Source organism: Neorhizobium sp. NCHU2750, assembly GCF_003597675.1.
Lineage (GTDB): Bacteria > Pseudomonadota > Alphaproteobacteria > Rhizobiales > Rhizobiaceae > Neorhizobium.
This window is the reverse complement of the sequence record NZ_CP030831.1, coordinates 171267-222464: the sequence shown is the minus strand read 5'-3', so window position 1 is coordinate 222464 and position 51198 is coordinate 171267. Positions and strand designations below refer to the sequence as shown.

The 51198-nt window shown below is 54.2% G+C and carries 39 protein-coding genes and 6 pseudogenes (1 of these 45 cut by a window edge); 11 read left to right on the top strand and 34 right to left on the bottom strand.

Annotated features, from left to right (window positions below; all coding sequences use genetic code 11):
* Window positions 1-454: 454 nt before the first annotated feature.
* The 5 genes and pseudogenes from NCHU2750_RS29060 to NCHU2750_RS31345 form a co-directional block, all read left to right on the top strand.
* Window positions 455-763 (top strand): annotated as a pseudogene (locus NCHU2750_RS29060) (phosphodiesterase); the annotation flags it as partial.
* A pseudogene (locus NCHU2750_RS29055) lies at window positions 756-1199 on the top strand (inositol monophosphatase family protein); the annotation flags it as partial. The pseudogenes NCHU2750_RS29060 and NCHU2750_RS29055, both read left to right, overlap by 8 nt.
* Window positions 1200-1247: 48 nt before the next feature.
* Complete coding sequence (locus tag NCHU2750_RS29050) at window positions 1248-1775, top strand: NUDIX hydrolase (RefSeq protein ID WP_045231704.1); 528 nt, start codon at window positions 1248-1250, stop codon at window positions 1773-1775.
* 23 nt (window positions 1776-1798) lie between these two features.
* Window positions 1799-2434 (top strand): annotated as a pseudogene (locus NCHU2750_RS29045) (sugar phosphate isomerase/epimerase family protein); the annotation flags it as partial.
* Window positions 2435-2505: 71 nt separating this feature from the next.
* A complete protein-coding gene (locus NCHU2750_RS31345; protein WP_421721600.1) occupies window positions 2506-3189 on the top strand; it encodes an autoinducer binding domain-containing protein in 684 nt (227 codons plus the stop codon).
* Window positions 3190-3699: 510 nt separating this feature from the next.
* Here the strand turns inward: NCHU2750_RS31345 and NCHU2750_RS29015 are convergent.
* From NCHU2750_RS29015 to virD1, 9 genes are all read right to left on the bottom strand, one after another.
* Window positions 3700-5754 (bottom strand): virA/G regulated protein, encoded by a 2055-nt coding sequence (locus NCHU2750_RS29015; RefSeq protein ID WP_045231705.1) that lies wholly within the window; start codon window positions 5752-5754, stop codon window positions 3700-3702.
* Window positions 5755-5820: 66 nt separating this feature from the next.
* The gene (locus tag NCHU2750_RS29010) at window positions 5821-7491 is read right to left on the bottom strand and encodes a type IV secretion system single-stranded DNA binding effector VirE2 (RefSeq protein WP_045024005.1); all 1671 of its coding nucleotides are present in this window, start codon (window positions 7489-7491) and stop codon (window positions 5821-5823) included.
* A gap of 13 nt (window positions 7492-7504) precedes the next feature.
* Window positions 7505-7696 (bottom strand): type IV secretion system effector chaperone VirE1, encoded by a 192-nt coding sequence (virE1, locus tag NCHU2750_RS29005; protein WP_010891482.1) that lies wholly within the window; start codon window positions 7694-7696, stop codon window positions 7505-7507.
* 115 nt (window positions 7697-7811) lie between these two features.
* Entirely contained in the window at window positions 7812-8063 is a 252-nt protein-coding gene (gene virE3 / locus NCHU2750_RS29000) for a type IV secretion system virulence effector VirE3 (RefSeq protein ID WP_010974776.1), read from the bottom strand.
* A gap of 1162 nt (window positions 8064-9225) precedes the next feature.
* Window positions 9226-11751 (bottom strand): virA/G regulated protein, encoded by a 2526-nt coding sequence (locus NCHU2750_RS28975; protein ID WP_119945100.1) that lies wholly within the window; start codon window positions 11749-11751, stop codon window positions 9226-9228.
* Window positions 11752-11862: 111 nt separating this feature from the next.
* Window positions 11863-13869 carry a type IV secretion system ATPase VirD4 gene (gene virD4 / locus NCHU2750_RS28970; protein ID WP_045231707.1) on the bottom strand — a complete coding sequence of 669 codons (2007 nt, stop codon included), beginning with the start codon at window positions 13867-13869 and terminating at the stop codon, window positions 11863-11865.
* 73 nt (window positions 13870-13942) lie between these two features.
* A complete protein-coding gene (locus tag NCHU2750_RS28965) occupies window positions 13943-15964 on the bottom strand; it encodes a hypothetical protein (RefSeq protein WP_045231708.1) in 2022 nt (673 codons plus the stop codon).
* A gap of 14 nt (window positions 15965-15978) precedes the next feature.
* Window positions 15979-17322 carry a T-DNA border endonuclease VirD2 gene (locus NCHU2750_RS28960; protein ID WP_045231709.1) on the bottom strand — a complete coding sequence of 448 codons (1344 nt, stop codon included), beginning with the start codon at window positions 17320-17322 and terminating at the stop codon, window positions 15979-15981.
* A 33-nt stretch (window positions 17323-17355) separates the two neighbouring features.
* Window positions 17356-17799: a T-DNA border endonuclease subunit VirD1 gene (virD1, locus tag NCHU2750_RS28955; RefSeq protein WP_010891489.1), complete on the bottom strand. Its 444-nt coding sequence runs from the start codon at window positions 17797-17799 to the stop codon at window positions 17356-17358.
* A gap of 270 nt (window positions 17800-18069) precedes the next feature.
* Here virD1 and NCHU2750_RS28950 point away from each other — a divergent pair, with 270 nt between their 5' ends.
* Window positions 18070-18765, top strand: coding sequence for a conjugal transfer ATPase VirC1 (locus tag NCHU2750_RS28950; protein ID WP_010891490.1), 696 nt, complete (start codon window positions 18070-18072; stop codon window positions 18763-18765).
* Between the two features lie 2 nt (window positions 18766-18767).
* Window positions 18768-19376, top strand: a complete 609-nt coding sequence (locus NCHU2750_RS28945; RefSeq protein ID WP_045023999.1) for a conjugal transfer protein VirC2 — start codon at window positions 18768-18770, stop codon at window positions 19374-19376.
* 141 nt (window positions 19377-19517) lie between these two features.
* On the opposite strand, the gene virG is transcribed toward NCHU2750_RS28945, so the two are convergent.
* The 13 genes from virG to virA form a co-directional block, all read right to left on the bottom strand.
* A complete protein-coding gene (virG, locus tag NCHU2750_RS28940; RefSeq protein ID WP_010891492.1) occupies window positions 19518-20279 on the bottom strand; it encodes a two-component system response regulator VirG in 762 nt (253 codons plus the stop codon).
* A gap of 218 nt (window positions 20280-20497) precedes the next feature.
* Window positions 20498-21532, bottom strand: a complete 1035-nt coding sequence (gene virB11 / locus NCHU2750_RS28935; protein WP_010891493.1) for a P-type DNA transfer ATPase VirB11 — start codon at window positions 21530-21532, stop codon at window positions 20498-20500.
* Window positions 21533-21572: 40 nt separating this feature from the next.
* Window positions 21573-22706, bottom strand: coding sequence for a type IV secretion system protein VirB10 (virB10, locus tag NCHU2750_RS28930; protein WP_045231710.1), 1134 nt, complete (start codon window positions 22704-22706; stop codon window positions 21573-21575).
* Window positions 22703-23584 (bottom strand): P-type conjugative transfer protein VirB9, encoded by an 882-nt coding sequence (gene virB9, locus NCHU2750_RS28925; RefSeq protein WP_010891495.1) that lies wholly within the window; start codon window positions 23582-23584, stop codon window positions 22703-22705. The genes virB10 and virB9 overlap by 4 nt, the downstream gene beginning before the upstream one ends.
* Window positions 23581-24294 carry a type IV secretion system protein VirB8 gene (locus tag NCHU2750_RS28920; protein WP_010891496.1) on the bottom strand — a complete coding sequence of 238 codons (714 nt, stop codon included), beginning with the start codon at window positions 24292-24294 and terminating at the stop codon, window positions 23581-23583. The genes virB9 and NCHU2750_RS28920 overlap by 4 nt, the downstream gene beginning before the upstream one ends.
* Window positions 24281-24448, bottom strand: a complete 168-nt coding sequence (locus tag NCHU2750_RS28915; RefSeq protein ID WP_010891497.1) for a type IV secretion system lipoprotein VirB7 — start codon at window positions 24446-24448, stop codon at window positions 24281-24283. The genes NCHU2750_RS28920 and NCHU2750_RS28915 overlap by 14 nt, the downstream gene beginning before the upstream one ends.
* 34 nt (window positions 24449-24482) lie before the next feature.
* Window positions 24483-25370 (bottom strand): type IV secretion system protein, encoded by an 888-nt coding sequence (locus tag NCHU2750_RS28910; protein ID WP_010891498.1) that lies wholly within the window; start codon window positions 25368-25370, stop codon window positions 24483-24485.
* A 100-nt stretch (window positions 25371-25470) separates the two neighbouring features.
* Window positions 25471-26133 carry a pilin minor subunit VirB5 gene (gene virB5, locus NCHU2750_RS28905; RefSeq protein WP_010891499.1) on the bottom strand — a complete coding sequence of 221 codons (663 nt, stop codon included), beginning with the start codon at window positions 26131-26133 and terminating at the stop codon, window positions 25471-25473.
* Window positions 26134-26149: 16 nt separating this feature from the next.
* Window positions 26150-28519 carry a type IV secretion/conjugal transfer ATPase VirB4 gene (gene virB4 / locus NCHU2750_RS28900; protein WP_045231711.1) on the bottom strand — a complete coding sequence of 790 codons (2370 nt, stop codon included), beginning with the start codon at window positions 28517-28519 and terminating at the stop codon, window positions 26150-26152.
* A complete protein-coding gene (locus NCHU2750_RS28895; protein ID WP_010891501.1) occupies window positions 28519-28845 on the bottom strand; it encodes a type IV secretion system protein VirB3 in 327 nt (108 codons plus the stop codon). The genes virB4 and NCHU2750_RS28895 overlap by 1 nt, the downstream gene beginning before the upstream one ends.
* Window positions 28845-29210: a pilin major subunit VirB2 gene (gene virB2 / locus NCHU2750_RS28890; protein WP_010891502.1), complete on the bottom strand. Its 366-nt coding sequence runs from the start codon at window positions 29208-29210 to the stop codon at window positions 28845-28847. Before virB2 ends, NCHU2750_RS28895 begins: the two co-directional genes overlap by 1 nt.
* Window positions 29210-29947, bottom strand: a complete 738-nt coding sequence (locus NCHU2750_RS28885) for a type IV secretion system lytic transglycosylase VirB1 (protein ID WP_045231712.1) — start codon at window positions 29945-29947, stop codon at window positions 29210-29212. Before NCHU2750_RS28885 ends, virB2 begins: the two co-directional genes overlap by 1 nt.
* A 544-nt stretch (window positions 29948-30491) precedes the next feature.
* Window positions 30492-32993, bottom strand: coding sequence for a two-component system sensor kinase VirA (gene virA, locus NCHU2750_RS28880; RefSeq protein ID WP_119945099.1), 2502 nt, complete (start codon window positions 32991-32993; stop codon window positions 30492-30494).
* An 835-nt stretch (window positions 32994-33828) separates the two neighbouring features.
* On the opposite strand from virA, the gene tzs reads away from it, so the two are divergent.
* The 3 genes from tzs to NCHU2750_RS28860 all read left to right on the top strand — a co-directional run bounded on the left by tzs (window position 33829) and on the right by NCHU2750_RS28860 (window position 36415).
* Window positions 33829-34560, top strand: a complete 732-nt coding sequence (tzs, locus tag NCHU2750_RS28870; RefSeq protein WP_010974913.1) for a (dimethylallyl)adenosine tRNA methylthiotransferase — start codon at window positions 33829-33831, stop codon at window positions 34558-34560.
* A gap of 439 nt (window positions 34561-34999) precedes the next feature.
* The gene (locus NCHU2750_RS30755) at window positions 35000-35242 is read left to right on the top strand and encodes a hypothetical protein (protein ID WP_045023278.1); all 243 of its coding nucleotides are present in this window, start codon (window positions 35000-35002) and stop codon (window positions 35240-35242) included.
* 462 nt (window positions 35243-35704) lie between these two features.
* Entirely contained in the window at window positions 35705-36415 is a 711-nt protein-coding gene (locus NCHU2750_RS28860) for a hypothetical protein (protein ID WP_045023280.1), read from the top strand.
* A 1165-nt stretch (window positions 36416-37580) separates the two neighbouring features.
* Here NCHU2750_RS28860 and NCHU2750_RS28850 read toward each other — a convergent pair.
* Window positions 37581-37757: pseudogene (locus NCHU2750_RS28850) on the bottom strand (transposase); the annotation flags it as partial.
* A 454-nt stretch (window positions 37758-38211) separates the two neighbouring features.
* On the opposite strand from NCHU2750_RS28850, the pseudogene NCHU2750_RS28840 reads away from it, so the two are divergent.
* Window positions 38212-38963 (top strand): annotated as a pseudogene (locus tag NCHU2750_RS28840) (type II toxin-antitoxin system HipA family toxin); the annotation flags it as partial.
* Window positions 38964-39060: 97 nt separating this feature from the next.
* Here NCHU2750_RS28840 and NCHU2750_RS28835 read toward each other — a convergent pair.
* The 11 genes and pseudogenes from NCHU2750_RS28835 to NCHU2750_RS28760 form a co-directional block, all read right to left on the bottom strand.
* Complete coding sequence (locus tag NCHU2750_RS28835) at window positions 39061-39495, bottom strand: VirK family protein (RefSeq protein ID WP_010891509.1); 435 nt, start codon at window positions 39493-39495, stop codon at window positions 39061-39063.
* 2549 nt (window positions 39496-42044) lie between these two features.
* Window positions 42045-43153: pseudogene (locus NCHU2750_RS28815) on the bottom strand (IS110 family RNA-guided transposase).
* A gap of 275 nt (window positions 43154-43428) precedes the next feature.
* Window positions 43429-44604, bottom strand: a complete 1176-nt coding sequence (locus NCHU2750_RS28810; protein ID WP_010974909.1) for a cytochrome P450 — start codon at window positions 44602-44604, stop codon at window positions 43429-43431.
* Window positions 44605-44680: 76 nt separating this feature from the next.
* Window positions 44681-45940 carry a cytochrome P450 gene (locus tag NCHU2750_RS28805; RefSeq protein ID WP_010974908.1) on the bottom strand — a complete coding sequence of 420 codons (1260 nt, stop codon included), beginning with the start codon at window positions 45938-45940 and terminating at the stop codon, window positions 44681-44683.
* Between the two features lie 2 nt (window positions 45941-45942).
* Window positions 45943-46287 carry a hypothetical protein gene (locus NCHU2750_RS28800; protein ID WP_045231714.1) on the bottom strand — a complete coding sequence of 115 codons (345 nt, stop codon included), beginning with the start codon at window positions 46285-46287 and terminating at the stop codon, window positions 45943-45945.
* Between the two features lie 769 nt (window positions 46288-47056).
* Window positions 47057-48040 (bottom strand): aldose 1-epimerase family protein, encoded by a 984-nt coding sequence (locus NCHU2750_RS28785; RefSeq protein WP_045023288.1) that lies wholly within the window; start codon window positions 48038-48040, stop codon window positions 47057-47059.
* A gap of 20 nt (window positions 48041-48060) precedes the next feature.
* Window positions 48061-48417: an NUDIX hydrolase gene (locus tag NCHU2750_RS28780; RefSeq protein ID WP_233278960.1), complete on the bottom strand. Its 357-nt coding sequence runs from the start codon at window positions 48415-48417 to the stop codon at window positions 48061-48063.
* Between the two features lie 101 nt (window positions 48418-48518).
* The gene (locus NCHU2750_RS28775) at window positions 48519-49337 is read right to left on the bottom strand and encodes an inositol monophosphatase family protein (protein ID WP_010974906.1); all 819 of its coding nucleotides are present in this window, start codon (window positions 49335-49337) and stop codon (window positions 48519-48521) included.
* A complete protein-coding gene (locus NCHU2750_RS28770; RefSeq protein ID WP_045023290.1) occupies window positions 49330-50130 on the bottom strand; it encodes a glycerophosphodiester phosphodiesterase family protein in 801 nt (266 codons plus the stop codon). The genes NCHU2750_RS28775 and NCHU2750_RS28770 overlap by 8 nt, the downstream gene beginning before the upstream one ends.
* Before the next feature lie 15 nt (window positions 50131-50145).
* On the bottom strand, window positions 50146-51006 hold the full coding sequence (locus tag NCHU2750_RS28765; RefSeq protein ID WP_010891520.1) for an ABC transporter permease: 861 nt from the start codon (window positions 51004-51006) through the stop codon (window positions 50146-50148).
* On the bottom strand, window positions 50999-51198 hold the final stretch of the coding sequence (locus NCHU2750_RS28760) for an ABC transporter permease (protein WP_045231716.1). It continues 727 nt past the right edge of the window; only the last 200 of its 927 coding nucleotides appear in the window; its start codon lies beyond the right edge, outside the window — the gene reads right to left on this strand; its stop codon occupies window positions 50999-51001. The genes NCHU2750_RS28765 and NCHU2750_RS28760 overlap by 8 nt, the downstream gene beginning before the upstream one ends.

The following is a 51198-nucleotide window of genomic DNA, read 5'->3' as shown; positions in this document are numbered from 1 at the left end:
CCAGCCAGCCAACAGCTCCCCGACCGGCAGCTCGGCACAAAATCACCACTCGATACAGGCAGCCCATCAGTCCGGGACGGCGTCAGCGGGAGAGCCGTTGTAAGGCGGCAGACTTTGCTCATGTTACCGATGCTATTCGGAAGAACGGCAACCAAGCTGCCGGGTTTGAAACACGGATGATCTCGCGGAGGGTAGCATGTTGATTGTAACGATGACAGAGCGTTGCTGCCTGTGATCAAATATCATCTCCCTCGCAGAGATCCGAATTATCAGCCTTCTTATTCATTTCTCGCTTAACCGTGACAGGCTGTCGATCTTGAGAACTATGCCGACATAATAGGAAATCGCTGGATAAAGCCGCTGAGGAAGCTGAGTGGCGCTATTTCTTTAGAAGTGAACGGTTGACGATATCAACTCCCCTATCCATTGCTCACCGAATGGTACAGGTCGGGGACCCGAAGTTCCGACTGTCGGCCTGATGCATTCCCGGCTGATCGACCCTGCCGCTATTGCCCGCCAGGCCGACCTCGATGCGATGAACATCGAGATATACCACTTCGCCAGCGGCGAGGCGCGCCAGCTTCGAGACAAGGGCTTCGCGGCATTCTGCTACCTGCCAGCCGGACATCATGAAAAGCTGATGCAGTACGGCATCAATGTCGAAGCTCAGGTTATCCAGGGAATCCGCGACGGGGAGCTCGACCAGTTTCTCGGAGACGATGTCGCACAGGTTGCAAGGCTGAAAGAAGAAGCAAATGGCTGATCAGAATATGCCAAAGTCTGCCGAGCAGGATACCGCTGCCATTGTCGAGAAGATCGCCCGCAAAGCCGGCGAGCGTGCCCTCGATCACTTTCGTTCCCTGTCGAGCCTTCCCGTCGAGACAAAGGGACACCTCGACCTCGTTACCGAGGCCGACAAGGACGTTGAGGCATTCCTGATTGGCAGCTTGCGGGAGGCGTTCCCCGATGATGGCATCATGGGTGAAGAAAGTGGCGAGATTCCTGGCGCCTCCGGGCGCGTGTGGGTCATCGATCCGATCGACGGAACATTCAACTTCGTCCGCGGCGGCCAGAATTGGGCGATCTCGATTGGTCTGTACGGGAACCGTCGTCCGTCATTCGGCGTGATTTATGCACCTGTTCGAGATCTGATTCTGGTCGGCGGCAAGACCGTTCCAACACGGTTGAACGGTCACCCGCGCCAGGGATGACCGCTACGCTTTCTCAATTCGAGGGTGGATCACGCCATGCCCGGTGAACCTGCAGGACAAACAGCTTTAGCACGACTGGCAATGGTAGCTGACAAGCTCTGGACCGGCGAAATCAGGACCCAGTACGCCGCTATTTGCTATCGGCGAACCGATGACAGTTCAGGCCCAATCGAGGTTCTCCTTATTACCAGCCGGGGTACCGGGCGCTGGGTCATACCCAAAGGTTGGCCAATGGCGAAAAAGAAGCCGCATGAGGTCGCAAGCCAGGAAGCCTGGGAGGAGGCTGGTGTCCGGGGACGCGTCCGAAAAAAGGCTTGGGGTCATTACACCTACGTGAAGAGGCTTGGTGACGGCGAGTTCATTCCGGCAATGGTCCAGGTCCATCTTCTCGATGTCCAGCGGATGGAAGACGACTTTCCGGAACGCCATCAACGCGACCTTCAATGGTTCAGTCCCCGTCTGGCGGCATCGGCGGTCGGCGAGCCGGAGCTACGCGGCCTCTTTGCGAGGCTCGAAGAACGAGAAATCCAACGGGCCGCCGCCGTCGCCTCCAAAGCGGGTTAAGCGCCTCAGAACTGGAAATCATTATGAACAATATTATCGCAACGGGCTTCAATACGGCATCGACGGACGGCGAGCTTGACAGCCTCGAGAGAGAGCTGCGCCGCCTTGAGGCAATCGGCGTCGACACGGTCGAACTCGCCCTTTCCAGCCTCGATCTGATCGCGGGTGGCCGCATCGTCAAAGAGCGTGCCGATCGGCTCAGAACCCTTCTTGAGACGTTTTCCTTCCGCTATACCGTGCACGGCCTCGTGTCCTCGAACTTCATGGACCCGGCAACGCGCCGGCACCAGGTCGATGCTGCAAAGGCACTGGTCGAGATTTGCGACAGCATCGACGCCCGCGTTCTCGTCCAGCACGCGGGCTTTCTGCGCGCCGATCAGATCGCTCAACGCGCCGGCGCTGACGAGCGTCAATGCGAAGCGCTGCTCGAATTGGGCGAGCATGCCAAAGCGTACGGTATTCGCATCGCCTTTGAGAATATTTTCACAACGGAGCCGGGCCAGTATCGTCAGACTCCGGCCGAAGTTGCCGCAACGGTGAAAGCCGTCAATCATCCGGATGTCGTAGCCCTGATCGACTTCAGCCACGCCTACCTGGAATCCAACTATCGCGGCCTCGATTTCCGCGATCAGTTGCGCGCCATGGCCCCGGTCCTTGGGGCTCCCGGTCGCCGACTGTCGAGGCGGACCGCGACGACAAGGATAGTTGTAATCACAGATGGGGGTATGGAATGCAGCACTGGCTGGACAAGTTGACCGATCTTGCCGCAATCGAGGGCGATGAATGCATCCTGAAGACCGGGCTCGCGGACTTCGCCGAGCATTTCGGCTTCACCGGTTTTGCCTACCTTCACATCCAGCACAAGCATATCATCGCGGTGACCAACTATCACCGCGAGTGGCAATCAACCTATTTCGACAAGAAATTCGACGCCCTCGATCCGGTCGTCAAACGCGCAAGATCCAGGAAGCATGTCTTCGCATGGTCGGGGGAGCAGGAACGGCCGGGGCTGTCGAAGGAAGAGCGCGCCTTCTATGCGCATGCGGCCGATTACGGCATCTTTGCGCAGCTCATTCTTGACCAATGCCGCCAATCCATCATGACCTTTACGGAAGTCGACCGGCTTGGTCGCGACCATGATCCGTACGCGGTTCGACGGAAAGATCATGCCGGAACCGCGCAGGCACGCGCAATAGCGGCAATGCGGGCGGCAGACGCACCTTCTTCCAGGCGGATGGTGACAGCGCCGACGATGATCTCAGGGCGGCTAGTTTTATTGATCAGCGGCTCCGCAACGGGTGGATCGATGACTACCGCTGCGAACTCCACTGGGTCATCGGGTGCAGGTAGAACAAGCTTGCCCTGCCGCGCCATCGTTCGCCAAGTCGAAAGGCGGTTCGCCCGCAATCCATAGCGCTCGGCGCCCTCATTCACCATCGCGCGCCAGGTCTCAAGCTTTCCGAAACGATCTGCGCCTTGACCTCGTCCGGCCAATGCCGGTGAATCTCACGTCCAGACTTCCTGGTTGTGAGAAACTCCAATGTACTCTCCATGGAGAAACTCCCGTTGCTCGTCCATGGAAAGCCGATCACAGATTAGGGCGGCGAGAACAACGGGGGGGGTAGGACATCGGTTACGCTGAAGCCCTGTTTTCCGGCATAGGTATCGCGGGGCCGCACGACACGGCAGGTGGGCTTTGATGAGACACTCACGGCATTGCTCCTATGGGCTGGCGGTTCAACATAGCTACATTGCAAGCTACACAAACGTTCTCGCAGAGTCATCTAATATGCGTAGAGGCTGCGCAGCGGGATGTCACAACTCTGAACTATTCCTCGAGCATCACCTCGAAGTGGTGTGTTCCGCACATCTTGGCCTGTTTCAATCAAGCCACTGGGTGGACACTTGAATCGGTAATTTCATTCTAAAGTGAAAGCCCTCCTGACATGGAGCGCTCTCGGCTCCGTGAGCTTTCCAAAACCCTCGGTCGCTCATGATCCGCCTTCGGCAAAGGACCCGGTAATGGCACACTAAGCAGTTCATTCAGTAACGCTTGCTGTTCCGAATTTGTCAAATGGTCGCCTTGCATCGAGAGTTCTGGTCGTGTTTCTGAGACGCGCGACAAGCCCGGTTCGCCAAACAAAGCCTGCGGATCAAAGCGCTCACTTGTCGCATTGGTCGAGTGATCGCGTTCCAAAGGCCCTTGCGAATGTTCATCGAACACACTCTCCGACACTGAACTCGTTCGCACCAGGCTGTCTCCGGAAGCTCCACGGAGGCTGTCCTCAACACGCCCGCCTGGTGCGCCATGTACTTCCAAAGGCGGCGGGACTGGCACGCTATGCAGGAAACTCAAGAGCTCTTGCTCGTTTGGATCCGACTGATGATTATTGATCGGAAATAAGGACATCGGCGGCGCTTGGGAATCCGTTCTGCCGACCGGCGATTGCGGATCGGCGGATGGGTTTATCGAGGCCCGCCGCAAACCTAACATCGTTATTCTTTCCGGCGATCCGGGAAACGACATCTCTGTTATTGACCGGCTTGACCGGAAGAGATTTCCCCGCCTCTCACTGAGGTTTTTTTCCTCTTGCTTTTCCCTTTCATTATCACGCTGGAGATTGACCGCCACTGGCCCTTTTTCCGACTTAGCGCCTTCCCTTGGAAAAACTGGATCTAAGGCACGCACATTTGACGATGGAGGTAGTGTTTGGGAACCGACCCGTCGCTCGGAGTTCGGTTGCCGAAACAAGGGTGAATTTTGTATAACGCCATCAAATCGTCGGTCTTTTGCAGGCACAACCCTAGGCTCAGCCTCATCACGACGGCCGTCTCTAAGAGAGTTGACCAGATGCGACTGCGGCGCCGAATCCACATTTGCCGTCTCCCGTGGAGGCGATCTAGGGATAACTGCGCGCTCTTGCCAAGCCTTCCTATGCTCAATGGATTCCGAATTTCGCAGCTTCTGAGCGTCGTGTTCTTGTTCACTTAGCGTCGTCAGTTTCCGACGAACCGTCACGCCGAGTATCTTTTTTGAGACTTTTTTGATATCAGCGTTCAAATACGCTGTTTCACTCTTGTAGATCTTACCGAACGTATGCTTGGTGCTCGTCAATTGCCCGCTAGCCTCATCGTAGACAGCCGATCGCTTGTTGAAGAGCCGTCGATGACTCGATATATCTCGGCCAAGTTCGTTGCCCTCTGTGTCTAGCAGGGATCTATAAGATTTGCTGAATGCGCCACCAAGTTTTCGAATCGTCGTCTGAGAGGTCTGACGATCCACGGCTTTCGTCGAATTCTTGGAAAAGCCGAGACGTTTGCTGCCGATGAGCTCGAGGTTGCCTTTTTCGTCCCGCTCAAAAGTTTCCTGCTTGGAACCTTTTCGACGGGTTAGTTCACGAAAAAGCCGGTTTTCCGGTCCGCTCCGGTAGGGTGTGCTGACCTTCTCGGAAATAGGTTGAAATAGCCGATTTCGGTTGACAAACTGCGTGCGGAACAGCAGGCCATTTTCGTCTCGTTCCCATTTTTCTTCAAAGCGTCCGTCTTTGTATTTCACATGCTTCGCGCGAAGTGTACCGTCCTCGGCATAAAGATGGCTGCTAACGCTCCTCCAGGTCTTCTTTTCGTGGAGACCCAAGTAAACATTGCCAGTCTCTGCGTTACGCTTCAGAACCTTTCTTGTTTTTCTTATTATACCATGCTCGCGCGTTAATTCTTTTGGGCTGTCGACCCGAAGCTGTTTATTTCCAAGCATTTTATAGCTTATTTCGCCTCGAAAGCCGTCTTCCAGCTTGTCGATTATCTGCATATCGGCGACATATTTTCGCTTCTGGTCCGGCGTTTCGAGCCGGGCTAGATTCCTTGTTGCCTCCTCTTCAGTAAGCGAGGTTTTACGCATTTGCTTAGAAAGCCGCTTAGCAGAACGGCGCATGTCAGCCGTAAGCGACTTCGCGACACTCTTCTTCGTCGTGTCGACCATTGTTGAATCCTTTCAAATGCATATTTTGAACTAAAGGGCTTCGTCACTGACGCGGTATCAGGAAATCTACAGACTGTTTACGGTTGGGCCGCGCGGTCGGCTTTCATAAGTCCGCCGGCTGTCACTGATGGGGGGCAATGCTGGCTCCGGCCGGACAAAAGCACGTGAATATCTATCGGACGGTTCAGCGAGAAGCTGCGCTGCGTCGCTCGGTAATTTCATCATCAGGCGCTCATATTCCACAACATTAGTGTAAGTGCCGGTTCTTTGCCCCTTTTCATTGCGATCCGCTATCAGGACATCTTTTTGAGACAGTTGTTGCAACTTTTCCGGGGACAAATCTGGAACCTCACGTAAGTTCGGGCCATCCGCAACAATAACCGCTGCCTGTCTGTCAAACTGCTCAAACTTGACACTATTCGCATGACTTTGCCGACCCATCGACACGGGCAGACCAACTTGATCCATCAGTTGGGTAAAGTGTTCGGGGTCGGAATATTCCAGTCTTGAAGGTGACATGTAACGGTTTCCGTCGCGAGCAAGGACCTGAACTCGATCCCACAACTTTCCCTCTTTCAAGGCTTGCGTCCAAGGGGAGTTGGGTAGGTTTTGCAATAGGTAGTCAACGCTTACATGGCGATCGCGAGTCATCCCTCCCTGGCCATCTGGCTGCCTTCCCATATTCACAGTCGCAGCCGGAAACTGCTTGTTGTGAGCTCGATTCTCGCCGGCGAACTCTGCGAAACGGATATCCGCACTGCCCCGCTCCCATGATTCCAAATATTTGGAGTCATGCATAATCCCAGATTTGGATTTGAGCTTGATCTCGGTATCGCTACCGTATTTAGTTTTGATTGCGCGTTCGAATTCCTCAAATCGCTTGTTAGCGTAAGCGTCGCCCGCAAACCTGTACGAGAAATGTATATCATTTTGCGGGGTCTTGATTAAGATATCCGGCAGCAGTGAACCAGCTTGAAACTGGTGCTCATAGCGTTTTTGAATTTCTCTGCGCCCGTATTTCTCTGTTTGTATATATCTATCCTCAGGCCTCAATTTATAATTTCGGTCGAGCTTAATATTCTTGTCTGTTTGATAGAAGATGTCGGTGCCAGTGATGCCCATCTCTGCGTGAGCGCGATTCCAGACTTCCAACTTGTACTGAAAACACTGTTTACTCTGTTCTCTTGGCTCCAGGTTATGCAATTGTGCAGCCAATTGCTCCGGGATATCGATCCTCTCGAATGCGAGGGGCGGGGGATAGTAGTTGCCGACTCCATCCCTATAGAGCCGGCAGCTCGCATTGAATTCCGCCTTGGTGGGCAGATGATCGAGGTTACCTTTAGTAGTACCTGCGAACTTGTCTTGTCCGGTTTGCCGCACAAGAATATACTCGTCGGTACGCCGATCATGGCCTGGTAAAGCCATCTTCGCGAATAAGTTGGATAGCTCATTTTCAACCTCAGACCGATTGCCTTGAGCGCTGCTAGAAACATGACTTGACTGAGAATCGAGCATGTCCGCATCCAACCGCGGGCCGAGATCATCCGTGTGAGTCGGGCTTCCGTGCATGTTGTGTTCGGGAGTTTCTTGGCTACCCGTCATATCAATTTCGGACATCCCGGTGGAATTTACGCCCTCCCTCTTCTGGCGCTTCAAATTCACGAAATCAGAAGTTTCGACATTGCCTGCTGCGGTCTCAGTGATATTTTCACCATTGCCTTCGGCCTTTGGATCCATCGTCTAACTCCTTTTAGCCGGCTAGGTTTTCTTCGGGGAGCGGGCAGTGAAGGACAAAATTCTCCAGTTCAATCATTTCGAGATCCAAACTCGTAAAGCCATTTGACTGGTGATGGTCGCTCAACTCCTCTTTGTGAATTTCTTGCGGCTTCTCAACCGCCAAGACAGGCATGTTTTTATTCGCATTTAGCTTGATGATCACCATATCATTGTTTCTCCTACAGAAATTACGATTTTCCTAGTGCCTTCCGCTCCGATCCTGCCCAGCCCAAATCCATCGAACGGAAAATTATCGGTGCAAATTAAGGTTTGCTCCATCTTCATGGCCCCGAATGGCCCGGTGCGAGTGTAGGGCCTCCTGCACAACTCTCTTCAGACGTGGCGCATGCTTTGCCGGAAGCCCACAATCGTCGACGGTTTTCATCTTTCTCTTGAACCAAAAGTCGCTCAAAACAAGTCACACAGTGAGGTTGTCGGTTTGCCGCCAGGTCAACTTGACTATCGACGTAAGCGGCTTCAGCCGGTAGCCTGCGCGGGACGAAAGCCGTCCGATCAACATCATCACCGTGCATTGCTTTCTAGGCTGCTGCAGCGGCAGTCACTCTTCGGACACAATCAAGACTCCTAATAGAATTGAGCCTTCGGTGAATCTACCATCCGAGCCTCCGTCATTAAACGAATATCGCGTTTCATATGTAATTCTTGCCAAGTCACGGAGTTAGCACGACTTTATCGAATAAGGCCGCAGGAGATAGTGATCGAGTAACCGGTGCCGTGTGAATGTAATTCTTTCGGAATGCCACAATGACTGGTCGTTCGGGATCCCGCCGTTAGCGTTTACGGTGTTCTGCACGGCCTCGACCCTACGGATCAGACTCTTCGCTTGTCGAGGGGGATAGTATTCCTCGACGCGCCTCGACAATCTCAAAGCGCCCAGCAAATCCCTCATCATCCGCCATGCCAAATCTCCAGCTCTTGCCGGAGACGTATTGGCACGGACCTCAATGCTCAGGAATATCCGTATTCAATGGGATGGAGACGGCGGATACGTTGTACGGTCGCAAATTTCGGCTCTCGGCGAACTCAAGTTTGCCCTATCATCCGACGATGGCGAATTGTGCAGTTCATTCAAGGTCGATCGAGCGGCATCAAGAGCTTGGCGATCCTCGCCAACGGAGACGGAAGCGGCTTGATGCGCGATCGTCATCTCCGACTCTAGCCGCTCATCGCGTTCGTTTCGAAGATGACTATTGGCATCTCCTCGTTGCGACCGGGAGGGGTTAACGGGAGGATTCTGCCAGACTTGTTTATCGAGGGCGCGTTCCGCGGCGCGTAATCTTTGAGTGTCAAGTTCGCGTTCGCTCAACCGATACCCCGGGCTTCATTGCAGCGTCGATCAGCCGGTCTTTCTCGACCGGATCGAAACGCCGCTTCCCGTTGGGAAGAACCTTCACAGCCCGAAGACCCCCTGAACCATTCAAGATATCCAATGTCATTGTGTCCACAGTCTCCCTTGTGGACACAGACTCCTTCATTCGCTGTTCTGTGAATAGGTGCGGTGAATTGTGCGCTTACGATCGATCGCACGGGGCTTGGCAATAGAAGCTGTCGAGCGTTTCTCCGCCGATTATTTTCCAGGGACGAGACAAGCAGATGGTGGATCAAAAGTTGAATGGCACTGCTGTCAAGAAATCGATTGCGAAGGCCGTAACAATCATTGTCTAGGCGACTTTGTCAGCGATTGAACGCTTTGTCTCTGCCTCGATCGCGCGGATCATAAACCCGTCGTTCATCGGGCTCGTCGGTAGTATATTCAACCTCAGCGGTCGACGATTGAGCTTCCAAAGGTGACGCGCCAATTAAGCCGGCGGTCCGGTTCAACGCCGCAACGAGTGCCTGCTTTTTCTGCCGTACACCAAGTTGTTTGGCGTCCAGATCCTTCTTTACGTCGTACAGGGCCAAAAACCGCTGATACACTTGACACTCACGCTCGAGAGTTGGCCATTTTCCGGTCAATGCGGTCTCGCGGGCAAGCACAGCTTCCGTTTGCCCACGAGGCCCAAGGTGTAGCAATGGGGGCGCTTGTTCTTTGCTGGGTGGTGAAAGGACCGGATCACGGCTCACTGTATAGTTGTAGCTAATTGTCGCAACTTGAATTGGCATGGTAACCCCATCGGGCGTTTCACTTTGGAGACCATGGGTGGCGAGCTGGTGCGCGTAGCCCAGCTGGTTCAACTGGTACCCATTTGAAGCTGTTGCACCTTCCGCGGACGCAACAGGGTCCGACAGGGTTGCCCTTTGATCTGCGCGATAGCTCGCATCATCCGGCCATCCGCGCCCGACCAGTCCAGTCCGTCCTCTTCCTGTCCCTACGTGTTGCCGATGAAGCTCCTTGTATTCGAGGTATGCCGGCATTGGCCTTTCGAGACGACGGCCTTCTTTGGTCGCCCGCAAAGTATCGTGGACGACCTTAAATCCGAAAATGTGCTCCGATTCGTATTTCCCGGTCTCTGTAGCCAGCCGAGCTCGTTCGTTTTTCCGGCTTGCATAGGTACCAATATTATCGGTTCGCGGCCGAGTAGTTTGTTCCGACGGAGAGGGCTCAGCCGCTTGTCCGCAATCTTCGGACAACAGTCCTTGCGCACCGAACTTGCCGCCGTGAATAGTCGCGTTTACTGCCCGGCGGCCTTTGGTGCCTAATCGCTTAATTTTACTGACGCCATCCAAACGATTACATTTGGCGATGCTTTCCGTTGGATTTGCATCCGGTCCAGGCGACCCGAAATTTAATGCACGCCTCGTTTCCAATTGTGAGCATGCCGGTGATTGCAGGTGACTCGCCTCTTGTGCTGCCAGATATGCGAAGGCGGGCCGGCCTGAATCTGATTGATTACCCAAAGCGCGGTTGGACTTGTTGGCGCCACTCGATTGCGAAGTGGGGCTAAGCGCCTCGGCTTCCGCAAACGGATCATGTTCATCGGGAATCCAGGCCAACGGATCAAGATCCGCAAGGCGCGCGTTCACCACAAGATTTTGCCATCGCGGTTGGGCAGGCTGCCTCCACCTTCCATACGCTTGACGTTCCGCATCCCCTAGCGACATTCCCTCGTATAGAAAGACTGGCGAGGATGTCTTTGCAAGTAACGAATTCGAAACCGAAGAGCTTGCTATGGAAGCCTGGCGCGCATCTAGGATGAGGGCTTCCCATGACGGTCGTTCCGGTTTGCTCCAGTTCTCGTATGCAGCATGCTCGGGTTCCCCGAGCTTCATTCCATCATAGATAAATGACGCGGAAGAACTCTTCCGCTGGTCGGTCGAGTCCTTCAGGCTGGCCTGTCTTGCATCGGGCCCAAACTCTAAGTTTTCTTCAAGGGAATTGTGCTCGTCTGTAATCCAAGAAGAATGGTCGAGTTCTGCCATGCGTGCATTAACGACGAGGTCCTCCCACGTGGGCTGAGCGTCCTCTTGCCATTCTTTGTAGGCTTGCCGTTCCCCCTCACCCAGTGGAATTCCCTCATACTCAAAAGTCGAGGAAGACCCTTCTGAAGCAAAGAGCCAGGCGGAGCTGTCAATTGCATCAAGGCGCGCCTTAAGTACCAGGTCTTTCCACGTGGGCGGCTCCGCGTTGCCCCAGTTATCATATGCCTCGCGCTCGGGTTCTCCGAGCCTCATCCCGTCATGGTAAAACGATGTAGAAGAATTCTCGTCCTGGTCGATCGGTTTTTTCCGCTTGCGTTTCGACGCTTCAGACCGAAACTCCTCGCCTTCTTTGAGGGAGTTGTGCTCGTCTGCGATGTCAGCACAAGGATCAGGTTCCGCCATTCGTGCGTTGACAACGAGGTCTTCCCATGTGGGCTGAGCGTCCTCTTGCCATTCTTTGTAGGCTTGCCGTTCCCCCTCACCCAGCGGAATCCCTTCATATCTGAAGATCAAAGGCGACTCCTCGCCCAAATCGGGGAGCCAAGCGGAACTGTCGATTGCATCAAGGCGCGCCCTGAGTACCAGATCTTTCCATGTAGGCCGGTTCGATGGACACCAGTTCTCGTATGCTTCACGCTCCGCGGCGCCAAGCTTCATGCCATCATAGTCAAATGATGCAGATGGATGCTCGCCGCGATCGGTTTGGCCCTCAAGCGAGTCGTCAGCCGGACGGTTCCTGGGCTCGATTAGATTAAGGACAGGGGTAGCTCCGGCGGGAACTTCGGCAAGCGATGCAGTCGAACCGCTAAGATCGACGTTTGGGTTTCCTGACGGTCTCATGGCGATATCTGCTTAATCGGCAACCTCGGGGTCTAGCTCCGCATTCGATACAACCGGAATATCTGACGACGCCCCGCATCGAATGATTCCAATGTGAAAGGCAGCTTGAAGTCATTTCACCGAGTGCGAGGACGCGGGTCCATATCGTTGCTGAAGCGCAATGATCTGCTCCAGCAGCTGCTGTTGTGCAATCATAGCTGGAGCCATTTCAGCTGAAACACCGAAATCTGGCACCACGCCACCGGCGTCTTCTTTCACCTCATCGCTTTCAATAAGGCCCTGGGGGACGTCAATTCCAGTTGGGAGGCTGTCCTGCTCGTCATCCATTTCACTGTTTTGCGGTGTAGCGGCTTCCATATTATTAGGTATCGAATCGATGTCACCTAAGCCCTGCGCCTCCGTGACGGCGGCATGTTGACTGAGGTCTTGCCCATCCCGATGGACACCTTCCGAAAGCATCAAAGATGCGGGCTCAGGGAGGGCGCCAATTTGGCATTCGAAAAGGCGCCTCAGCATACGATCGGAATAATATCGCACCTTTCGTAGTTTGAGAGGCGGATGCCCTTTAATAAGGACGATTTCATTGTTATCGTCAAGCAAGCGCACTTGTTCGGGGCGCAAAAGCGGTGCCCCCTGATCGGAAATCTGGATGTTATGATCGAACATTCGGGCTTGACTGTATGAGGTCGAACGCGCCTTGAACGTATAGTCGCCGATAGCTTTTGAGATATAGGTCGGTGTTTCGTCGTCGGCCGTGGCCATAAATACTTGCACGCCAGTGTTACTGAGAAAGTTTTGTTTGCCCGCGTCATCGTAGGTGCCCGTCAAGGCCGAGAGACTCTGAATAATAAACATGAAGCGGCCTTTGTAACCGGCGATGGTTGTAATCGCGGTCTCGATTGCCTCAAGCTTCCCCAGGTGTTTAAATTCGTCAAGGAGAAACAAAACTTCATGCCGCTCATCTTTACCTGGCAGTGATCGCTGCAGAATTGACACGACCTGCTGAAAAAGGAGGCGCATCAATGGCGCCACGACCTCGAGGTCGTTGGGACTGACGCAAAGATAGACGCAGGTCCTCTTCCGACGCAGATCATAGACGGAAAAATCTGATCGACTTGTCGCTGCTTTAACCAATGGATCAGCCCACAGGTTAAGTCCGCCGTCGCCGAGCACTGATGTATAAGAAGTCAAAATTTTCGTGTCGTTACCCGCCATATTGTCGAAAATACGCTGAGCCTCTTTATTTCGGCTTTCTTCCGCGAGGTGCGCAAAAAGTTTGTACTTCTCTCCAGGTTGAGCAAATAAGTCGTAGACCGCACCAATTGTTGGCGTACCGCGCTCAATACAGGTAAGGATGCCCGCAACGAAAAGGTCCCGCGCGCCGTCGATAAAGCCTTCCGCTCCCTTGCCTTTGGCCGTGATGAGGTTTGCGGCGAGGCGGCGCGTCTCGGTAAACTGCCGCTCGAGCGGTAAAGCTGCAATATCGAGGACGGGATTGTAACAATGAGTCCGTCGCTCTGGATCCAGAGGTGAGAACTTGAAAACGGCGTCGCCGCCCGCTTTGCGTGCTCTGGAAGTCAGCTCAAAAAGCTCGCCTTTGACGTCGAGGGCTATCACCGAACCCTTGAAGGTTAGGAGCGTCGGAATAACGACGCCAACGCCTTTGCCGGCGCGCGTTGGCGCGACAACAAGACTGTGAGGCTGTTCGCCATTGGTCAGATAACTGCCGAACCAACGAGGGCCACACGTCTTTCCAAAGATCGGCCCCTTGATACGATTATAGCGCTGCAGGTAACCGGCGTGCCGCATTTCGCCAAATCCCGCCCAACGAGCCGTGCCATGATGCTCGTGATTGCGAAACGATATGATAAGTTGGCTTAACAGCACAACAATAGACGTCGAGACGACAATGGCTAAACCGCAATAGAAGACGGGGGTCGCATGACCCATATAGAGCGGGGTCTCGTACCAAAAGGCGAAGACGCTAAACGTCATCATCGCTTCGCCATTGAAACCATGGCGAAATGTTACATAGAGACTTGCCGCGCAAAAACCGGCTGCCAGCGAACATACGATGCTGACAGCTAAACGCTGGGGCGTAGTCTTGCTCGAATTCATCACTTCACCGAGATTCTTCGATCGATCGCAAATTGGGCTTTTGATTTGGGTGTTGCTGCGAACAACACAGCCTTTACCGCCCGTAACCTTCACGTGAACGCGAATCCAATCCTCTATAAGGGTGTGTCCTGCGATCACGGTCATCCCGTTTCCAAATGTCGTCTATTGCCGAATGTTCTGCCGCATGACTAGCCAGTTGTCGGTCCGCGCTGGGTCTAGACATCACGTCGCGAACGGGCGTAAACGCGTGAGTTCTACCAAGATTGTCATGCCCCAAAGCAGGAGCAGGGTCACCAAGCCTGGCAGCGGTGTTTTCGACGTCATTTCGCGCCCTAGAACTGTCAACGGCCGGCTTCACGTAAGTGTTCTCTACCAATTTGTCACAAGTCTTTTGTGCCTCGTAGAACCACGATGTAATCGGCTGATTGGCATTGGGAACCAACGGGGTAACCGATCGAGGGCTAACCCGGGGTGCAGAAGAGTTGCCCAAATCAAACCGCGTATCGGCTTCGGTCGAGATTTTTTGCTTCCCCTTTTCAACAGCAGTTCTTGCGATCCGCTCCGACTCTTCGATATGGGCCAGATCGGCATCGGTTAGATCGGGGAAATCCTCAAGGCTTGCTTGCGATGTCTTCAGTGAACGTGAACGCTCGCCATTCAGTCTGGTAAGACTCACACTATCGATCGGCATCTTCTCCGCGCGTTCGACAACGCCTTCTTTCCGGAAGACGTTGTCTGCTCCCGCTCCGCGCAAATCTGGTACTATATTTCGCACTGATAAAGATCTGTTGGAGTGAGATTCGACTAGTGCGTCGATTTTTGCCAGTTCGGCCTCGGTGAAATCAGGGAAGTCATCGAGCTCCACTCCTGAGGACCTCAGCGCTTGCGGTGAATGCCCGCCACCGCGACCAAAAGGTACCTCCCAGTTAGTGGGCACCCCGTTCGCCCTGTCGGACACGCCTTCTTTCTGGAAAGCGCCGCCTGGTCCGCGCTCACGAAAGTCCGGTGCGGCGCACTCCCCGGCCGGGGGCCCCTTGGAGAGAGATTCGAACACCGCATCGACTTTTGCCAGTTCGGCGTCGGTCAGTTCAGGGGAATCGCGGTTTGTTTGTGATAACTTCTGTGCACGCGGTGAAAGGTCATGATGGGATCCAAGGATTGCGGCGCCAAGGGGACCCCTCCCCTGTTCGCTCGAGTGGTCACTGCTGACATCGTCGAGAGTTTCAGTGTGTGCGCTATGAGAACTTGCCTCAGCATTCGAATTAGGCGTTGTTACGGTAACTGAAAGACTCTGAGCTTCGCGCCCAAGATACCGGCTGTCCGCGGAATCGCCGAACTCCTCCAGCCCTCGGAGCGGTGACGAAATGGTGTTGCCTGAATTCCTGGTCGTCTCGCTGCCAGTATCCCTCTCGAACCATTCTGCGAGTGGGCCTGAATAGAGAGCGGAAACAGGAGTGCCATCGGGAAACGTCGAACTTTCCTGCGCAGATTTCTGTGCTCTATCTGCCGATGGCTGAACATTGTACACGCCCTGTTCCGGCGCGCCTTGCCAGTTCGACGAATGCGCGGCCCGGTTCACGGGAGAAGATGCCGAGATAGTATTGATCTCTATGCCTAAGCCGACTTGCCTCTTTATGGTTAATCCGCTTGCATTGCCGGGATACTCAATTTCGCGCGGTCGCTTTATGCCCCTTGCACTTAAATCTGGCAACGCACTGGCTTCCCTGTCTTGTTTATCAAGATTTTCCCGTTCAAGCTCACGCAGATACTGCATACCGGTGCGGAAAGAACCGCTTTTTTTCCGCAAAATTGCGGATAGGTCCGTGCGGGCTTCGGATATTCCTGGCGGGATTACGGGATCCCGCAGACGGGCCGCTCCCAGTCGTCCGCCACTCGCCGATGTTTCTTGGACGCCGTGCGGCATATCTTCAATTGGCGGTCGCGACAAAGCCGTTGGGACCGAAGTGTCCCGACCGTCTTCTCCAGCAACGATTGATTGTGCCTGGATGGGGATCCGCGCGGTCCCACGCCCTTCATCATTCGAAGCCACAGGAGCGGGCCACGCATAGTGTCTGGTGAACTCTTCATTTGCCATCACTCGGTCCTTCTCTATCTCCTATTTCCCCCACGCCCGTCCTTGCTGCGCTCATCTCTCTCGCGTTTGCGTTCACTCGGTTCTCCATCATCATCTTCACGCGGACGCTTTGAAGAGACACCTCTCCGTTGCTGGAGGTGGGCTGTAGCAGACAATGAATCGGTTGCGGTGCTGGCCCGCGTCGTGGCCGTCGGTGGAGATGGCCGAGACGTTCCAGCTTGCCGTACTAAGGGGCCACTACTGCCATCCTGTTCGCCGGCGTTCGCCTGGGGCCCAACCGCGATGCCTTCCAATGTCACACGTTTTGCTCCACTCGGCCCTCCGTCGTCATCATGAGGACGCTTTGCACGCCGCTGCCGGTCGTGTGTCGTGTGCGTGGCAGCTCCAGTTGCTGCGCGAGGAATATCGGGAGTGCGGTTTGCGCTCTCCACACGGCCCTCGGCAACACGCGAAGAGCCGCTCCCTATGTCGTCCGCGAGAATGGTTTCGGAAACGAATGGTTGAGCAAGGCGCTCCGTCTCCAATGCAACCCGCACAAGGACACCGGCTTCGTTGCTGACACCAGCTGGCTCCTGGAGATGAACTTGCGACTCATTCTGCCGATTGTTGGGCCGAGGCATGTCCTCCGGTCCGCCCGCGGATGCTTCAAATGGGGATGTATCGAAAGGTTGGCTGAATTCTGGATGATCTCCTTGCGGCGACGACTGTTCCAAATCCGCGTCTTCGAAACGGATTTGGCGAGCCTGCTCCCGCTCAAGGCGCCGATATTGGGCATAAGTGATCGGCCGCTCGGTGATGCCACGTTCTGCTCGTCGGCTCGCATCGAGGGCAATGCCATGACGAAGTGAAATCTCGGCCATCTTTATGCGCAGGGCGTCGTAATTCAGTTGGGGATGGCGCCGAGATATCTTCAGCCAGCCGTGTCCTAAAAGTTCGCGCCGATTGACGACGACATGCAGATGTGGGTGGTCGCGATCGATGTGGAAGGCCGTAAGATAGTTGTATCGGCCCCCCCCTGCGCCTGACCCAAACATCTCGGCTGCCCACTCCCGGCTCGCCGCATAAGCCGCTACCTGGCTTGTACCCGCGGGGAAGCTTACAATAATATGGGTGGTCAACTCCTGTTGCCTTTCCTCGTCTGGCTGACTTTCGTCATAAGTTCCAGTCTCTTGAACCCAGCTTCGGGCAAGTTCGTGGATTTGATCCGGTGGCAGGGGAATATCGAGATGTCGGGCTGAACGCTGCAGCTCCAGCCTGCCCTTCCGGGATAGATACTCCAACTGATTGATAATTTGTTGAAGGGTCTTGGTGCCACCTCCCGGCACAATGCGAATGATAACTTGAGCTCGATCGGGCATCGAATATGTTCCCCGCCAAGTGCTACGTCAGTGCTACAAGGCGTCTTTCAGCAGCGAGCAACCGTCGATCCGCCGCCGTGATACGGACAAAATGGAACGGAGCAAGCCGTCGAGGTCAGCGAAAGATTTACCGAAGGCGATACGTTCAGCTCGCAAAGCCTCCAAATCCATTGTCGGATTTTCGGCATAGGCAGATAGCAGCGCGGCAATGTTGCTTGAGAGTGTTCCTATGGATTGTAGTATGGCCTCCATCCTATGACGAGTCTCTGCGTCGATTTCAAGAAAGCCACCAATGCGGCGCACCGCAACCCGTATGGCCATGCTGTCGGAGAGGCCCAGCAAGCGTGCCTGATGAGAAAAACTCTCATATTCGGCCGATCTTAATCGGGTACTGACGACCTTGAAGCCTTCAACCTTCACGCATTCGCGCTGGTTGACGGCAATGTCACTTGAGGTGGGCCTACTGCCTTGCGACATAGCTTCCTCCATAGAAGACGGAAAGATCTGAACTTGCCCCGCCGTAGCATTTCCTCGTCGTGGCAGATGGGAATCTAGCCATATACAAAACGAAATCAAGAACACATAAGGGATATTTATTTTTATATTATTACAATTGAAATTATTTTACAATAAAATTGAAATATAAAATCAGGTAATTACTACATTACTCATGAATGATCGCAAAATCATACACACAAATAAAAGTACAGACGCACTTCCGCTTCACAAAATCGACAGGATAAGGACATGAAACTTCTGACATTTTGCTCCTTCAAGGGAGGAGCCGGCAAAACCACGGCACTCATGGGTCTTTGCGCCGCCTTTGCAAGTGACGGCAAACGATTGGCTCTCTTCGACGCTGATGAAAACCGACCACTAACGCGATGGAAAGAAAACGCCCTTCGCAGCAATACCTGGGGCTCCTTCTGCGAAGTCTACGCCGCCGAGGAAATGGCACTCCTTGAGGCGGCCTATGAGGACGCCGAACTCCAGGGATTTGATTATGCGCTGGCCGATACGCATGGTGGTTCGAGCGAACTCAACAACACGATCATTGCCAGCTCAAACCTGCTTCTGATCCCGACCATGTTAACTCCGCTCGATATCGATGAAGCATTGTCGACCTACCGCTATGTCATTGAACTGCTGCTGAGCGAGAACTTGGCAATTCCGACAGCCGTATTGCGCCAACGCGTGCCGGTTGGTCGATTGACCACATCGCAGCGCGCGATGTCGGACATGCTCGCAAGCCTTCCAGTTGTACAGTCTCCCATGCACGAGAGAGACGCATTTGCCGCGATGAAGGAACGTGGCATGTTGCATCTCACATTGCTGAATATGAGAACCGATCCGACAATGCGCCTCCTCGAACGGAATCTCAGAATCGCCATGGAGGAACTCGTCACTATCTCCAAATTGGTTAGCGAAGCCTTGGAGGGGTGAAGATGGGAATTCGCAAACCCGCTTTGTCTGTCGGGGAGGCCAGGCGGCTTGCCGCCGCTCGACCCGAAATCGTCCATCCTTCTTTGCCTGTTGCCACCCAAAACTCGACCCTGCCGCAGCCGCCTGAAAATCTCGACGAGGAAGATCGACGACCTGCCCCAGCCACCGCCAAGCGTTGTCACAGCTCTGATCAGCAATCGATGCTGACCGTGGATGCTTTGAGTTCGACGACAGCGCCAGGAAAGATCCAGGTCTTCCTTTCAGCGCGCCCGCCCGCGCCTGAAGTATCGAAGATATATGACAACCTGATCCTGCAATACAGTCCTTCCAAGTCGCTACAAATGATCTTGCGCCGTGCGCTTGGCGATTTTGAAAACATGCTGGCGGATGGATCGTTTCGTGCGGCTCCGAAGAGTTATCCGATCCCTCACACAGCTTTCGAAAAATCAATCATCGTTCAGACCTCCCGCATGTTCCCGGTCTCGCTAATAGAAGTCGCTCGCAATCACTTTGATCCATTGGGATTGGAGACCGCCCGGGCTTTTGGCCACAAGCTGGCTACCGCAGCGCTTGCATGTTTCTTTGCTCGGGAGAAGGCAACGAACAGCTGATCTCTCAAAAGATAGGACCCATCCAATCACTCCGCAGTGCTGAGTTTTTCGGATAGTACCGAGGAAAGGCAGCTTTGCCAAGCCGCATAGCAATCTGCTCACGTTGGGAACAGATTGCTAAAGGCGAAATGCACCTCTACCTCAGGCCGCCATCACACCCCCGTACGAAACATCCACGTCAGCGTCAAAGAAATAGCCAGCACCTCTTGCAGTCTTGATCAACTGAGGGGTCGTCGGATCCCCCTCAAGCTTCCGGCGCAGCCGCAAAATGAGGACATCAATACTTCTGTCATACACCTCCTCCTCGCGTACCCGACTGGCGATCAGAAGCTGCTCCCGGGATAGGACGTCGCGCGGCTTCTCCAGGAAAGCAACCAGGAGATTAAACTCACCTGCCGTGAGTTTCACCTCACTGCCCTCTTCCGAAATCAAGCGGCGTCGCCTGAGATTAAGTGTCCAGTCAGCGAAACTAAATGAGCGTCGATCTTTGGTTCGCGCGACACTGGGCCGCACGCGTAACGCAACACGGATGCGCGCCAGAAATTCCCGCGTCCCAAAAGGCTTGGCAATAAAATCGGTTGCTCCCAACTCGAGCGCAATAACTTTGTCCGCCTCTTCGAGGCGAGCGCCGCTAATAATTATGATTGGAACATCGGACTTCGTGGCCAGACTACGAACAATTTCAAGCCCATCTTCGCGACCCAAATTAAGATCGACGACCACGACATCGACCGTCTCGGAGCAGAGTACACGATTGAACTGCTTGCTGTCGGCTACCGCAGTCACCTTAAAGGCATGGATCGTAAGATACTCGACTATAAGATGCCGCATAGCGACATCGTCATCGATGACAAGAACGTGTTTCAACGGTTCACCTCTCAATCTAGGATCCTGGCCAGCCATTTGCAGCTCAACAGAATTTATACACGTAAAGGTTGTATTCGTTAGACTCCACTCGTCAATTTTCTCTCACTACACGGGCATTTCGGCAAGATTTCGACCAAACCGCGCACGACAGAAATGCAAACTAGATGTCTCCGTTTTATGACAAAGATTGCTGAGCATTGCTACAAACGTAATTCTACAACGCGCCATGCGGCATTTAGAAACATGGATCACAACTACTGCTGGTTAAGAAGATCGCCTATTGTCTCACCGCGCCGACGCGCATCGGCAGCGAGCCAGATTTCGCCCACCTCGTAAATGTCACCGTGGGCACGGAAGGGTACGATGACATCAACTGCGGTTGCGAGCATGTCAATCAGGGTGCGATCTTCCAAGCTAGCCCCCTGAGCGCTGCTTTTCACGAGCGAAAATAGCTTTTTGAAACCTTGGACGGGATTGGCACCATGTATTGTGGAAATCGATCCCGGATGCCCTGAGACGACTTCACTCAGATAAGCCCACGCGGCATCGTCGCGTATCTCGCCGAGCAGTATTCGGTCCGGTCGCATGCGCAGGCTAGCCTGTAGCAGGTGCTCAGCGGTCACTGCGCCCAGCCCAGCCCCATTCTTAGAATAAAGCAGCCTTACGTGGTTCTCGTGTGGAATGACGAGTTCGAGCGTATCTTCGATGGTAATCAGCCTTTCCTGCGGCGGGATAGCGTTGATCAAGGTCTTGCTCATCGTTGTCTTGCCACTCCCGGTGGGTCCGCAAAGCAGCATCGTCAACCGACCAACGACACATGCGTGCAGAAACGCCTCCAGATCCCCGTTGTCATAGTACCGAAGGATAGCTTCATCATGCTGATCATGCCGTTTTTTTCGTCCCTTCCACTGATTCCACCTCGGAGCATCGTAACGGGACGAGACTTCTTTGAGACTAGAAACACGGGAACTTGGCCGTCGAATCGTCAAGCTGACGGTGCCCGACGGTACCGTCGGCGGCAAACAGATTTGCAGCCGCTCGCCGTCTGGAAGTTCAGTTGCGCAAAGTGGGTTGCGTGGTCCAACGTCCTGTTTTCTCAGCGCGCCTGCTAAAATAGCGATATCTTCGAGATCGTCATAGGAGACAGGCAAAGGGAACTTGAGGAAGGCGCCGGCCTGGCGCACAAATGCCTCCCCAGGTCGATTTATCGCAACTTCTTCGGTCCGCGGGTCATCGAGCCATTCCAAAATTGGCTTGAGAAGGATTCGTAATTGCGGATCCACCTCCATTTGTATCGTATCTCCATCTGTAAGTGATAAGTTGAATTCGTTATGGACGGCGATCCCGCCCCCGCGCCGCGCGACCAGCCATACGAAGCTGGTATATGCCTGAGAAATCGAGATCCCGTGCGACAAAAATGGAGACCGTGTCGCCCTGATTCTTCTTCAGGGTTGGCGGTATGTTGATCGTGGCCTTGAGGGCTGTGTCTGCCGTTTGTTCACCGTTATTCTGGACGCTGTTGAAGCTCGTCCCTCCACCCGAGCTGCCAGCGTAGGTGCTCGCTGCCTGGAAGGCACCTTGGACGACACTCAAGAGCATGGCCCCGCTAAAGCGCTGCCAGAAGTGATTGTCGACGGTGCCCGGCAATCCCGAGCGACCGAGTTCGTCAGCGCTTGGTGACGCAAGCGAAATCATGGCATGGTCGGGTGTCTCCGCCCGATCCCAGAGCACAAAAACACGCGTATCTCCCTGTTGCAAACCGCGCTGGATCTCGCCAACAACGGTGGTGCCGCGATCAAGAAGCACAACGTTGTTCGTTGTTCCACGAACATCCCAGGGTAACACGCATTTTACATAGCCTGCCAGACTGGTGTCGATTGCCGTTTGCAAGATACATGGAATAATCGTCCCCTCCGTCACCATGAAGTCGGGATGAGGCAAGAGCGTAGCCCTGGTGGGCTGCAGCTCGGTGGGCTTCATGCGTATCGAGAGATCATTCTCGGCGGACACTTCGACCTTCGGCAAAGGACTGTCTTCCCCATTGCCTTCGCGTCTTCGGTCCGTTTCGCCTTGTTGAACGCGCTTGCTGGTCCCTTGATCACCACTGGTGTACGCAAAAATCGGTGTTTCTTCCGGCCGCGGCTCATGCCGTTCCGGCTCACTTCGTGCTGGCGGAGGAGCAGTCGGCTGAACAGCTTCCTGGGCAGCCGGAGGATCAAGTGTAACGTCAATCGGAGCCGGATGAAATGGCTTGGTGTTCGTGGCGATCATGGTTGACGGGGGTGCGTCCCCGTTTTCCTTCTTTTCACGCCCGCCAAGCCAAATGAGGCTAAGTGATAGCGCGAGAACTACACCTCCTACGATCAACTTTTGAGCCCCCGAAAGGCGCCGGTGATGTGTGTCGGAGACCAGGGACCCCGACGCATCGACATCATGCGCCGATTGCTGATTGTCGTCGTTCACCCTCTCACCTCCTTTAGGACGCGCTTCACATCGGGCCTCACAGTGCCCGTCTCCGGCCTGCGGCCGACGGGATCGTAGGCGGTATTCCAAATGCATAATACCGTGTGGCCATCCCTCAGACGCCAACCACGGGAAACCGAAGAAATCTCGACATAGCTCCCTTTGACTGAATAGTTAGCGACAGCTTCCTTTCCATCCGGATTTATCGTGTAGATGGAGGGTATGCGTACATTACCTGGGAAGTGAAATACCGTCGTAAATCCATCATCGAAGACTTCGAGCGGCAACAGCGAACGATCGCCCTGAGCGACATAGTGCCAATTCTTGTCCTCGGCACCAACGGTCGTGGCAGGCTGCTCCAATAAACCCTCTGCTCTCTGTTGATATTGCGCTTCCGCACGTATACGGTCTGCAACAGCCTTCTCTTGTGCCGCCTTCTGGCGAGCCGCTGCGTCATCGGCAGGGTAAGCGAATTGTACGCTATAGTAGAGATCGGCCTGCTCTTTATCGAGGTGCGGCAGCGTCTTGGAAGAGATGCTGAAAACGTAGCGTCGCATACCGGCGTCACTCGCAGTTAGCACGACCACTGGCTGGGGTGGGAGAACCTTGCTAGCCTTGAAGAAAAGATAATTTCCGCGTGGAAGGGCCGCGAGATCTTTGCTATTGGAAACGGCAACAGCTGTCACCGTTTCGTTAGCCCCGAAAGTAACAACCAAAGTGGCTCCAACCGCCGTTGAAAGGCGCACCACTTGATCGGGATTGTAAGCGAGATAACGCATGCGCGGATCAAGTCTGCCCGCCGTTGGCGTGTCTTCAGCCCTCGCGCCAATCGCCGCAAAAAGTAAACATGCCAGAGTGAGAAATGCTTTTTTCGTCATGGTTCGCTGTGGCCTGCGTTCGAAACGGTATCTTCCGATGTCTGGTAGGAGGTGACAACCAAGCCTCCCGGGTTGGTCAGTCTCAATCTGCCGGGCAAGCTGGTCACCTTTTCATAACGAACCGTAGCAGTCCAAGTGCTCGCCATCGGCATTTTGCCGTCAACGATGAGGGTTCGCTTATAGCGAATTTGCTGCACACCCGGAGTAACATCATTCGAAGCGATGTGTTCGACCTCTAGCCTGCCGTGTTTGCCGAGGATGACTTGAGGCGAAGTTGGATTGGGATAATTGAAGAATTGCTGATAATTTTGGCGCACCATTGGGGCGCTGAAGTTCGAGACCAGGTCATAGGCGTACTGGGCGGTATCGGCATCATAGCTCTCGCGCAGCCGAACATACTCCCACAGTGAGGCGTTAACGACGGCCTCCTCTTGAGTTGCAGGCAATCGGGAGACGGACACCTCGCTGTCAACGGTGCCATCCGGCCGTATCCATAGATATACCGGCACAAGCCTGATCAGCGGCACCATGGTGGCAATTGTGAAGGCTTGCGCAACATTCCCCAAAACCGCGATGGTTGCGACAGCTGCAATGACCTTGGAGAGGCGCCGCGCTGATTTCGCACGCGCAGTTTGGAAAGCTTCCACTTCCTTGTAGTGCTCAGCCAGGGTTTCCCGCGCTACTAGCAAGGCGTATTCAGACCCCTTCATGGCGACCACCTACGTTGCTGAGCTGAAGATCTGACGGCGTAGGCTGCCATCGCCCCACATTCAGCGGGAATATTGGGCCTTTGCAGCTCGCCAATTTATCGTTTGTCTGGCAGCCGCCTAAAGCGAGAGCCAGGCACAGCAGGCAATATTTCATAGAGTTCTCCACCGACGTGAATTTTTTGCGGGACCTAACGACGCTCGACCTGAGCGAAGCGACGGTACAAGCTGTTGGCAGATTGGGTCGCGCCGCTCCAATAACTGCCTCCGATGTTGCCGGCGATTGCCGGCAAAGCGACAATGAGTGCGTCACCAGTCAGAAAGAACATGTCGAGTTCGTAAAGACCAATGATCTTGGCCGCGGTCGTACCGGCAAGGGTGATTACACCAAGCATAAGCGTGAGTGCAGTCGCTTCGGTTAGGATGACTATTGTCGCCACGAGGTTTAGCAGGAGAAGTAGGAGACCATAGGTGATAAGTTGCCCGATCCACTTTGCCGCGATGTCGCGCGTGCGATCAAAGATATATCCCGTGAGGATCAAAGGGCCGATCGCCAGAAGCACTTTCGTGAGAATTCCGACGGCGTCGTAGATTCCGAAGGCAGACCAGAGCGTGCCATAAAAGACCCACTGAGCCCCCTGGAAAGCAAGGATGTCCTGGTCATTCATCGGGCCGATTTCAGATGCAATTCTCTGAAATGCAGCCTGGGTTAGGGCGAACATTGTATCGAGCTGAGCGGGAATGGTCTGCAGAGGCAGGCCGCTGCCACTAAACTGCTGAATAAAGTTTGGAATCGTCTCTTCAAAGACTGAAACCACATAGTCGTGGTAGTTGGCCTGCCCGACGACAAGGGCAACAACGACGGTGACCGTGATCACCCGAGTGATACCGCCGCGCGTGTCGATTTCGCCACGCATGACCAGAATACCCTGAACGATAATCCAAAGAGTGACGCAGGCGACCAATGGCGCGCTCACCGCCTCTTGGATCGTCCCAAGCATTGTGTCCAGGCTTGTCGTAAAGGCTAGATCGAAGATCGTATGAATGGCCGTAAACGGCGCCGGGATCGTGAAATTCATCGTTTGGACCTGACCTTGACTGGCTTGTCGCAGAATGTCGGATACAATGAACTCGCATCCTGAAATGTGCAGATGGGCGGCACGAATAAGTCGCCCAGTCTCAGGGGACGGCCCCAAAGATGACCGCAGTCTTTTGATGCTCCTTACGTTGAGCGGCCGCCTCTTCCGCCTCATGAAGGCCAGCCTGCGCGGTGGTCATCGTTAACAAGCTGGTCGCCTGTACATTTTGAATCATTGCGTCATGGATCTGCTTGAGAAGCAAACCGTTGGTAACGGTTGCCTGCATGATATTGCGAGAGCGAGAAAGCTGTGTCGAGGTCTCGGCATTCGCTGTTAAGCGTTTGTCCATCGTCTCCAGGTTGTCAGCCGCAATGCCCGCGCTATTTGCGGAACCGGTGATCTGCGATCGCAACAGATCCGCTTCAGCGTCGCCACCAACTACGGCGCGATCTGTATCGGTGGTGATCGCACGTGCCGTGGTCGACATTGGCATTCGCGGCGAAAACATTTCCGTGTCCAAGTCCCTGGTCGAGGGATACTGATTTTTTTGGTTGAGCGAAGTTAGTAGGCCGGTGACGCCATAAGCCGAGGTTAACATCGCCACCATCGTTATGGTCTGTTCGAGATTTGCCGCAGTCTCGAGCGCCGTCGCCAGCGTCTCAGCTTCCGTCGCCGGATCGCTGACAACGAACTGCGCCCGCGCGGGCCCGACCGAAAGAAGGCTGACGGCCATGGCCGCAGCAACAAGTTGCATGATCTTCATAGTTCCCCACCTTTGATCAATCTTTTGCCTCGTGGTAACGAGCCATAAATTCGCTGAGCCAGGCTGATGGGTTGTCCCCCTGTACTTTGCGAAGCTGATCCGCGAAGCGCACCGTGTTGGCGCGCCCCGAAAGTACGGCGACATATTCGCGCATTTCCCGCAGATCGAATTCGCAGACGACGCTTCCGCTTTCTCGTTTAAGCAGAAACTTCCGGCTACCTACTGCCATGTCTTCACGGATCGCCTGAAATTCCTTTTCAGTACATTTCAGTCCATCGATGTAAGCCGATCGATCTGCCGTGGGTGAAGGATAGAAAATCTTCGTCATACATTGCGCGACGAGACTGGCGCCTAGCTGCGATTCCAGGACATGCTCAGGTTGCTGCGTTGCCAGTATCAGCATCCCATTGTTTTTGCGGACAGTAAGCAGGAACTTGTCGACGACCGCCGCAAATTTAGGATTTAGCAAATAGGCGCGAAACTCATCGCAACTCATCACAAACCGACGGCCGTCAACCATGGCTCCAATGCGGTGCAGAAGATATGCTGCGGCGGCAGCGCATACTTCCTCATATTCGAGAAGATGCGTCATGTCGAAACCAGTAATCGAAGGATCCAACTTTACTTCGTCGAGCTCGCCGTCGAACGCCCAGCCTAGTGCATTGCCACGGCACCAGCGTTGGAGTCTCGCTCCCGCCCCTTCGGCGGGTCCATGCAACAAAAATTCGCGTAACCCCGCGATTGAGCGCATGTGGGGATCAAACGAGAGCTGCCGATGGATACCCCGCACCAGACGGCGATTTTCCTCGGGGGATATTCCTCCACGGCCATCGCTCTCAATGAGCGCCACGATCCATTCGCGCAGAAAATCATGTGAAGCCGCTGTATTTTCCAGGCCACGCAATGGCGCCAATCCGCTCGGCGCTCCTCTACGGAGCGCCAAATATGTTCCCCCGGTGGCGCGAACCAGCAGCTCACTGCCGCGGTCCTTGTCGAAGAGGACAACCGCACCCGCGCGGTCGACCATGCTCTGCTCGAGCATCGCGAGGATAAAGGTCATGAGCGTCGTTTTACCCCTCCCGATGGGACCGAATATCGCCGTCATGCCGACATCGTGCTCGTGCGGGATGTAGTCGAAAGGGGTTCCACCATTGGTACGAAAGCGCGCAATCGCGTTGCCCCAGTGACCTGAGCCGGATCCCTCGGGAAAATTCTCGAATGAGACTAAACCAGCGAAGTTGCGCGATGTGATCGCTCCCGGACGCGTGCGCCACTTATAGTTGCCTGGCAGCTGCGACCAATAAGCCGCCTCCATGCCGATGCCCTCTTGGACAACAACAGCTCCCGCATCCGCCAATCGCGTCCGGGCGCGGGCACCTCTATCTGCAAGACTATTGAGATCATTTGCATATATGCAAAGACTCAAATGATGCGCCCCCATAACGAATTCGTTGCTCGCTAGTGCGTCCTCCGCCTCGGATAATCTGCTGATTTGGGTGACGGCTTTGTCGCCAGAACTCAACATTTGGCTGGACTTGAGGCTGAGCTTCGAGTGGGCTTGCGAGCGAGTCAGAAACGAGAAGCTCTGCGTCAGAACAAGCGGAAAATCGAGAGACAGTAGCACGTTGAGCATACCCGGTCGCGTCGTTGCGGGGTATTCGCGAAACGAGTAAATAGATCCCACATAACTATCTTTTGGTGTTCGGATCTCGAGTCCCCGCTTGCCGCAAATAACTCGGTCGGTATAGATCGAGGCGCCGAGCGAACCGCTAACGACGGGAACCGGCGTGAATCGACCAGTCATTATCAGCCGCAGAGCTTCTCCAACCTCCGTAAAAAGCACATCTTGCTTCTCACGAATACCAAGACGACGCAGGCCGTACGCTTCGAGAGCGCCAGCGACAAGATGCCAGAGATCTTCCAGGTTCCTGGTTTGAGCTGTGAGATCGTTTTCTTTTTGTCTGTAGCGTTTGGTGAACCTTCTCCTCACTTTGCCAAGCGCGGCCCGGGGAGACACGATCAGCGTAAGGAAGTGGTCATTGCGAAGGAGTTTGCCGGAGAGAACGCGCTCCTCAAAAGCTTCGCTCAGACTGGCGGAAAAAGCGCTGCGGAAATGTCGCGCGGGTGACGGCGGCACATCGTCATGACGTACGAGGTGAGCATATATTGACACATGATCATCAGCGATATTGCGCAAGAGCGTATTAAATGCACGGCAACGTGCATTGCGCATTTCGGCATCTTCGAGTTCGAAGGCCATGCCACTTACGTGCGCCATCGTCATGATCGATCCATCTTCTAGAAGGACAATCTGGTCGCTGAGGTGCCCGACGTAGGGTAGATAGACCTCGCCAGACCTTTCGGTTGTGCCACTTGCTCCGAGCATTACGCCATTCCTCTCCCTCGCGCGGGAACCTTGATTGGATTTGGGCTAACGCTTGCGCCGCCCCAAATCAGACCATCAACGCTCCTTCCCGCCGTCTGCAAAAAAAGAAGAACGACGCTGGCCGCGTTATAGTCTCGTTCCACCACAAGCCGCGCTCCGAACCACAAGGGCACGAGAACGACTTCGTACAGCGGGTTCTGAACGATGACGATGACAAAGCCGGCAAACATCACGAGTAGCCCCGCCAACGTCAGCGGCACGCCAAGAAACAATGCGGGCCGTGTCGCCGCCAAGTAAAGGGTTGCTTCTTCCAGACGATCATTCATTAGCCACCTCCAGTCAGCGTTTTGCCCAGGAAGCTGGCTCCAAACATGATGACAATGCCGCCGACGACGCCGGCAACGAGACCGAGTGAAGCGCGACCGAACATCCAGGAGATTCCGATGGCCACGATGCCAAGAACAGCGAGTGACTGGCCGAACGGACCAAGGATAAACGTGCATATGTTGTTAACCATTGTGGCTGGGTCAGTGCCGCCACCTGCAGATTGGGCCGCGGCCGGCCCAGAGGAGAAAATGCTCCACCCCATTGCACCGACCACGCTCGGCGCATAGCCGGATACCATGCGCATCACCGCGTTCGAGAGCGAGAGGCGATTCAGATGTACACGGTATCTTTCAAAGCATCGCATTATTGCGGACCTCCTTGATTTAAGTCGAACAAGAGTTGATCGTCGTCTTCGGATTTGCGGTTGTCCTCGTCTGGCGGCGGAGGCGGACCGGATGATCCGCCAGATCCGCCCTCCGGGGAACGACGCTTATATGCCCCCCAAACATCCCATGTTTCCTCGGATCCCGGCTTCTCACGATCATCTTTTGGACGCGCGGTTAACGGGGGGACGAGCTGTTGAGCGGCCGTTTCAACTTTTCGCACGTAGCCGTTCGCGAAGCCGTGCGTAAAATCACCGGTGTTATAGGCGGAGATTGCCCGACGAAGCGACAATTGCTCGTCGTCAGCCGTGTTGCCGCCAGCGTAGCGGCTCCCAAGCAAGTTTGCGGCGACAGATAATGACGTGCAAGGTTGAAGGGCTCCGTCAGGTGTCAGACCGAGCACGGAAAAATTCCGGGAATTGATCTGCATGAGCCCAACATCCAGCGAATGCCGTGCTTCGAGACGGTCCATCACGACTTGCGTTGCTTGAGCCTGGTTCTGCCAGTGAAGCGTTTCGCCGGTGGTATTGTCATGCACAGCAAGCGGATCAAAGCGACTTTCGACCTGAGCGATCGCTGCAAGCGTAGATGGAGCAACGGATGGAGCGCATTCGCGTGCAAAATTATTGAACTCAGCAAATGAAAGTGGGGCAGCACCGCTCGACGGGCACGTGGAGGCCAGTAAGATAATCGACAGCGGCCCTGTTGCCTTCAACATTCCCCATCTCCCCAAGCTCATAACCAACACAGCCACTTCGGTCGGAAGAAATGCTGTCATCTGATGTTCACGATTATCGGGAGGGTCGGTTACTCTAGGATTTTTGTTTTCTTCTTTTCGATTTCATTTGAAGCGAAAACGGCTTTCCATGCACTTAAGGGTGCGGCGACGAAAGATGGCTCTCTAAGACAACGGCGAGGATCTAGAATGCCGTCGAAGTGAAATTCCAGGGCGGAATGAACGGGGGATGGTTTCAATAAACTGTGGCACTTCGCAGGCTCCGATCAGGGTGTCGATCGCGCCATTTGCGTGGCGAGGGTATCCGCCTATGCCGACTATCCTATGTCCGAGCTCAGCGAACATATGTCTTGTTCTTCGAAGACGGTATCGAAGACCTCCAGCAGATAATCGCCAACCTTCGGGTCTCAGAAGACGCACCGCCACAACCGACTGCCCAAAGCGATTGCGAGAAACCATAGCTATAGGCGCGCCGAACAGACGTGCTGATTACCCTGGTCGAGTCTCCTGAAAAACATCCTCAACTCTAGGCTTTGATCTTGGTACGAATCGCGTAGGCCATCGTCCTGGAGGATATAGGTTTGGGCAGAAAAAGCGCGGACGTCATGTCATCGCTGGAAAGTGACATTTTAAGATCACTTCCTCCAATGATGATGGACGCCGTCTTGAAGGCTGCGTGCAAAGCAGTAGCACTCTGATTCTCGGGAAGAGACGATTGGTCAACTAGAACCAGATCGGCTTGCTTGCCTTTTGATATCCAATTGCAAAGGTCTGCACATGTCTTAAAGCCCACCGGCTCATAGCCCAGAGCGGCGATCTTGTCTTCGTACACCTCCCGCAAGACAGGATCTGGCTCAATCAATGCCACAATTTCTCCGTTGCCTCGCGGTGTTTTACAGGGCCCAAAAAACGCGTCCGGGCTGACGGGCTTCTTCGAGGAAGGAGGTAGATAAATGTCGAAGCGCGTCCCTCGCCCTACGGCTGAAGTAACGTCAATATATCCTGCAAGCGCGCTGACATGACCGTGCACGGCAGCAAGACCTAGACCCGTGCCGCCGCTGCAAGAGCGTGTTGTAAAGAAAGGCTCAAAAATGTGGGGGAGCACAGTTTCGGCAATGCCTTCACCGTCGTCGCTGACAGAAAGAAGAACATAGTCGCCAGCTGGCATAACACCATGCGCCAGTACTTTCTGTCGAGATACAAAAATTCGGCTAACGATGATGTCGATTTGACCATCGGCGGTAAACGCCTGGGAAGCGTTCTTGCAAAGATTCATCAGCATCTGCTGAACCTCTAGCGGGCTTCCTTCGACTACGCTCTTCTTGTCGTCAAACTTGAACTTCAGCTCGATGTTGCGCTGCAATGCAACACGCAATAAGGGAGCAATTTCCATTACGAGTTCGGAGACACTGAACGGCTTTGTCACGCGTTCTAGTTTTCGACTTAGAGTCAAGATCTGATCGATAATGAGCCTGGCTCTGTCACCCGACGAAATAATTTGGTCAATGTGTCTTCGGGTGACAGATGACCGACGCAGCATGTTTTGCGCCATTTCAGCGTACCCGAGGATTGCTCCCAAAATGTTGTTGAACTCATGCGCTATTCCACTAGCAAGTGTACCAACTGCCTGAAGACGTTCCGCATGCTCTAATCGCCTCTCCAGAATATCGCATTCGGTCTGCTTACGCCGAACATCGATATAGTGGCAGAGGCAGGCGGTGGCGAGTTCAAGAAGCTGAACTTCGCCTGGACAAGATTTCAGACGATAGCCCTGGTAACCGAGGGAACAAATCGCTATCAGTTGATCCGTAGATTTGTGTGCCAGCAGCATAGAAACGCCCGGAGTCTCCGGAGGAAGGCAGCTGACCTTTCGCGTCGACATGATGCGGAATACTGACGCACGCTCATCCGCTCTGGCAAGAGAAACCATCTCGCGTAGCGCGAGGTCCTCCCAGACGGGCTCAGGCAGCTTCGCAGCGAAACTTTCGACAGCCCACCTGTCACCATGGTCCACCAATGCTAGTGCACACGATTCCGCATTAAAGAAGCGTTGAATAATTCCAAGCGCAGCTTGCGCGGACGAATTGAGGGACGACGCTGTGGCCCCTCGCCCCTCGAAACAAACCCCAATCTCTTTGATTACCTCTTCGTAATCCAAACGCCGCGTTAACCAAGCCGTTTTCCGACGCAGCCTATAGACCAGTGAGATGATGTAGATGCAAAGGCCCACCGAAACGGAACCCAAGAAGATCCGTGCCCGCTGCTCCCTCACGCTTTGCAAGCTATAGGCCTCCAAACACTTGCGCTCCAATCTTTCGGCAATTTCAGCGGTGTCGGAGGTCTGAATCATGTTTACGGCATCGTTCACACGGGGCAAAAGCGACAAGATGACGCGACCCTCGCGTGCAAGTATACGGATAGGAACTTCAGCCCCACCGCTAGCTTTTTGGAGCATGTCGAGTTCGTGACTGATCTCCAACGAGAGTGTTGGGCTTGGCTGACGCACAAACTGCAGCATCAGGCTGCCCAATTCGTTCGAATTTTCGACCGTCTGATCCGTCGACGACATTTTGGGAAGAATACTAAGCGCGCGAGTGAAGCTGGCAAGCGAATCTTGCAGGAGCACGTTTTGCGCTCCGAAGGCTGCAACGGCCGCGTCGGTCGTATCCACGGACACCTTTAGCTTGTCGAGCAGTTGAGAGAAATCATTGCCGATCACAAGATGAGATTGTTTAAATAGTCGCTTCAAATTTTCCAGGTTCTTCCGCAAAGCTCCCAACCTGGAGATAATGGGCCGGTAGTTCGCCACCACACCCGCTTCCGCGCGGAGTACATCCCGCTGCAGCGAAGCACTGTCGATGTTAATAGCTCGCAATTGGGTCAGGATCGCCCGATTGGTTTCATTGTCCTGCCAAGACGTAATCGCCATCAAGGCAAAAATCATTGCAGCAACTACCAAGGCCAGGATAGACCAAGGCTTGGCGCCTGTCTTGAAATCTTGCCGAGACGGTGAATACCTTCCATTCATCCGCACTTACGTCCTCGTACCAGCGCTCAGTCCCACCCCGGTGGCCCTTAGGCCGCACAGTAGGGTTTGTAAATGGGTTTGAAGCAACAAACGTCGACTCAGTGTGTTTCAAATGAAACACAGCCTCGGCATTCCAATGGATGTTTCCGGTTGCCGAGGTGTTCTTTGACTCCGCGCGGTGGCTGGTAGGATCGATATGGTCGGGATGTCGCCGTTTGCACCGAGAAAAATGAAATCGTCGACATTAACAATATGGCTGATCATGCGTCGACAGGGCAAGTTGCTATGCTATGCGCAGCGAGAACTGCCGTGGCGGCTGCCGCGGACACTAGCGGATATTAGGTCTGTGTTCGTACCACCTTAGAGGCTGTCGGCTTCGAAACGAAGCCAGGACGTCAGCGCATATGAGACCCAACCGGCTTTTTCGTGTGCATATCCGTTAAATATTCTTCAGCGGCATTTTTCGTTTCAGTGACCAAGCAAAGCTGCAACACGAACTGTCAGGTGCTGACGGAGCATACCGCGCGGCCGATGTGGCTTCCCTACTCAAATCGCCTATCCGCTTTTCGACGTTGCGTTAACGGGGTCCGCTGCATTCACCATAAGCAGGTGTCGGGGCCAAACTCCTCAATTGTTCAGGAGGACAACGGGATGGAAACTCTCATGGCCGAATGAGCCGGCAACGTCAAAAATGTACGATTACAAATGTAGCGCGATATTAGTTCAGCAGATTGCGTAAAGCTGGTAAAAATCATGCAGTAAAACATCATAATCCGAATTGAAAAATCTGGTTTGGAACAGATGGGATATCCCATTAAATTTATATGAGGCGCACATGTTACTCCATCTCATCTACGGACCGACTTGCAGCGGCAAAACGGACATGGCGATCCAAATCGCACAAGAAACCGGGTGGCCGGTGGTTGCCCTTGATCGTGTGCAATGCTGTCCTCAAATCGCGACAGGTAGCGGAAGACCTTTGGAATCGGAATTGCAATCAACGCGGAGAATATATTTGGATTCCCGCCCCCTCACCGAGGGCATCCTTGACGCTGAGAGTGCCCATCGTCGACTCATATTCGAAGTGGATTGGCGGAAGTCCGAAGAGGGTCTTATTCTCGAGGGCGGGTCGATTTCGCTTCTCAATTGCATGGCTAAAAGTCCGTTTTGGAGATCGGGTTTTCAATGGCATGTCAAGCGGCTACGTCTTGGGGATTCGGACGCCTTTCTCACCCGAGCCAAGCAACGCGTTGCGGAAATGTTTGCCATCCGGGAAGATCGCCCCTCGTTGTTGGAGGAGTTGGCGGAACTCTGGAACTACCCTGCCGCTCGACCGATTTTGGAAGATATCGACGGATATCGCTGCGCAATTCGTTTTGCGCGCAAACACGATCTCGCAATCAGCCAGTTGCCAAATATTGATGCAGGGCGGCACGTAGAGCTCATAGAGGCCATAGCTAATGAATATCTTGAACATGCGCTCTCGCAGGAGCGCGATTTTCCTCAGTGGCCAGAAGATGGCGCAGGACAGCCTGTTTGCCCGGTCACGCTGACGCGAATTCGGTGATTCGCCGCTTCATCATTTGACCTGCGCGTTGGATGGCCATCGGCGGCGCAGCATCGGTCGGCGTCACCTCCAAGCGCGACATGCGGCGCGCCAAAGCTATTCGCACATCTTATTTGAATAAGTGATTTCTTTCGAAGCACCTCGGCCGGCGCTCGGTCCTCGAGGGATTTGGCCGCTTCCGAGTTCCAGCAGTTGCAGATTTCGATTAGCCGGCGTCGGTCAGGCTTCAAAGTCGACTTCCATCAAAGTCATTTTGGTTACACGTCGACATTGCATCTCAGCAAGACGAGTGGCTGTGCCGACTGATATCGACCGATTGCCATTACGTACAGCAGGCTTATTCGGTTACATTTGAAACCAATCTTTGGTCTCCTGTAATCATTATACTGCTGATGGACTGCACATATCGTCGGTAAGCTTACATAAGGAGTACGATGACATGGGGCACCAAAAGAAATCAGATAAGCGCCTGGGCTACTCGCATCTGCGATTGGCAACTATCGACGGCGTATCCCTGCCTGATCTACAACTATCGCCCGACCGGCAGCAGCGCCCGACTTCGACGAAGAGGTCCTTTTTCGAGCAACTGCTCTTGGATTTTGCGTTCGGTTGCGAACTATTTTATCCGATCCAGCTATACGAGCATCTTGCAACGCGCGAGGGGGAAGACCAAGAGCGCTGACTCGCAAGTGAGAATAACGATTCGATAGATTTGGGAGAAATCCAACCAGCCGCCGCGCTCCTGGTTTGAAACCCAAGTCCATTGGATTTCCAAGTGCCATGATGAAAATTGTCGCCACGCTGGACGAAAACCAACGTGGTATCTCACTCGTCAACACCTGCAAATTCCAACTATAGGTCGGCGAGTGGACGGAGGATATCATGGACAACATCGATGTGACGCAAGCAAAGAACGGCTCGGGCACCTAGGCTTCAACAGGTGCGAACCTGCGCGGCAGGAACATCAAAAGATGGTAAGAAAGTCAATCGGGAACCTGACCGGTATACGGTGCGCCCAAGGCGCAGGCCAGATCTTGCTGCCGGTATCATATATGCTGACAACGCGCGCTCGCCTCCCAAAATCAACGCAATTTGACCGCAGGGTTCGCCCATCAAATTTGCTCCACAAAGGATTTCATTCTCCGTGTCATTATGCCCTTCGAAATGCTTTCGAATCGCCGCACTTGCAGCGGCCTCCATCGTGCTGGGCACCCAGATCGCAATTGCGCAAGAACCGTCTATAGGGTCTCAGTGGTTGAACACGCCGGCATCTCAAGTGGAAGCGCTTGCGGTTCTCCAGACCTTGAATGCCAATCTCCTGAGTAACGCCAGTGCTACGTTGACCCTTGACCGCTGGTGCGCCGGGCACAAGCTCGCACCGGAAGGTTCCAAGATCCTAGCTCAGCGTGTGCGCGGGCAAGCCAAGCCGGCCGATGATCATATCCGTGAACTACTGACCGTCGGACCCGACGAGCCGATCGCTTATCGCCGCGTTCGCCTAGTCTGCGGCGACCGCGTCTTGTCCGAGGCCGACAATTGGTATGTGCCGGCAAGATTAACGGCCGAGATGAATCAGGCATTGAATACCAGCGATATCGCGTTTGGCAGAGCCGTTCTGGCTCTCAATTTCACACGCACCAATCTATCTGCCAAGTTACTCTGGTCTCCTCTATCAGAAGGCTGGGACATGGACGGCTTGATTGCGTCTGGAAGGGGATCTCCTACCCTGCCGCCATTCCTGCTCGAACATCGTGCTGTGCTGAAACTTCCTGACGGCACGCCGTTTAGTACCTTGGTAGAAAGTTACACAAGCAAAGTATTAGACTTTCCGGTTCCACGCTCGCTTGCTCAGTAGTGTTTTGCGACGGCTACCGGATTCACTGCTCGAAAGAGAACGGATCGATACGAGTCATCCAGATCGCTTTTCAAGCTCAGGAGCTCGCTATAAAGGCGTGCTGCACAGGATCGGTTCGTCGTAACCGTGTTGAACAGCTGGCTGAAAACATCTTTGAGCGGGGCTGGCCATTCTGCCGCGCTCGCCCCTCGCATCATTCATGAACGGGCTGTCTTGGACGGCTGGCACTCATGTTCCCACGATACGTCAATAGGTCCCCAGTCGGATTGCAGAAACTGTTCGCGCCGCTATCGGCCAGCGGCTCCATCTCCTTACAAGAAACGCGAACGCAATTAGCAACGAAGAGGAACCCTATTTTTACAATGGCAGGTTGGTGCATCTGATATTGTTTGATCTAAAGCTAGATGAGGTCGGTTGTGCGTCGCGGACCGGTGCCTTCGCTGAAAGCAGCAAGGTGTGGAACTGGTGCTGCGTGATCTTAGAGCAATAGCGTTACCCGGCATGCAGCGGACGACGCGCTGCGCCTTAACTGCTTGTTTTTCTTCCCGTCCTAGAAATGCGGAGGCAACACGGATAGTTGTGGTTATCGGGAAAAACGATCAGGTTCAAAAACCTTTATGGAATGGGCGATTAATCGGGCCGAGGAGATTGTGTCGGCCAGGGACTGGATTTGCTGCGCTCGACATCCGAAGGTCATCGATGGAGCACCGATTATTGTACCATGCGCCTGACTATTGCGATTATTGAAGCGCTGATCGAAGCTCGCAATTTTGAGCAGGCGCCGTTCGAAAACGTTCAAAAGAACTGATGGCCAGCCGCCAAGCGCAGCTTGTGCTCTATTTAGCCAAACTAATTGAGGGTCGGGGGATCTATTGAATATTAGCCCTGTCACCAAAGGTTAAGTTGGTGACAGGGCGTATCGCTGACACGGGGTGGCGATAGTGTCAACGACCAGGGCAAAATGCCAATACCCCAAAAGAAGTCCGATGAACATCCGCTCTGATCGCAAGATTCATGCGAAATATGCGACCTGCTATCCAAGAAACCTTGGCGTCCGGATCATGAGTACAACCTTGGCGACATTTTTTGCGCATTTAAACCGGACGTTCGGTGCTCAAGCGCTTAGCTTCCTCGGTCCGAAGCGCATTGGGCCGGTCAGTACTCACTTGCCTATCCATTTCCAAAGGAGGTTGGCATTGACCCCATGTTCGAGCGCAAGTCTCGATACCGATGCCCCCGGCTCAAGGCAGGCTGCGACAAGCCGCTCCTTCGATACCGGATCAAAACGACGTCGCCCGTTCCGGCCTATAAGCCTCACACGCAGTTTCTGATCATCTTCCATGATTTGGCGTCCACCTCATTTTAGGTGGACACCAAATGCCTCAGCTCATTCAACGGAAAAAGGTGCGGGGTATTGCGCGCTTACCCTAAACCGCACCCGCACTTGGCGACTTGCGAGCTGAAAAATTCGTGAGATTATCTGCCGTTTCCAATGGATTGCCGAATGGCAAGTGCGTCGCGAATTCGGCGAGCAATTCAGGCGGAAAATGAGTTTTTCGTTCGGCATTGCATCCAACGCCGAGAGAGCCTTGTGGGATGCCAGTCTGCTGCTTTTCTCCCTTCGTAGATCAGCCTCCAATATGGCTCCGGCTCTACCACTTGGGCCTGGTCGGCCGAACCGCTTTCACGATACATTTGAGATTGCACCCTCGTCGAGGCAGGGATTCGTTGAAGGATGCGGAAAGAAACCTCATGAATTGAGCTTTCATTGCTATCACCCGCAATTATGCCGCTAAGATGAAGGCCTGCAGCTCATCTTTGCCCCAGGCTCCTCCCTTGGCGATGCCTGCCCGAAGGCCTCGGTCATCGACCAACATGGTCGACTCTCAATCGCGAAATTCCCGAAGGAGACCAACGACTACAGCATGGAGAGCTGGGAAGAGATCGCGCTGCGGCTGGCCGGCCAGGCAGGTATCGCCACTCCTCGGCACGAGTTGATCGACCTCGCCGGCAAGGCCGTCATGTTGTCGCGACGCTTCGATCGCGAAGGGGCGATCCGCACCCCGTTCCTGTCGACGATGGCGACGATGGGCGGCGAGCGCGGCAGCTCTCCGGAGATCGTCGATGCCCTTGCTAAACACGGCGCCCAAGGTAAGACGGACGCCCATGTCCTCTATCGGCGTGTCGTCTTCCATGTGCTGATTTCCAATGTCGACGATCACCTGCGCAATCACGGTTTCCTGTGACTGGGAAAGGCGGACTGGTCGCTCTCGCCGGCATACGACCTCAAACCCGTTCCGACCGATCTGAAGGCTCGGGAGCTGACGGCGAACATCCATCTCGACGAGGGCACCTGCTCGCTCGATCTGCTGGAAGCCGCGTCGGAGTTTTTCGCGCTCTCACGCTGCCGCAGGCCCGCGCGATAATCAAAGAGGTCGCGACCATGACCGCAACCTGGCGCGATACCGCCAAGGCGATCGGCGCCCGCTCAGCCAAGATCAATCGCATGGCCAGCGCCTTTATTTTAAAACGAGCGCTTGCGCTATGACGAGTACCTTTTTCATAACTCGAACCACCACCTGCAAATTGCCTCGCCGGGCAGATTAAGCCAACTCTGATTGGCGTCACACAGGAGTCAGAGATCACTATGGAGCGAAGAAACTCAACCCGTGACTGATCGCGCACTTGTAGGCCAAGCTGGTACCTTTTCTCTCGTAGCTTGGCATGTTGAATACGACCATAGTCAGTTCGGCGTCACCGTCCAACCGGATTTGGTAGCGAAGAAACTGAAGAATAGGCTTACCGTCACGATCAATCGTAAAGTGCTGATCCGCAAAAGCGAGGGTGCCGTCAGAAGTGATTCTATACCCATCTATGCGAATGCCTCCGCGCGTCTTCGTCGGCGGTGTATCGTCGGTCCCCGGAGTACACAAACTTAAATCGACCATAACGTCCACTGGCTTGCCGGTAGTCAGTGCAAGCGCAATCTCGGGAAAGGTTGCTAGTACATGACTATCATTGGCAGCGTTTGCAGCCGTAGCCAAAAGTATCCCAAACAGGGTCGGTAGCATAAGTTTCATAGGTGATCCTATTTAGATTGACTAAAAGAAGGTAAGCCATTCCGATACTATGGAATTGCTGTTACGTTGAGCTTTGAGATGAGGAGTCAGTCGCCTAGCAAGCCCTGCCTTGCAGTCGCCCCGTCTGCTTGATGAGAAGCAATCTCTCAGCGCGGACGATGATTCCACTAGGATGGCGTTTTCGGCATCTCCATGTTTCTGTTTGGTATGAAGTGTTGAGGGCGGCGGATTCCCCTGAAGCTCCGAGCGCCATGAGGTGATCCACGCGCTCATTCGCACGCGCTCCGGTGCTTCGAGACATTGCAGTTCACGGACAGCAAAACGCAACCCCGGAGGCGGGCCGCGCCGTTGCACTATCGCCACTTTGAGAATTTTCAGGCCCCGTATTCGCCTGTTTATTTCCGCGCATGGACAAGGCTCCGAAACCGTCCTCTTTTCCAAAGGCTGCACTCAGGGAAGATCGGCTCAATTGATATCCCTTTGCATTTTTTAGTTCAGTGCAGTCGACGTTGCATCACCGTGTTGCACCAGATCGCAACCAGAGGGGTGGGGCCGGATAGGTAATGCTTTCTAACCTAGGCGTTTTAGGCCGCAGCGTGAAACCGGAAAAACCGCTGCGTCTACCATCCCTATCACGTCCGGTTGACACGGCCCCTACAGACGAACGTAGGGTCGGACGTTTTCAGAAGGATTTCAGAAACGCCGGCGAAAGCTTCATTTGAAACAAATGGGGCCGTACATTCGAGACCTGATGTCCCTTCAGAATTTGTGAGGGAAGTGATACGGGATCAAACAGCATTCGCGTCATGGGGCGGTTCAACTAAAGACGTCCCCAAAAGTCCCGTCAGCGGCAAGACGATGCGATGTGTCAACTTACAACAGCGCGGTGGATCCAGGAAATTATCGCGATAGTCCAGAGCGACTTCTGTCACGTGAAGAAGCGTCTAGCTCGGCTCGCGTACGGTTGTAGACCTCATTGATATTTTTCTCAAAGCTTTCGTTCGTCGTTAGGAGTCCCACTGCATTTGGACCGCCTCTTGCTAACGACGCACTATATCTCTCAATTGTCTCAATTACTGTGTCTACAGCTCTGACCTCAGGCCCCGCCGCGTCCCTATATCGTCTAGGATTTGCGTCCATGGTTTTTTGAACCTCGAAATCGGCTATGGCTCGGCCAAACAGGGGAGACAGTCGCGGACGGCTGCTCCTCTCTTGTTGTATGCGAGCCAGTTGATCCGCATTTAGGTACTTTTCGCCTTGGACCAGCACGTCGACCGCAGGGCATTTCTGGCCCATATTCCAGGTCAAAGGGGGTTCTAGCCGCAAAATTTCGATAGAGCGTTCGATAAGTCGCGTCTTGTTTGCTTCACCAAGATCATTCAAGTGTTTTATGACACTAAGAATTGCGTCGCACTGAGCAGATTCAGGCAAATTGAGTATATTGGTGACAAATCTCGATTTTCCCGCTTCAGACTGGAACTTAAGAATTGGGCCAACGGCTCGCGTTCTGGCCGTCGGAGAGGGTCGGTTCGTCTCCCACTCAGGTAATTGATTTCCGGGAATGACCGTATCGAACACGGTTTTGGCGGAGGCGCCAATTCGTTTCATTCGCGCGTGATATTTTCCGACGGGATCACTTGTAACGGCTTCACGACCTGCACGCCCTGTACGTTCCAGGCTTCCAAGATTTCGTGCCGTTTCTACCGGGTCCTGGGTAGGAATATAAGTTGCCACCTTAGCCAAAAGCTCGGGAGGCATATCCCTATTTGTCGATGTAGAATGGACTTCCGTACGGGACGCTTCGGATTCATCACTTAAGCTTCGTTGGCTGGGCTCCATCGTGCATGCTCCTTCTTTCTCTCAATCGGTCGGAACCTACTGTGATAAAGAGAGAGCCTCAATTTTTATTGTATTACTTTTGCAATTAACAACCTGTGATTCAATTGACCTGGTGAAAATGCACGATGTTGAAGTAGTCATTTTCCGAAACCAAAGCTGGAGTAGTGTCTTAGCGCCGTAGATGGTCACCCTCACGTTTAAGCGCCAAGCGATTCCGATTGCCACAGGCGGAATGATATAAGAAAATAGCTTATGGTCGATCTTATAGAGTAATATTAATCAGACTATAGCATGATTTTTCTCCTAACGCACATGCTGCAGGCTGACTGATTATAAAGAGAATCTTTACATTTCGATTCTCGAATAAGATACCGAACCACGTCGAAACGGTCGCATTCCTGGGGGCAGAACAAGATTAGTGCGAAATCGTACGCTCTCATAAGCGATTTAGGTTTTCCGGGCGCATTTAAACTACCCCGTTTTCGCGAGGTCAGTCAATTGATGCAGCCTGTGCACGGTGCTGGAGATGGCGATCCGAACCGATGGTTATCATACTCTCATCCGCGGATTTTCACCGCCTGACCATATTCGATGCGGGCTTGCCTCTCTCTAAGGACGGATATCTATCCCAACGTAAGTCGAGGGTTCCCTGTTCTTTGGCCGTCATCTCCAGCATGCTGCACAGGCAGAAAGGTGCGGTACGTCTCGGGCTATGCTGGGATCGGCACGTGCCGGGCAATATCCCAGATAAAGCCAGCAAGTTCGCGCGCAATAGCGGTCAGAACACGAGGTTGTGGTTTCCCGGTTTTTGAAAGGTCCCGGTACCGCTTGCACAATCGCGTCTGCGCTTTCCAGCCAATATCTTTAATCTCTTGAGGCTGATGCTGACTGCGCTTCAAAAAAGGATGTCTTTCTCGAGGTGGGTGTCGATACGACAACTAGCTTCAACCATCATGGTTCGGGCCAGGGCATTACCTGTCTTTGTAATGCGCCCCCGTCTGACTGTCCTGCCGCTGGAATGCTCACTTGGCACCAGCCCCAACCAGGCCATGAGCTGGCGTGGATTGTCGAAGCGGTTGATGTCGCCGATCTCTGCGGCCAGTGTCGCAGCGATGATCGTGTTGACGCCGCGCAATGATCGCAGGGCATCGACCAGTGCATCAAAACGCCAATCCTTTACAGCATCTTTAATGGCCTGATCCAACGTGGCGATGCGCTCTTCGATCTGGCGGATGGTTCGCTTCAGTTCCTCAAAAGCCAGTTGCTGATGTGGAAAGCGGAATTTGCGCAGCTCATTGACCCAGCGCCAATGGATTTTGGTCCAGTAAGTAGGTCGATTGTAGCGAAGGCCATGCCGCAGCAGAAAGCTCTGGAGCTGCTGTTTTGCAATCTTCAGCGCATCCAGGGACTGTTTGCGGGTTCGGATCAGATCCCGCATAGCTTCCTGTTCTTCATCCGGTGTCCAGACCGGGGTCAATTCGCCTGCTCGCCACAGCCGCGCCAGCATTTCCGCATCGCGTCGATCGGTTTTGATCCGGTCGCCTGCACGACGAGGGATCATGGCCGGAGAGACGACAGCACAATCAAATCCAAGCTTCGTGAGCAAGCGATGCAGACCGTATCCGCATGGGCCTGCTTCATAGCAGAAGATGGGTTGGGTGTTTGCGGCAACAAGCCGCTTGGTGAGACCTAGAACACTATCTGCAGTATTTTCAATCACACCGTGAAATCGGATCTCTCGATTCCGACCGTCGTCAGCAATGGCGACAGCTATCGTGTCAGCATGAACGTCGAGGCCTACATAAACTATTTTCTCCATGGCTTTTCCCTTCGAAACCAATATTGGCTCAGCAAGGAAAACCTAGCGGCTTTACCGCCAAAAATCGCTCATCTGGTCTAACCGAATTCGTGCATATTTCCCGTAGTTTGCGGCCTGTGCTGAATAAGAAGTTTTAGGGTGAAATGCTATTTAAGACTCAGTTTTGGGAACGGATATCCATCTCGATCATCACTTTCCCGGCCAAACGTACGATTTCGCACTAATCTTGTTCTGATCCCTTTCTACGGCTTAATGCCAAGCGACAGTGGTTACGATTATATAAGCGTAACCGGTAGACTAATCGGTCCGCGGAAGCCGAAGCCGCGCCATTGCACCGCGTCCGGGTTAGTCAGCGTCATGTTCGGAAAACGTTCAAACAGCGTAGGCAACATGATCGCCCCGACGGTTTGACGCGAGATTTGCGCACCGGCACAGTGATGCGGCCCCGAGCCGAAGGACTGGTGCGCATTATTCTGGCGGAAGACATTGAAGCGCTCTCCGTCGTCAAAGACATCTTCATCACGATTGGCAGAGGCTTGGATGGTCATCACGGTATCGCCCTTCGGGACAAGAAAACCGCGAATTTCCGTGTCCTCCAGGACGAGGCGCGAACTCGCCTGGATCGGAGCAACCCAGCGCACGCCCTCCTCGAAGACTTGCCCCCAGCACTGCTGCCTCTTAACCTCCTCGAACTGCTCCGGATTGGTCAGCAATCCATAGATGATCGTGCCAAGAGCGTCGCGAGGCTCGTTGATGCCTCCGCCGACGGCGATTTTGATGTTGGCGTAAATCTGGCTCATGGGTATGGGATCAGACGCGGTCACCATGATCGCGAAAGCCGAGGGGTTCGGTTCCGCCCGGTGCTTTTCGACCAAGTTGTCGAAGAGCCGGTTCATCTCCGCATTGGCTTCGTTTGCCCGCTCGAAAGGCTCAGGCCGCCATCCGAAGTTGCCCGCCCCTTCAATTAGCCGCTGCGACCAACGTATCATTTCTGCGTCGGATGCTTCGCTAATTCCAAGGATATGAGCCAGGATACGGGCAGCCACCGGGCCGCAGATCTCCGCGAACAGATCTACTGTGCTGCCGCGGGATAGGCGATCAAGATACTCGTTTACAATGTCCCGATAGATCGCCGCCCAATGCTCCGCGGTCGTTTTGGGAGCAAAGGCCTTAGCCATGGCCATTCTTTCGCGGGCGTGTTCCGCGCCGTCCTTGCGCATTAGAGTATGGGCCTGGAAGGCCGGCTTCATTGGCGTGTTGGGGTCATCCGAACTGAAGCGCCTGGGCTGATCCTTCACCATCTTCGTATCGGAGGCCTTGGTCAGAAACGTTCGCATCACTGAGGCGACCCGCACCACCGGGGTCTGCGCGCGCATTCGGCGATAAATCGGATAGGGATCAAGTGTAAGGTCGTCGATTGTGGTTACGCGATCCACTGGTGCCAATTGCATTGGGAGTTCTCCCGGTTCATTTAATCCTGGCTGTGATACTCAACGTCATCTCCGTCAACCGAACGGAACGGTGACCTCACCGATCGACGCCCAGATTGACTGTCATCCCCGTGGCGCGCCGTGCACCCCCGTGACCTATCATCCGTGGCCAGTCGCCTGTCACCCTAAGGCTCGGCGCGCGGCGCAGAAGTGTTCTAAGTCCTTCTTGCAATTCAATCCGCGCCAGAGCTTCGCCGAGGCACCGATGCACACCCGCGCCAAATCCGAGGTGCCTGCGCATTTGTTTGCGTTTTATGTCAAAAAGCTGAGGATGCTCGTAGTGTCTCTCGTCCCGCAGGCCGGACATGATGCTTAGGGCTAGGAAACTTCCCTTTGGCAATACGTACCCATCCAGATCAATATCTTCGAGCGCCAACCGCGGGAAAGACCCAACTGATGGCTCGAAGCGAAGCCCTTCCTCCACTGCGGCCGCGACGCCGGATTGATCGTGGCATAGAGAGGACCAGACAACAGGATTTTGCAGCAAAAGAGTCGGCAGCATCACCATCGCGTTACGAGTTGCATCGCTTCCGGCGAGTATGAGAAACACCAATTGCATGATCTCCTCGATGGGTGAAAGCGTTCCTTCTTCCCGCACCGCTTTCAAGTAGCAAGAGAGGAAGTCATCGCTTATACGTCGGCTGCGATCCGCTACCACTGCCCGGACATAATCCTGGAGCTCGACGGCAGAAGCCTCAATCTCCGGAAAATCGTCTTCTCCCCACGAAGGACTTAAGCAGCGCGAAACGTTGTAAACAAGTCGTGTGAAGAAAGGTGCATCCCCAAATGGCAAACCAAGTACACTGGCAATCGTTAGCGCAGGCAATTTCGACGCGTACATTTCAGCAAAGTCAAAATCGTCAACTCTCGGTACATCGTCCCACAAATGCTCCGTTAACTTCGTGATCTCCGGGCGTAGCGCGTCGATCATCCGGAATGCAAAGGTCTTCGCAAAGGCTGAGCGCCGTTTCACATGGACCTCGCCGTTTGAAAAGAGCATGCTGTAGCGGATTAAGTCGAAAACGGCGCCGCGGGTTACGCCTCGATTTAACATGAGTTCTGTTTCTATTTGCCTCGTACGAGGATCGGTGCCCAGCAGAAAGATATCATCCGCGCGGAGAACCAAAAAGACGCCGTCCTCCCTCCGAAGGAACGGGCGCTTAGGTCGCCATTCAGCAAAAATTTCATGGCCTTCAGAATCAAGCCTGCTTACAGGAACAGCATCAGGATCGAGCTCTTTTGGCTGCGTGGCGTTTTGAAACTGCTGGTCGGTCCCAGAAATGCTGCTCGTGATCATTTTTACATACTTTCATCGAAGTCGATACCAGAATCGACGTAAACCGTATGGGAATTCAAAGCCTTAGCTTCAATAATAAGCCTTCGGTTTAACGTAGCAACAAAAGATATGTCGACAAATTTGAATCTCGTTTCATCTGTAATATGGTCGAAATTATATTTCCGGCTTTGGTGCTTGAGGCGCTCGTCGCACAGGCCGCAGGCTACCGTCGACCAACTTTGTCCGTCGCGGAATTGGTGGAAAGCTGTAGGGATTGCGCCTAAGTTTGCCGCAAAGGCATTGTCCATTTTAAGCACAAAAGTTAGATGTGCGAATTCCACTCTGAACCCGGCCGCCATTCCAATCATTGACCGGCCACCATTCCTATCAATAACCGGTCAGTTTCCGGCACTCAAGTTCCCCTGGGTCAGCAACATTGGCATGTGTCCCCTCGATATCCACGAGGGGAATTTAATGCCTGCAAAAAGAAAGCTGACCATGCGACACATACGACAAATGCTGCGGCTTGCGGGTAGCGGAACGAGTAGCCGCGAGATCGCTGTAATGCTTGGCATTGCTCGCAGCACCGTGCAGGACAACTTGAAGCGGGCTGCGATGGCAGGGCTGAGTTGGGCCCTCGCCAGCGGCCTGACAGACGATGTTCTCGAGGCCAAGCTCTTCGTTCACCCCGGCGTCAAGCGGGGCCAGCGACTGCGCCAAGAGCCCGACTGGGGACCGCTTTCAATCGAGCTGAAGAAGCCAGGCGTGACGCTGCTGATTCTTTGGGAGGAATACCGCAGCGCCCATCCGGATGGGTATGGATATAGCCGTTTTTGCCAGCTGTTCCGCGGCTTTGAGAAGCGCCTGTCACCGACGATGCGCCAGGAACACATCGCCGGCGACAAAGTCTTCGTTGATTATTCCGGCAAGAAGGTGCCGATTGTCGATCGCAAGACCGGTGAGATCCGCGAGGCGGAACTGTTCCTCGGCGTGCTCGGCGCGTCGAGCTACTGTACGAGAGGAAGATCGGTGATCTTGGCGAGTTGCTTCGCAAGCGTGGATTTTCCAGCACCTGGGCAACCGACGATCAAGACGCGTTTCATTTCCTGTCCCCCGTTTGAGGCCCTACCAGCTCCTTTAGTTGGAACAACAGCAATCGGTCAGTTCAACTTGCAACGAGTTCTTGCAGCTTTCGCCAGGCAGAAGCAAAGGTCTGTCCTGTGCCAGGTCGGTGCGGGGTTCGACGCCGAGCGCAAACACTCCAGACTGATAAGCTCTCCAGATAGCAAGCTTGTTCAGTTGGTCGCGAGTGAACGTCAGGCCGACGGATATGTCGAGTTCACGGTTGCTGACAACGATCGGATCCGCTTCCGGAATCTCTAGGCTATCGACCGAGTCGACGTATTCGCCGTAATCGTCACTTGGCCGAGGTGGATCCACGACCAATTTTGCCGCAAGGAGCTCAGGAAGACCCGTGATCTCGAGGTTCTGATCCAGAAACGGATAGCCGTAGTTCAGGTGATAGATTATTGCATGTCCAGACGGGCGAAACCCCCGGTTTGTCACTGTGTCGTCAATCCGCAGCACCTGACCAAAGACTGGTAAAGTGATCCTCCGTCTCAGCTCCAGGTTTTCGCCGAAGACACTTGCCTGCCTGACGATCCCCTCACAGAAGATCTCACCGGATTCTGGGTCGACGTCATATCCGACCAATCTTGCTTTTTCGGTCGAGATTCTGCCATGCTGAGGCATGCTTTTCGTCTTCAGGTGCGGATGATTATAGTGGGCCATATCAACTTCCAGAGGACGGCTGATGTGGTCGAGCCCGCATGTCACAAGGAAGCCATCGAAGTTGCGCATGAAAGCCCAGCCGCCTTCGGAGCCTGGATCAACCATTGGAAAACGCATCTGAATCGGCGAGTTCCAACCAATATTGGTCCCCCTAAACGAAAGGCTGGAAATATCGAAGCCGCGATCCAACGCCACTTCGAACGCAATTCCTGTTGCATTTCGAGCGATCAACAGCCGTTGGCCACGCGCCGGACCGTCCTCGAGGGTCGCCAGCCGGATATCTGCTATGGCTCTTAGGTCGGGTGTTTTCTTGAGAAGTTCGATGTCCATGTCGTCCTCAATTGTGTGGGTCACTGCTGTCGCAGCTTTAAAAGCAGTTGTTTGAGCTCCGGCTCGATAACCAATCCAGAAGCTTCCTCCGGAGAAAACCACCTGATCTGGCGTTGTCCTTTCTCGGGGAAATCATCCTTCAGGGTCGATACGGTCAGCAGGTGAACCTGAACCAGACAAGGGATGAATTCGTCATGTGATACCTTCTTGTCATAGCGGTAGTGACCATACGGGTTTTTGCAGACTCTTCCCCGCACGCCGGCTTCTTCCCAAGCTTCCTCCCGTGCGACTCGATGAAGCTTTTTCCTGCCCTCCGACCAGCCCTTGGGGATTACCCAGCGGCCAGTTTCGCGGCTGGTGATCAGAAGCGCTTCCATCTCGCTGTTAACAAGGCTTGTCGAGCGTACGCAAATCGCGCCGCATTGGTCCGCGTCGACCAGTGGCGATCTGTGACCGTTATTGTCAGAGGCGCGCCGCATTATGCGGCCAGCGCCACTTTATCGAGCAACGGCTTCACCTTCTCCAGGAAGTCGTGGCTGCCACAAGCAAACCGGAGTTTGGCCGACAAGTCGGTCCTGTCCCAGTCGATCGTATCCGCAACACCCAGATTGCTCAAAATAGGCAACGCTGCCATAACGTCCCACGTCGAGTCTCCCAATGAAACGTAGCCATCTGTCTCGCCCATGGCCACCTCGACCATCGAGAGTGTCGCAGCGCCGCAGAAACGGAAGCTGATATTGAGATCATCCGAGATATAACGGATGACTTCGAGCCTGTCCGCTGTCGAAGCCGAAGGATGGTAGCTGAACCCGGTCGATGCACGCGACATATCGAGCGGCGGAAGTGGCTTGACCGCCATGCCGTTGAGCTTCGTCTCCACCGTTTTCCCTCCAACAAACATCAGGTTTCGGACTGGAGCGAAGATAACCCCGAATGTAGGACGCTTGTTTTCATAGAGACCGATGGAAATTGCCCAGTTCTGACCGCCGCGGACGAAATTGAATGTCCCATCAATCGGATCGATCACCCAGATACGACCTGAACGCCCTTTGATTTCGCCCCCTTCTTCTCCAAATATGCCGTCTGCGGGAAACGCCTCCCGCAACTGCGCGATAAGAAATGTTTCGACCTCCTTGTCCGCCTTCGTCACAAGATCGAGATGTCCCTTGGTCTCGACCGACAGGCTCGATAGGGAGCGGAAATGAGCGAGGGCAAGGTCGCCTGCCTTGCGCGCGATCTCTTCCACAATCGAAGCTGTTTCTCCTGCGTGAGATGTCGATGTGTCCCGATCAGCCATTTGCACGGTCCTTGAGCCTGGCGACCTGTGCGACGTCGTCTCCGAGCAACTGATCCAACTGACCTTCACGAACCCACTGAACGACCTGCGTTTCCACGTCCACGCCGTACTGCGCGAGTTTTTCATGGTACCCCGTCGGTAGGTAGCAAAAAGCGGCAAATCCCTCGTTGTGGAGTTGGCGGGCTTCACCGCTGGCGAAATGGTAGATCTCGATGTTCATGGCATCGAGATTGGCCTGACGGGCAAGGGCGGCTGGATCGATGAGGCGCGAATGCATCAGGCCAACGGTCGGTACCTCGGGAATTGCTTCCTTGACGGCCTTCAGCTGAACGTAGTCGAAGGAAGAGAACTGGAGGAGATCCGCACAGCCCAATTCATCGATGAGCGTCCTCAACTTTGGGAAGAAGACGTCGTTCGCGTCGTAGATCTTCAGTTCAAGCTGATAGATAATGCCAAGCTCACGGGCGAGCTGAAGCGCGTCCTTAAGTAGCGGCACACGCTCTCCGACAAACTCCGAACTGAACCAACTCCCTGCGTCGAGTTTCGACAACTCCGAATAGGTCATGTCGTGAACGATGCCGTGACCGTCTGTTGTGCGGTCGACGGTCTTGTCGTGAATCAGCACAAGTTCTCCATCGCGGGTAATTCCGAGATCGGTTTCGCATGTGACGTTACGTCCGCCGAATTCAAACGCCTTCCGAAACGCCGCGAGCGTGTTTTCGGGGGCGCCGGCGCTGTGGCCGCGATGGCCGCCCAGGCGGATCGTCTCCGGTGTCATTCTGAGAGGGTTCATTTTCATTCCTTTCGTTTATCGCAGGCGCGCGTCGAAGCGATCGCGCAAGTAGTCGCCGAGCAGGCTGATGGACAGGGTGGTGAGAACAATAACAACGCCGGGCAACGCGATGAGCCACCAGGCAATCGCGATATAGTTTCTGCCGTCTGCGACCATCAGCCCAAGGCTCGTTTCCGGCGGTTGGATCCCAAGCCCAAGGAAGCTCAATCCGCTTTCGAGCAGGATGATATCCGGGAAATTCAGGGTGATTTGAACGATGAGCGGTCCAGCAATGTTTGGAAGGACGTGGCGCACATAGATCCGAAGCGATGGCACGCCGACGATGCGCGCCGCCTCCGCATATCCCTCCTGGTTCGCACTCAAGACGAGGCCACGCGTCAGCCGCGCATAACGCTCGAATGATGCGACACCAACGAGCATAAGAAGTATCAGCGGGCTTGACCCGAGAAACGCCAGGACACCAAGCGCGAAGATTATAAAGGGCACGGAAGCCTTCGCGTCTGCGAAGCCCATAATGAGATTGTCGACCCAGCCACCGAAATGTGCCGCAAGAAATCCGAGGGTCGTACCGATGAACGCGCAGATGAGAGAACCGACAAGAGCGATCATCAAAGACGTCTGGGTAGCGACCAGAATGTTGCTGAGCACGTCACGACCGAGATAATCAGTTCCCAGCAAATGTCCCGGCGCACCCGGCGGCGCAAATCGCGCCAGAGGTGACTGCTGCAGATAGTCGAACGGTGCCAACCATTGCGCCGTGATGCCCACGAAGACGACAACCGCAATCCAGATCAGGCATAGCCAGATACTGATCGGAATGCGGCGGGCAGATTTCAGGAATTGCCGCTTTGGTAATGAGAGTGTCGTATTAGCCATTTTTTTGAAGCCTGATTTTCGGGTTCAGCACCGCATAGAGAACATCGACGATCAAGTTGATCGTGACCATGAACGCCGTGAAGAGAAGGATCATTGCCTGAACGACATTGAGATCGCTGAGCGTGATTGCTCGAACAAAACCGCTACCAAGCCCGGGCCAGGCGAATACGGTCTCTACGATAGCCGACCCCC

What these genes read in the sequence shown, in the direction of transcription:
- NCHU2750_RS29050 (WP_045231704.1), top strand. Translation starts at nt 1,248, where the DNA reads ATGCCCGGTGAACCTGCAGGACAAACAGCTTTAGCACGACTGGCAATG.
- NCHU2750_RS31345 (WP_421721600.1), top strand. Translation starts at nt 2,506, where the DNA reads ATGCAGCACTGGCTGGACAAGTTGACCGATCTTGCCGCAATCGAGGGC.
- NCHU2750_RS29015 (WP_045231705.1), bottom strand. Translation starts at nt 5,754, where the DNA reads ATGGTCGACACGACGAAGAAGAGTGTCGCGAAGTCGCTTACGGCTGAC.
- NCHU2750_RS29010 (WP_045024005.1), bottom strand. Translation starts at nt 7,491, where the DNA reads ATGGATCCAAAGGCCGAAGGCAATGGTGAAAATATCACTGAGACCGCA.
- virE1 (WP_010891482.1), bottom strand. Translation starts at nt 7,696, where the DNA reads ATGGTGATCATCAAGCTAAATGCGAATAAAAACATGCCTGTCTTGGCG.
- virE3 (WP_010974776.1), bottom strand. Translation starts at nt 8,063, where the DNA reads ATGCACGGTGATGATGTTGATCGGACGGCTTTCGTCCCGCGCAGGCTA.
- NCHU2750_RS28975 (WP_119945100.1), bottom strand. Translation starts at nt 11,751, where the DNA reads ATGAGACCGTCAGGAAACCCAAACGTCGATCTTAGCGGTTCGACTGCA.
- virD4 (WP_045231707.1), bottom strand. Translation starts at nt 13,869, where the DNA reads ATGAATTCGAGCAAGACTACGCCCCAGCGTTTAGCTGTCAGCATCGTA.
- NCHU2750_RS28965 (WP_045231708.1), bottom strand. Translation starts at nt 15,964, where the DNA reads ATGGCAAATGAAGAGTTCACCAGACACTATGCGTGGCCCGCTCCTGTG.
- NCHU2750_RS28960 (WP_045231709.1), bottom strand. Translation starts at nt 17,322, where the DNA reads ATGCCCGATCGAGCTCAAGTTATCATTCGCATTGTGCCGGGAGGTGGC.
- virD1 (WP_010891489.1), bottom strand. Translation starts at nt 17,799, where the DNA reads ATGTCGCAAGGCAGTAGGCCCACCTCAAGTGACATTGCCGTCAACCAG.
- NCHU2750_RS28950 (WP_010891490.1), top strand. Translation starts at nt 18,070, where the DNA reads ATGAAACTTCTGACATTTTGCTCCTTCAAGGGAGGAGCCGGCAAAACC.
- NCHU2750_RS28945 (WP_045023999.1), top strand. Translation starts at nt 18,768, where the DNA reads ATGGGAATTCGCAAACCCGCTTTGTCTGTCGGGGAGGCCAGGCGGCTT.
- virG (WP_010891492.1), bottom strand. Translation starts at nt 20,279, where the DNA reads ATGGCTGGCCAGGATCCTAGATTGAGAGGTGAACCGTTGAAACACGTT.
- virB11 (WP_010891493.1), bottom strand. Translation starts at nt 21,532, where the DNA reads ATGGAGGTGGATCCGCAATTACGAATCCTTCTCAAGCCAATTTTGGAA.
- virB9 (WP_010891495.1), bottom strand. Translation starts at nt 23,584, where the DNA reads ATGACGAAAAAAGCATTTCTCACTCTGGCATGTTTACTTTTTGCGGCG.
- NCHU2750_RS28920 (WP_010891496.1), bottom strand. Translation starts at nt 24,294, where the DNA reads ATGAAGGGGTCTGAATACGCCTTGCTAGTAGCGCGGGAAACCCTGGCT.
- NCHU2750_RS28915 (WP_010891497.1), bottom strand. Translation starts at nt 24,448, where the DNA reads ATGAAATATTGCCTGCTGTGCCTGGCTCTCGCTTTAGGCGGCTGCCAG.
- NCHU2750_RS28910 (WP_010891498.1), bottom strand. Translation starts at nt 25,370, where the DNA reads ATGAATTTCACGATCCCGGCGCCGTTTACGGCCATTCATACGATCTTC.
- virB5 (WP_010891499.1), bottom strand. Translation starts at nt 26,133, where the DNA reads ATGAAGATCATGCAACTTGTTGCTGCGGCCATGGCCGTCAGCCTTCTT.
- virB4 (WP_045231711.1), bottom strand. Translation starts at nt 28,519, where the DNA reads ATGCTCGGAGCAAGTGGCACAACCGAAAGGTCTGGCGAGGTCTATCTA.
- NCHU2750_RS28895 (WP_010891501.1), bottom strand. Translation starts at nt 28,845, where the DNA reads ATGAATGATCGTCTGGAAGAAGCAACCCTTTACTTGGCGGCGACACGG.
- virB2 (WP_010891502.1), bottom strand. Translation starts at nt 29,210, where the DNA reads ATGCGATGCTTTGAAAGATACCGTGTACATCTGAATCGCCTCTCGCTC.
- NCHU2750_RS28885 (WP_045231712.1), bottom strand. Translation starts at nt 29,947, where the DNA reads ATGTTGAAGGCAACAGGGCCGCTGTCGATTATCTTACTGGCCTCCACG.
- virA (WP_119945099.1), bottom strand. Translation starts at nt 32,993, where the DNA reads ATGAATGGAAGGTATTCACCGTCTCGGCAAGATTTCAAGACAGGCGCC.
- tzs (WP_010974913.1), top strand. Translation starts at nt 33,829, where the DNA reads ATGTTACTCCATCTCATCTACGGACCGACTTGCAGCGGCAAAACGGAC.
- NCHU2750_RS30755 (WP_045023278.1), top strand. Translation starts at nt 35,000, where the DNA reads ATGGGGCACCAAAAGAAATCAGATAAGCGCCTGGGCTACTCGCATCTG.
- NCHU2750_RS28835 (WP_010891509.1), bottom strand. Translation starts at nt 39,495, where the DNA reads ATGAAACTTATGCTACCGACCCTGTTTGGGATACTTTTGGCTACGGCT.
- NCHU2750_RS28810 (WP_010974909.1), bottom strand. Translation starts at nt 44,604, where the DNA reads ATGCAATTGGCACCAGTGGATCGCGTAACCACAATCGACGACCTTACA.
- NCHU2750_RS28805 (WP_010974908.1), bottom strand. Translation starts at nt 45,940, where the DNA reads ATGATCACGAGCAGCATTTCTGGGACCGACCAGCAGTTTCAAAACGCC.
- NCHU2750_RS28800 (WP_045231714.1), bottom strand. Translation starts at nt 46,287, where the DNA reads ATGATTGGAATGGCGGCCGGGTTCAGAGTGGAATTCGCACATCTAACT.
- NCHU2750_RS28785 (WP_045023288.1), bottom strand. Translation starts at nt 48,040, where the DNA reads ATGGACATCGAACTTCTCAAGAAAACACCCGACCTAAGAGCCATAGCA.
- NCHU2750_RS28780 (WP_233278960.1), bottom strand. Translation starts at nt 48,417, where the DNA reads ATGGAAGCGCTTCTGATCACCAGCCGCGAAACTGGCCGCTGGGTAATC.
- NCHU2750_RS28775 (WP_010974906.1), bottom strand. Translation starts at nt 49,337, where the DNA reads ATGGCTGATCGGGACACATCGACATCTCACGCAGGAGAAACAGCTTCG.
- NCHU2750_RS28770 (WP_045023290.1), bottom strand. Translation starts at nt 50,130, where the DNA reads ATGAACCCTCTCAGAATGACACCGGAGACGATCCGCCTGGGCGGCCAT.
- NCHU2750_RS28765 (WP_010891520.1), bottom strand. Translation starts at nt 51,006, where the DNA reads ATGGCTAATACGACACTCTCATTACCAAAGCGGCAATTCCTGAAATCT.